Below are 52,592 nucleotides of genomic sequence, written 5' to 3'. Positions count from 1 at the left end.
TCATGAGCAGGGCCGAGGTGGTCAGCGCCACCAGCGAGAGGCGGCCGCGCAGGGTGCGCGGGGCGAGGCGCCGCAGGACACGCGAGGCACGGTTCACGACAGACGGTGTCCGATCCCGCGCGCCGTGTCGATCGTCAAGCCGCTGCCGGCGTCACGCAGTTTGCGGCGCAGCCGGCTCAGGTACTGGTCCAGGGTGTTGTCGCTGACCTGAGCGCCCTCGGGCCAGCCGGCCCGCACCAGGTCGCGGCGGCGTACGAGGGTTCCGTCTGCGGCGACGAGGCCGGCCAGCAGCCGGAACTCGGTGGGGGACAGGGTGACGCGGGTGCCGTGAACGGTCACGCTGTGGTCCACCGCGTCCACAACCAGGTCACCGGCCGAGGCCACCGTCGTGGTGGCGGTCCGTCGGAGTGCGGCTCTCAGTCTGGCGGCGAGTTCGGCGAGGTGGAAGGGCTTGGGCAGGTAGTCGTCGCCCCCGGCGGAGAAGCCGGACAGGCGGTCGGTGAGCTGATGCCGGGCGGTCAGGAAGAGAACGGGAGCGAGGAAGCCGTTGGCACGCATGGCCTGGCACACGTCCCGTCCGTCCGCGTCGGGCAGGCCGACGTCCAGTACGGCCGCCGCGATGTCGGCCTTGGCCAGCCGCAGAGCGGTGGCGCCGTCGGTTGCCAGGACCGGTTCGAAGTCCTCGTCGTACAGCCCCCGGCGCAGCACGTCCCGCAGGGCATGATCGTCCTCGACCACCAGGATCTTGGGGCGCATGGTTCTCCGGCACCTCTCAAAGGCTCATGAGGTCAGCAGCAGAGCGCCCAGGCGCCTGGCGGCGGGCCACCGGGCAGGACGTCGTGTGGACAGTGTGCGCCGACCCACACCGGGATGCCCGTATCGCCGGCGCGGCTACGACCGCGACCGCTCCGGGACGGCGCGAGACGAACGGCGGGCCCAGGGCCGCCGCGGCCAGGAGAACGAAAACTGGCGGCCCGTACGTCGACCAGGCCGAGAGCGTGTCGTCCAGCCGGACGGGCGAGTGCTGGGCGAGGCGCACCACGTCCGAGTATCCGAGTAGGCGGAGCCGTCGATGGAGGACCCGTCAAAAGGCGACGATCACTTGTTCCCTCCCCGCGCGTCGGCGCCCCGCCGGGCGCGCAGCATCTCGACAAGAAGGGGAACCAGGGAGAGGACGACGATCAGTGCGACCAGCGGCAACAGGTATCGGTCGACGTTCGGGACCGATGAACCCAGCGCGTACCCCGCGAGGATGAGGCCGACGCTCCAGACCAGGCCGCCGATCACCTGCCACAGTGTGAAGGTCCGCACCGGAACCTCCAGCGCGCCCGCCATCGGGTTGAGCACCGTCCGCACGACCGGTATGAACCGGGCCAGGACGACCGCCTTTGCGTGCCCGTACCGCTCCAGCAGCTCCTCTGCGCGCTTCACCCCCTCGTGCAGTCGCCGGGAACGGTTGCGGGCGATCAGCGCACCGCCCGCCTTCCGGCCGAGCAGGTATCCGCACTGCGCCCCCGCCAGCGCGCCGACGGCCGCCGCGACCAGCAGCGGCGCCAGGGACAGTTTCACTGCCTGGTTCCCTGTATCCGTGCACAGCAGGCCCGCCGTGAACAACAGGGAGTCACCGGGCAGGAAGAACCCGATCAGCAGTCCCGTCTCGGCGAACAGCACCACGCCGACACCCAGCACGCCGAAAGCCGCCAGCAGCGAATGGGCGTCGAGCACGTTGACGGCCAGCTGCACGGCCAGGTGCGGTGGACTGGTCATGGGGCCTTCCCTGTGAACTGGAGAGTGAATGAACGCCGGAAACGATCGACTACATCGAAGTAGACCGTCTACGGAACTGTAGACGAATGTCGGCCGGGAGGCGTTGAGCGTGCGGTGCAGCGCGCCGAGGGCCGGGTGCCGGGCACCGGGGTGCCTCGCGCCGTCCAGTCCTCTCTCGCCCCGGTACCTGGCAGCGGTCGGCCTGCTGCTGCTCCGCGGGGCGACTGCCGCCAGCAGGGCCTCCGTCGACCGTTCAACGGGACCGCGCTGGTTCCTCATCGCCCTGGTCGCCTCGCTCGGCGCGAACGTCGCCACCGCCGGACTGCTCGACCTGAACGACGTTCCCGCCCGGCTGCGCATCCTCGTCGCCGCCTGGCCCGCCCCGGCCTTCATGGGCGGCACCCCCGCGGACCGCTCCCCGGCTCCGCCGGCACCCGCCACCCCGGACCCGAACCCCCGGCCGTGCCGGTCCCGGCCGCGCTGGTCGATCACGCCCGCAAGGTCGCCGTGGCCGCCCGTGACGACCCCCGGTTCGCCCCGGTCGCTTGCTGCGTTCGCGGGTGAAGTGCTACCCAGTGGCACCGAGTGCTACGGTGACTGGTATGAGCGTTCAGCCCGAAATCACCCAGCGGGATCTGCGCAGCCGGTCCCGGGAGATCATGGACGCCATACAGGGCGGCCAGTCGTTCACCGTCACCCGTGACGGACACCCGATCGGCCAGCTCGTCCCTCTGCGGCGACGCCGTCGGTTCGTCTCTCGCCAGGAGTTCGCCGCGATGTCCAGGACTGCCCCCGACATCGACCTCGACACGTTCCGTGCCGACCAGGACGCCACGGCCGACACCTACCTGGACGATCCCTATGCCCGCTGACCGCTCGACGTACGAGCAGGGGCTCCTCGACACCAACATCATGATTCTGCGCCGGTGGGTGGCGCCCGAGGAACTGCCGGACGAAATGGCGATCACCGCCATCACCCTGGCCGAGTTGTCCGCCGGTCCGCACGAGGTCCGTCGCGACGACGAACAGAGCGGCTACGACGAACACGCCGAACGCGCCCGCAGGCTCGACGTTCTCCAACGCGCCGAGAACGAGTTCGACCCCATCCCCTTCGACGCCGAGGCAGCCCGCATCTACGGTCGCATCTGTGCCGCGGTGATCAGTGCGGGCCGTAAGCCGCGCCGCCGGGTGGCCGACCTGATGATCGCCGCCATCGCCGTGGCCGAGGACCTTCCCCTCTTCACCACCAACCCCGACGACTTCAAAGGGCTGGACGACCTCCTCACCGTCGTACCGGTCACCTGTCCGAAAGTGCCCCACGAGGGCTGACGCCAAGGCACCGGGGCGGTGGGAGCGCATCGGACTTCGTGGGGCGAGCGTGGAACGGACGCGGTCACGCAGTAGGGCCGGTTCCGGGGATCAAGCTCCTGAACCGGCCCTCGGCGCTGTGCCCCCGGCAGGATTCGAACCTGCGACACCCGCTGCAGGAGTTTTCCCCGGGCGCGGCTGTGACCTGCGGAAACGTCAGCCATCAGGTGTCTGGCCCGGGAAAACACCCCTCCGTGGTTCTCGCGTGTTCACGGGGTTTCCCGGCCTCATATGTGCTGAATCCGTTCTGGATGAAAGCCATCCCAGGAGCAGTTGGCGGTCCGCGCCCTGCATGCGACGTCTTCGCCGTCCTGCTGCGGGAGGCCCGTGACGATTCGTGGAGCTGGAGCGGCACCTCACTCTGAGTCATGGATGCGGATCGCTGGCGCGCTTGCCCCGGTGCGCCGTGGCGCAGAGCCGAATGATCAGGGCCGGTTGGCCGCTTCCCCTCGACAGGCGCTCGTCGACCCCGGTGTCGCGGTGGCCGATGTTCAGCGCGACGAGGGCCGCGACCTCAAGGTCGCGGCCCTCGTCGCCGTTGCGCGCATGACAAATGCTTCCCCGAGCGATCAGGGTCCGCCGCAGACGTTTCCCGCTGATCCGCCTCGGTCAGAATCCGTGTGACCGCCGCGAAGTCGTCGGCACGGTTCCCGGGCTCACACGTAGTCGCCCTTGGCCGCCGAGTAGTGCACCACGGCGGCCGGTGTGCCGTCGGCGAGGATGCCGGTGATCCGGAAGTACGACGTCTCGCCGAGCGGCAGGGGCACGGCGGAGTGGTAGATACGGTTCGGGGCCGCGGCGATGGAGGTGACCGGTTCGTACGTCCTGGTGGCCACGTTCCAGCGCTCCAGGCGGTGCTCGGTGATGCCGGCGCAGGCCGTCATGTCGGAGCAGGCCCACTCCAAGCGGCCGAGCCGAAGTCGCGTTTCACGGTCCAGCGGACGCCGAAGTTGTCCTTGGCGACGCCGGGGACCCCGGGCGACTTGGTGCCCCAGTTCTCGTTGATCGCGGTGTCACAGTCCGTGCGCTTCGGCGCGCCCGAGAAGCTGGTGTTCGCGAAGAACTGCCGGGTGTAGGTGTTCGTCGCGCAGGCAGCCGCCGACGCCGGGGAGGTGGCGACCGCGACAAGAGTGCCCGTCATCGCGACCACCACCGCGGTCGCGGCGGCCAAACGGGATCTTCCGACACTTCTCACTACATCCCCTTTTTAGCGTGACCGCCCCTCGGACAGTCGTACGAGAAGTGGGATACATGAGACAGCCTGTGGTTGCACGGCCAAGCGGTTTCCGGTCGCCGACGGTGACGAGTGTCCTCAGGCGGAGGATGTCGCTTCATACCAGTTCGGGTCGTCCGAGACGTCGGTCGGGAGGCCATGAGCCGCAGGGACTGCCTGCTCGGCGACGCCGGCAGAGGAAACTGCCGGCAAGACTTGCTGTCACTGCCCCGCGGCCGATGATCGCGGGGCAGTGACAGCAGGCCACATACGGTGCCCCCGGCAGGAATCGAACCTGCGACACCCGCTCTAGGAGTTCGGTCCGCAGCTGCTTCGGCTGCGGTCGTCGGCCGGTGTGGCAGCCGGACGGAGACGCTGGTGTGCGTCCGCATCCGGCGTCGTTGATGTCAGCCCTTCGCCTTCACGGTCTCCGACGTCGCTGCACGGAACCAATCGGTCGCCTCGAAGTGCGCGCGAAAGTTGCCGTTCTTTACATCAGGGATGTCGGCCGAGAAGGCGTAACCGCTACCGCGCCAGTAGGCCTCTGCCGTGAGCAGGTCTGTCCACTCTTTGCCGTTAGGCGAGTACTGGATGTGCACCAGGATGGTGGCGGGTGTCCAGCCGTCGGGGAAGTCCATTGCACCCTCGACGTGCACACCGTGGCTCTGTGTACGGGTGGCCGAGAGCGAAGTGAAGACCGAGGCACGCAGAACGGTGATCTGGGCACTGTCCGCGGAGGCGGAGGCGATGAATGGGTCGTCACTGTGCGACCCCACGTGGAAGCTGCCGGTTTCCCACGGCGCGTGGGTGAAGGTGACCTTGCCGTCCTCGCCCGTCGTGAAGTAGCCGACGGTCTCGAACTGACCACCGGAGGAGGGCTCGAAGAGCACTCCACCGCTCTGGCCCCCGAAGGGCAGCCAGCCCTGCGGGGTCTCGCGCTCCAACGTCGCCGTGAAAGTGACCGGTTGCCCGAGGTCGATCGTCTGGGCCTCCGCCGGGGCCTGCACGGTCCAGCGCGTGGCTACCTGCCGGACGCCGATCTGTATCGACGGGGACTCGCCGTACAGGACGTAGGGTTTGTCGTGCCGGTAAATGGCTTGGACTGGCACCGCGTCGTTCACGGTGACCGTGCCGGAGAAGCGTCCCTCCGCATCGGTGCGGACGGTGTCCTCCGTCCAGTAGTCCACATCGAGGTCCACCCGGTGGTCTGCCAGGGGCTTCAGCTCGCGCGTCGCCGGCCAGCGTCCCTTCAGGATGCCGTCGACCCGCACCTGGCGGTGGTCGATGTCGACCTCCGTGCGGTCGGTGCGCACGTCCTCGAATACCGGCGTGACGTAGTAGACGAGACGGCCCGCGGAGTTGTCGGTGGTGCGGTCGCCGTCACTGTCCGTGGCCTCGATGCGGACGGTGTAGACGCCCAGGTCGGCAAGGTCCAGAGGCTGCTTCGTGTGCCACACGCCGTCGTCTGGCGTGCCGGAGACGAGGACGAACGCGTCGTTCTCCACGACGGCGACCTCCTGGTCTGTGGTATCGGAGACGATATGGGCCCTGATCTCCGTGATGGCGCTGTCGGAGGTGACACTGACGGCCAGGGTGCCGAGGTCGTCCTCGACGCTGTTCGCCCACCGGACGTCAGGAGCCCGCCCCTCCACGGCGTTCGCTGCCGGGGTGCCGGCCAACAGGAGTGCAACGGTGCCAATGACGGCCCAAGCCGCCCGTCTTCTGAACATCAATCCCCCCAGGACGTGTCGAAAACCATGCCGTGATCCCTCCACGTGTCTGTGGTGGATGCCGCGGCTGAAAGGCTTTTCTATCGCACGGCTGTGACATCGGGCTCGTGAGTTTTCGCCGTGGGGGGCTGGTCAGTCCACGTGCACGATCCTCAACACACGTGCGCCTCGGTGCTGTCGGCCCTGCGTAAACGCTCGCCGACAACGGTGAGGCCCGACACCCACGATGCCTGGGCGAATGCCGCGACCCGTGTCCGCCAGACGCGGACGCCGATGTCACCCACTGATGGCAGAAGCCCCTCGGGATCCTCTTGAGGTGGTCGTGCTCTGGCAGCTCTTTCGCCGGCTGGAGCGCGCCGCTGCGATAGCGCCCGTTGAGGTTTGGGCGACGGGTCGAACGACGTCCTGAAGGTCCCTGGGCGTCTGCATGCCCACGCGGTCGGTGGAGTCTCAACGGGCGCGGCAAGCGCCGGCAGCTGCGGTCAGTAGCCGGTCTACTGATCATCGGTCCCGCTGACCAGCGGGCCTGAAGAAGCCCACGGCTCTGACGGCTCAGATGCCGTGGGCTTCTGTCGCCGGAGCTGATTTGGCGCGAGTGATCGTATGGGCCTCAGCAGCTCGCGCGCTGCGCTGATCTATCAGCACATGACAAGCGACCGGGACCGGGCCATCGCCGATCGGCTCGGTGAGATGATCCGGCACGGTGGGGGGAGCGGCTTCTGACCCCTCCGAAGCGGACCCTGCGGGCCCGTAGGGGCACGCCTGTGGCACGACTCCGGCAGCGCTGAAGGGCCAGCCTGGAAGGAAACCCCTCCTGAGCTGGCCCTTTTCTCTGTGCCCCGGCAGGATTCGAACCTGCGACACCCGCTTTAGGAGTTTTTCCTGGGCGGTGCTGTGACCTGCGAAAACCTCAGCCATCAGGTTTCTGGCCTGGGAAAACGCCCCTCTGTAGTTCTCGCGTGTTCACGAGGTTTCCCGGCCTCATGTGTGCTGAATCCGTTCGGACGGGGTCTGCCCGAAGGGACGGCAGCCGGCTCTACCTGTCGACAAGTGCGAGACGTTCTTCCAGTCGTGCAGCGAATGGGAGGGGCGGGGTGCTGACCTGGGGTTTCGTGGCGAAAATGGTATTGACCTGCGACAATCCCCCTCCGTAGTTCTCACGGGTCAACACCGTTTTCCAGGCTCATGTGCCCTGGACGTGCCCTCTGGACCTCTCACCAGAGAGCACCCTGCTCAGCCGACGGACCAGGAGGGGGCGGTGTCGCTACCGCGCTCACCCGGGTCTTGCTGTTGATGGCACGAGGTTCCGTCGTCACGGCGCCCGACTCACGTAACTGTCGGACGGCCGTGATCACTTGGGCGGGCCGGTAGACGGTCTCCAAGAGGGTGTAGCGCTGGAGTTCCGGGACAGTTCGCCCGTTGGGTGCTTCGGATATGAAGTCGTGCAGGATCCGTCGTAGTGGAGCCGTATCCGGTTCGAATACGAGATCCAGCAGCTGCTGTTCGGTGTCCCTGGGGTCGCGGTAGCGGACGCCGTAGGAAGGGTCTACCTTCCACATGGCGTCCTTCATCTTCTCCAGTCCCCGCTCGTGCTGGGTGCCGAAGATCAGGTAGAGCTTCCTGCCGCCCTCGTCGACCATCTCGAAGTACAGCGTGTGCGTGAAGCCGGCCTGGCGCAGCGTGGCCCGGTATTGCTCGCGCAGGAACGTGAACTTTTGCGAGGAAGGCTGCCGGAATACGTCTTGCCACTCCTGGCTGCCGAAGGCTTCGTCACCGAGTTGCCGGTGGCCGTCGTGTCTCTCGGCGAACCGAGTGAGGAAGGCGGGTTCGAAGGTCGCCATGACTTCCGTGCTTCGGTAGCGACCGAGTTCATGCAGGAGCGAGTACGGGATGTCGGGCCCACCGAAGCTGTCCAGGAGGACGAAGAGGGGCTTGCCCAGCCTGCCGGTGCTCTGCAGCTTCCTCAGGAGGGCCGGGTGGAAGTCTCCCTGTCCGATGTCGACCGACAGACGTGCAGTGATGTCGTCCGCGTGCCTCGATTGAGCGAGGGCCATCTGGCGCTGCAATTCTTCTACCCGTCGGCGGTCTTCCTCCATGAGGATCAGACGCATGCGCTTCGGGAAACGGTGCAGAGCGCGGGCGAAGACCTCGTAGGCGACGACGGGAGATCCGGGCTCGCCCTGCTTGTAGACGCCAGCGCCCGCGAACCCTTCCGCGTAGGTGATCACGTCGTTCCGCGACAGCAGAATGGGCGCCCACGCTTCCAAGTACCGCTTGAGTAAGTCGTGTTTGGCGGCCGTGTGCGGATCGCGTTCCCACACGGCATCTTTCGGTATGGCCATGACCGCTCCCCCTGCTCCGATACGGCCCTGCTGGGGAGAGGGTCACACACCGTTGCTATATGCCACCAGAGCGCGTACGGCGTTCCTTGAAGATTGGCCGTTACTGCACTGCTGCCACGCGCAGCCGGGGCGGCATCTGGTCCCACGTGATGCCGGCGAGCTCACGGCCTCCGGACTTGGGGGTGCGGCCACCCCACTGCTTGAAGAAGAACGGCACGTCGGCCTTGTTGCAGGTATCGCGGATCTCGACCAACCATTCCTCTTGCACGGGGCGGTGTTGGGGGCCGGATTCTCCACCTGCGATCACCCAACCGATGCCGTCCAGACGCAAACCTGTCAGAGGGCCGAGCAGTGGTTCGCAGGACAAGAACCGCACTGCGGCTGGCACCTGCCGCAGTTCGTCGATGCGATCCAGGTGATCCGCGTTCTCGACGGAGACGCCCATCCAGAGGTTGGGAGGCCAGTCGAGTTGGCCTGCTAGTCGCCGGAGCCTGCGGGCCCTCTTCGTCAGTAGTTGATAGGTGTGCTGTGGGGTGTCAGCGATTACCTGGAAGACTTGCTGTATGAAGTCCAAGGGCACCTTGGCGTGGAACAAGTCGCTCATTGAGTTGACGAAGACCATGCGGGGGGCCTTCCACTGACGCGGGATGGTCAGCGTGTCCGGATGGAGGGTGAGGCCGAACCCTGGGCCCGATGTCCTGGGGTCCCCGTCGATCTGGTACTTCGCCACCCCCATCGCCTTGAGGCGTCTGGATAACGTCAGGGCGTAGCAGTTGTCGCACCCGGGGGAGATGCGATCGCAGCCTGTGGTGGGATTCCAGGTCGCCTCAGTCCACTCGATTGTGCTGCGATCGCCCATGAGTCCCCTCCCGTAGCAGTTGGGCAAGGGCCATCAACGCTTGCCCCCTTGGCGCCTCGACTGCGCTGCCTAACGAGCGACGTACCGAACTGGCACGCGACCGTGCCCATCTTTCAGGTCGAACGTACGTTCTGTGAAGGGGGTGTCTCATGAGGGCTGCAGCGGTCAGGCAGTCGTAGCAGGGCGCGGCTCGCCGTGGAAGACCTGACGGGTGTGCCAGTCGCGGTGAGCGGCAGCAACAGGGCGCGCGCCGGGCTGTGGGCCGACGAGTGGACGGCCCGCGAGGGCTATGACGTGCTCGCGGGCGGCTGCGCTGTGGCCGACGAAGCGCTGTGAGACCAGGATGCGGTGGCCGTCTCCCACACCGAGGACACCCTTGTCGAAGAGCTTGTGGTGCAGCGAGCACAGGCACAGCCCGTTCTCGATGTCGTCGGGGCCGCCGAACGCCCACCAGCGCACGTGGGCGGCCTCCAGCCCGACTGGCACCGCGCCGATCCTGCCGTCGTAACCGCAGAAGGCGCACCGGTACTCGTAGGCGGTCAGTACCAGCTCCCGCATCCGCGGGTCCCGCTGCCTGCGTGCCGTCGAGAGCTGCTCGGTCTCCGCCGGCTCCAGTTCCAGGCCGACGGCTTCGCACAGTTCGCTGTGGAGGGAGGGTGGGAAGTGCAGGTCGAGCAGCAATCGTGCGATTCTGCCGAGCAGTTGCGGTTTGCGTCGCAGCGCCGCTCTCAAGTCCGGCGCGAGTCGTCCGGTGGCGCCCGTCTCCCGGAGGTCCCGGACCCCACTTCCGGGGCTGCCAGGCCCGCGATCGGTGCGCACTTCCCATAAGCCGTCGCTGACCAGGTGATGAAAGGGGTAGGCGGGCGTCGTCTTGTTGGGCGGGCCGTACGCGGTCAGCAGGCGCTGCAGGTCCTGCTCCACCGCGGTGTATTGCAGATCGCCGTCGGCGTCCTCCTGGAACCGGCCGAGGGCATACAGGAGCAGCAGCGGCTTGTGCGGAGCGCGGGTTCCACTCCTGGTCCACTGCCTCAGCTTCGCGATCCGCTCCAGCCAGTCCATGGCGGCTGATCGTAGACGGGCCTCTCAGGCACATGGCGTGGGCGGGGTTGGAAAGCCCCACCTCTGCCCGCAGCCGCACCCGTGCCATATGCGCGAACCAGCGACACCCGCTTCAGGAGTTCGATCCCCGCCCGCGCCGGCCGTTGCCGTCGACTGATGCGACAGTCGGACGAAGCCGCTGGGGTGTGCCTCCGTCCGGCGCCGTTGACGTCAGCCGTAGATCTCAGAACTCGCGCGAGATCCACCGGTCACCGAGGGACCCAAGGGGTACGACCGCACTGCTTGCTCCACGTTCACAACAGGCCATTTCGGCGGAGTTCCTCCTGACGTCGGCGGTCCGCATCAGCGCCACTCTTGCCACGAGCTGCTCGTGCCCGCTTTCGCGCCTTGCAAGGGGTTTGTGCCTGGGCGTCAAGTACCCGCTCGTACTTGTTCTCACCATCCACGCTCGACGGATCAACTGGGTCTCCGCTGTGCAGGTTGTAAGCAACGAACCACTGGCTCACAGTCGCCCCCTTGCCCCCCTTGCCCTTGACGCTACCGGTCTCGGCATAGCGTCGGCCCCCTGAAGTTGGTGAAGGGCACTTTACTCAGCGTGGTCGGCGTGTGCCATGGCCTGCGGCGAAGGATGCCTGAGTCGATAGACGTGGCCAGGACGCGGCCCGCGTTGACCTCGACGGATACGTCTGGGGTGTGAAGGGGCACTGCTTGTACCCAAGTGCGAAGGTCCTCCCCTAGTCGGAAGCGACCCGCCGTTGGACACAAGCCGTTGGGATCGACTCCATGAGGTTCGCATCGAGACCAACGCGTACCGTCTCACCCTGCTCTTCTCGGACTTGCAGGTCAGCGAGGTGCCGGACGGGTACGCCCCGGCCTGTGCCAGCCTGCCTGCTGCAGCAGCGAAAGCGTGATGTGGACGTCCGTGTTGGCCGGGATGTTGCTCAGCCTCACCGGACAGCCGATGGCTGCAGCGGCGGCCAGCAGCGGGAGGGCGGCGTTCTTGGATCCGTCGACGGTCACAGTGCCGGTGAGCGGTGGGCCGGGTCGTACGGCGATCACCTCGGCTGCCACGCTTGGGGCGCGGGTTGTCGTCATCATCAACTCCTTTGCAGAGGAAGGGAGAAGGCGACCTCTTGGTCCGGGCTGGTGGGCAGATCGATCTCGGCCCAGCAGCGCTTTCCGATCGCCGTCGGCTCAGCGCCGTACCGGTCGGTGAGAACGGCGACGAGGAACAAGCCCCGGCCGCTCTCGCTGTACGGGTCCGGGAGACCTGGCTGGGGCAGCAGCGGGCAGGCGTCGCAGACCTCGATCCGCAGTGCGTCCTCGTCGAGGCGCACGGACAGGGAGACCGGGTCGGCGCCGGCGTACCGGACCGCATTCGTGACGAACTCACTGATCACAAGCTCGGCGGTGTGCACCACCCCAATGGTGAGCCCCGCATCCCAGCCTTCTATCTCGTCCACGGCCTGGTGCCGGGCGGCGGTGACCGCAGTCGGTGTGGCGGGTACGGAGAGAGTGAACTGGTGCGCGTTCACCAGTTGCCTCCTGGATCGGTGCGGCTGCTCCACGCAACCGCTCCGAAGGCAGGCGGGGCCACGCTGTGTGCTGGGGCTGCATCACTTATGCAGGAGCTGCATCGCGGTCAATCACAGCTCGGCTACGCTCGGTTGAGCAGGCAGGATCGGCGACGGCAGGAGGGGCCGTGGCACAGATGGCCCAGGCGCAGAGTGAAGCGAGACGGATCGGCGAAGTGATCCGTCAGGCAAGCGTGTTACAGCGGCGCTCGCAGAAGGACGTCGCCGTCGCACTGGGGTATCACCAGTCGAAGTTGAGCCGCCTGGAGAGCGGCAGGGGCACGCAGGACGTACGCGTGCTGCGTGAGATCGCGCATGTACTGGACATTTCACCGCAACGCCTCGGCCTCGCCACCGCCCCCGATGCCAGCCCCGCCGACCCCGGAACCGAGGACATGCACCGCCGCACCTTCCTTGCCGCGAGCGTCGCCGCGCTCGCGGCTCCGCCGTCGTCCACCGCGGCACATCACGACCTGATCCAGGTCCTGTTGCCGGGTACGAGTCCCGCCGCCACCGGGCATTCCTCGGGCATCGACGAGCTGCGGGAGCGGGCACGGGCCGTACGCCGGATGTTCTGCATGTGCGACTACGCGGAGCTGGAGCAGGCCCTGCCGGGTCTGATCGCCGACCTGCGCCAGGCTGCCGGCGGCTCATCCGGCTCGGCGGAGGCGTCCGGGTTGCTTGCGACCGCCTACCAGACGTCGGTGAGCCTGTTGCTGAAGCGAGCCGACCAGGGCAACGCCTGGCTCGCGGCCGGTCGGGCCATGGCCGAGGCGGAGCGGTCTGGGGATCCTGTCGTCCTCGCCGCCAGTGTCCGCGTTCACGCCCACGTTCTGGTGAGGGAGAAGCACTCCGCCGAGGCCGTGAACATGGTCCGCCACACAGCCGACCAGCTCACCGGCTCCTACGACCAGCGCTCGCCCCGGTACCTGGCAGCGGTCGGCCTGCTGTTGCTCCGCGGCGCGACTGCCGCCAGCAGGAACGGCGACCGCGACACCACCCAGGAATTCCTCACCGAGGCCCAGGAGGTGGCTCGCTACGTCGCCTTCGACCGGCCGGACGCCTGGGCGAACTTCAGCCCCACCAACGTCGCCCTGCACGAGGTCAGCGCGGCCGTCTCCTTCGGCGACGCCGGCATCGCTCTGCAAATCGCACGGCCCCTCATGCGGCGGCACATTCCCGTGCCCGAGCGACGGGCCGCGCTCTGGGTGGAGGCCGCCCGCGCCTACAGTCAGCAGGGCAGACTCGCCGACGGCTACCAGGCCCTGCGCATCGCCGAGAGCTGCGCGGCACAGGACGTCCGCCGCCCGGCCGTACGCGAACTGGTCGCCGACATGGCAGCCCGTGACCGCCGCCGGGCACTGCCCGAGCTGCACCACTTCAGCCGCCAACTGGGAGTGCCCGCGTGAGTGATCAGCACGACAAGCCGTTCCTCCAGATCGTGGTCTGCGCGGCCGGGGTCGCCGCCGACGTCGGCCGGCTGATCACCGCCGCACAGGAGCGGCACTGGGACGTCGGCGTCATCGCCACCCCACAAGGACTTGGCTTCCTTGACGCGGAGGCGGTCGAGGCCCAGACCGGCCGCCCCATCCGCTCGGCCTGGCGATCACCGGGTGAACCACGCCCGACTCGGCCCGCGGATGCGATCGCGGTCGCCCCGGCCACCTTCAACACGGTCAACAAGTGGGCCGCCGGGATCTCAGACAATCTCGCCCTGGGCATCCTGTGCGAAGCGCCCGCCATGGACGTCCCGGTTGCCGTGCTGCCGTACCTGAACTCCGCCCAGGCCACCCACCCCGCGTACCGCCAGAGCCTGGACCGGCTGCGAGAGATGGGCGTCCTGATCGGCTCTTACGAGCCTCACCGGCCGAAGGCCGGCGGCGGGGCCGACCGCTACCGCTGGGAGGAAGTGCTGGAGCTGCTTGCCCCCAAGCTGTCCGTGGGGTCGTGATCAGCGCTGCGGTGTGCGTGGCGACTGCGGGGCCGGGACGGCGGGCCTTCTCCTGCTCGGCGCGAGTGGGCCAGCTCCACCCGCGTCGCCCAGTCCGCCGACCTACGCGCGATCCGGCTGCCCGATGCCGGCACGGCACCGTGACCCTCCTCACGGCGGCCGGAGTCGCGCCCCGCGTCGTGATGGAGATCCTCGGCCACTCCCAGATCAGCATCACCATGGACGTCTACACCCACGTCGTCCAGGACACCCAGCGCGAGGCCATGAGCCACATGGACCGCCTGCTGCGGAGGGGTCCCGGTCGTCAGTGACCGCCTCCGTTGATGTCAAAGGCCCCGGACCATGATCGGTCCGGGGCCTTTTCGCTGGTGCCCCCGGCAGGATTCGAACCTGCGACACCCGCTTTAGGAGAGAACGTAAAGCGATCATGAGGCTCAGTAAGCCGCCGTGAGGCTCAGTGAGTCCATGATAACGAGGGCGTGACCTGCGCAAACAGGTTTCAGTGAGCGTCAGTGAGGATCAATGAGGGGGTGTTGTGGACTCCATGTGGACTCCCGTGGACTCTCACCCCGCCACCGCCCGCAGAGTTCGAACACCCTCGGCCTCCGGAGCCATCCTCGCCCGCACCTTGGCAGCAACATCCTCCGGCGAGTGCTGGTAGATCCACGTGACCTTGGACCCCCGCTCATGGCCCATCACCGTCTGCGTGTCCTTCTCGTCGATCCCCAGATCCTTCAGCCACGTCGCGAACACGTGCCTCAGGTCGTGCACCCGCGGCCACCACTCCGTCCGACCCGTCTCCGGGTTCTTCACCTTCCTGGCCAGGCCTGCCGCCTTGATGGCCGGCACCCACACCCGCCGGAAGTTGTGCCGGGTGAGCACCCCTCCCTGCGGCCCACGGAACACCAGTTCCTCGGGCACGAGGTCGTACGGGTCGTCACCGATGGGCGTCACAGTCTTCGGGGGACGCCACCGGTCGACCATGGTCTGGATGGCCTCGGCCGCCTGCGGCGTGACCGGCACCGTCCGGAACCCAGCGACGCTCTTGGGCGCAGGCTTCCGGAACAGCCGCCCATCGTCCTCACTGAGCACCTCCTTTACCTTGAGGTGCTGAGCCTCCAGGTCCACGTTCTCCCACCGCAGCCCCGTCGCCTCGCCCCACCGCATGCCGGTGTGCTCCAAGTAGACGACGAGCGGCCGGTAGTACGCGGGCAGCTGCTCGACGATGAGCGCGACCTGCTCCCGGGTCGGCGGCCGGACGTCGTCCGGATGCTTCGCAGGAGCGTCGCCGATGTCGAGGTCGGCGGCCGGGTTGAAGGGGATACGCCGGCCGTCCTTCACCGCGGCCCGCAGCATCTGGTTGAGCAGCTCGCACACCTTCTTCCGGGTGTGGTAGCCCTTGACCTTCGTGAGCCACGCCTGGAGTTCGATGTACTCGAGGTCGCACAGTCGCCAGGCGCCCCACTTCGGTTTGATGTGGGCGGTCCAGTTGGACAGCTTCCTGTTGATGGTCGTCACCGCGCGGTCGGGCTGCGCTTCCCACCACAGGTCCCACCACTGGTTCATGGTGATCTCGCCGCGTTTCGGGTCGCCGTACTCGCGGCGCCGGACGCGGGAGCGGACGTCGTCGAGGAAGGCCTCGGCGGCCCGCTTCCCTCCGTCCGCGATCGGGAAGTTCTTCGCCTTCTGCTTGCCGGCCGGGTCCCGGTAGCGGGCCTGCCACGGGCCGATGCAGTCGCGGCGCCGCTTCCGGTCGGCGTACTCGCCGCCGGGCGGGTACTTCTCCATGCACTCTGGGCAGCCGCACACCTTGGATCGGATCTGCCGCGGGTTGTTCGAGGCTCTACGCCCCATGATTCACCACCTGTTCGCTCATCCTCTGCTGAGGCATGTGCGGGACCGGGGTCAGGTCGACCGAAGCCCCGCACCAGCAGACTGCACCCATCTCGGGCTGAGGGACGACGAGTTCGGTGAGGATGGCGCGGATGAGCGTCACGGTGTGTGCGAGGGAGAGGCCACTCGGTATCTCGATGGCGCGAGCGTCAGCATCGAAGGTAGGGAGGGCGTCGGGAGGGACGAACCAGACGCGGACACACATACACACCCCCGGATTGCAGGTGAACGGGACCTGTTACCGACGGGGGAGGACATCGGCGTCCGTCCGAACGTACCCGCGTTTGGGGAAATTATCGACCGTTGTTGAACATGTTGTAGAGCCGATCTCACGCTGAGTGAACAAGTCCGTTTAGCGGAGACTCACGAGACGGCCAGAGGGTTGCACTACTGGCCCGTACGGTTCATCTCGTTCAACGCGCGCATTTCGACTTCCTTGGCGCGCTGCTGCTCCTCGGTCAGGCCGCGCCACAGTTCGATGATGCGGGCCTCGGCGTCGGGGGAGAGTGGGCCGGGCGACTCGCGGCCGGCTGCGGCGAAGATCTCGGCTTCGGTGAACTTCGGGAAGGCTGCGGCGAGGGCGCGCAGCTTGTCGCGGTTGGGGCCGCGGCCGGTGCCCCGCTTGCGGTGCACCCATGAGTTCACGGTGGCAGGGGAGACGCCGATGCGGCGCGAGATCTCGCTGTCGTTGACGCCGTAAGTGCTCTTGAGGCGAGCGAGAAGCTGCGCCAGATCCTCGGTTCGCTCCTGGTCTGCCACGGCCTAAGAGTGCATGTTGATCTTCTACTTTCGCAAGTGAAAGTAGAAGCATGGCGCGTTATGTACGCGGCGCGTGACCTCCCCGGCACGCGCCGTCGCCTCTGTCATATGCGCCCACCATAGAACACTCGTTCGACTCAGGCTACGACGACACGGCCCGCCCGAAACTCACTCACACTCACTTGACCTCACTGACACTGACACAGTAGAAATGTGTCAACGCCGGGGCGACCCGGCGCCGCAGTCCCCGAAAGACGCGAGGCACACATGACCGACCTCATCCGCAAGAGCGAAGGCCAGCCACTCCGAGACGCGATGGAGCGCCGCGGCGTGACCCAGGCCGAGCTCGCCGCCCGCACCAGGGCGGTCGACGTCCGCGGACGGGGGGTGAGCCTCGCAACCGTCAGCAAGGTCACCGGCAGCGGCCGGACCGCAGCCGAGCAGTGCCGGCTGCGGACGGCGTGGCTCATCGCCACGGCGTTGGACGAGCCCCTCCAGGACCACTTCGACATGCCCACAGTTTCTACAGACACAGTGAAAGGGTGTAAAGGCCATGGCGACTCAGACCCTCGCTGAGCGCACCGAGACCCTCGCCGCCGTCGGTCTCTCCCCGCTCCTGACCACGGCTCAGCTGATGGCGCTGTACGGCGTCTCCAACTGGACCGTCAACGAGTGGGTGAAGCGCGGCTGCCCGGTGGAGCCGACGGCGTTCCGCGGCCGGCGTTTCAACCCGGACCGCGTCCGCACGTGGATGGCCGAGCAGAGCGCACAGCTCTCCGCCTGACCCCTTGATGCGCCGAAGGGCCGCTCCGACTTCCCGGCCCGAGCAGCCCCCGACACGGCGCCCCTACACGATCCGAAAGAGAGGCCCCGATGGGCACTGAGATTACCGAACCGACCTCGAGGTCGTTCCGGCAGCCGCGCTTGATCGGCGAGCAGCGTGCCGCCGTGGAGGCGCTGGTCACGCTGACCGAGATGCTGGGCACGCTGCCCGGCGGGTACATCAAGATCCACCAGCCGGTGTTGTCCACCCCGGCGACGCTGGCCATCCAGTTCGACAACCCGCAGGCGTTCGAGCAGTGGCGGGCGGCGCTGGGGATCGAGACGTCGGCCGTGGCCCTGCACGCGACGTCGGACGAGCACGTGTGGCTGTCCGTTGAGTCCGTGTTCTGCGGGGTGCCGTTCGAGATGACGGGCTTCGGTGTGCCGCTGACGGCGGAGCAGGCGAAGACCGCGCAGTGCGTTCACCAGGTTCCGGCGGTGGCCGCGTGAACACCCGAGCCGTGAACGCTGCGGCGGGCGTGATCGCCGCCGCCATGGAGCAGGGCAAGAGCATCCCGGCGAGCCTGGCGATCGCGCTGGACTCCGCCCGCCTGCTCCAGTCGCCGGAGACCGCTGCCGAGTTCGAGAAGCTGCTGCGCTGGCACCGCGAAGACGGCGAGACGATCACCAAGCTGATGGCCCGCATTGAGCGGCGCCGGGCCCGGCTGGTGAAGGCCGAGGCGGACCTGCTGGAGATGCGCGGCCTGCTCTCCCCGACCGGTGAGCCGCGCCGGATCCCGGCCGAGGTGGAGATCCACGAGCGGGTGGCCCCGGCCGTCGAGTGGCTGCTGGGCCGGGTCGCCGAGCTGGAGGCCCGGCTTGCCGAGTCGGACCGGCCGGTGGACGAGGACCCCATCGCCTACGCGCTGACCCCGGCCGCCGAGGACCTGCGCGCCGAGGAGGACGTGACGCCGCAGGTGCAGCGCCTGCGCGCCCTCCTCGCTGGGCAGCGGCAGCAGACGGGCGGTGCCCAGTGAGCGACCGCGACTTCCTCACCCAGGAGCAGCGCGACGCCATCAGCGAGCTGATCGGTGACGCGAAGCCCGCGAGTTCCGCACTGCTGGTGTCGTTCGCTCAGTCGGTCCGTGACCGGCGCGACCACGACCACCCGAAGTGGGAGGACTTCTACTGCCTCAACCTCTCGGCGTACATGGGCGAGCGTGCGGCCTACGTGCTGCGCCGCGTCGTGGACGCCGAGGCTCGCATCGCCGAGCTGGAGGCCGCGCAGGGCACGGTGTACCGGGCGTCGCACGAGTCGATCGTGATGGGCCTGTACGCCACGGCCGCCGAGGCGCGGAAGCACTGCGAGACCGAGCTGCGCCGCGAGTACGACGAGAGCACGAAGGTGTCGCTCTGGTGGCGTGAGGGCGAGGACACCGGCGACCAGCCGGAGGACGGCGAGCAGGAGCTGTTCGTGCACGCCACCCCGAGCGGCATGGAGCGCGGGCGCACCTGGCGCACGGGCTACGTGGTGAAGCCGCTGGAGGTCGCCTCCGAGTACGACCCGGACGGTGACGAGTGATGGCCGCCGCGACTGCCACGGAGTGGCTGACCGCCGCGAGCATCGGGGTCGGCTCGTTCATCCCCGGCGCGCTGCTGATCCTCTCGCTGGACCACGACCTGACGCCGCGCCTGCCGCACGTCGACCTGGAGCCCGCCCGCGCCGCCGCCGAGCGCACGGCACGGCGGGCCCGGCTGACGCTGGCGGCGTGGCTGCTGGTCCTGGCCTGGCACCTCGAGGAGCCGAAGGGGGTCGCGCGATGAGCGAGCAGCGCGAAACCCTGGTCATGATCGTCCGGGAGTGGACCGAGGGTCGCGGCTTCACGCCCGTGACGCCCGCGGCCGTGGTCGACGCCTACCGCGCCGAGGTGCTCGCCGAGGACGGCCAGGCGTACGACGGCGAGCTGGCCATGTACCGGGAGCTCGTCCGCACCCTCCGCATCGTGGTCCGCTCGGATGACGCGGACATGGGTGAGGTGCGCCGCCTGCTGCACCACCACGCCAGCGACGACGCCGCCGCCCACGCTGAGGGGAAGAGCAGCCACCCGGCCGACGCCACCCCCACCGGGCCGACCGGTCGCGTCGGCAGGCTCCTCGACGCCATCCGCACCGGCCGCGGCCGGTGGACCACCACCCGCGCCGCCCAGTTCTACCGCGACGCCCGCCTCGGCCCGCCCGGCGCCACCTGGACCCGGATCCGCACCGTCGCCCGCGGTGACCTCCGTGACCTCGCCGCGTGGGGCCATCTGCTCCGGCACGAGGAGCCGGGCCGCCAGTACTTCACGCTCAAGACCAGGAAGGGCGGCAACGTCTGATGACGACCGCAACCGCGCAGGCCGGGGCTCAGGCCCCGGCCGCCGGCCCCGCCCCCGGCTGGCCGCACGACTGGGACCGCGTCCTCGACACCGCCATCCGCACCTGGGGCGGCCAGTGGACCACCGCCCGCGTGCAGCAGCTGTACGCCGTCCGCTACGGCCGCCGCCTGTACCGCGAGGACGCCCGCGCGTTCCTGTCCCGCCGCGCCCACCAGGGCCTGATGCGGCTCCACAACCAGCCCAACGCCCGCTACTACACGCTCCGCACCACCAAGGGGAACCCGTCATGACTGAGCTGACCAGCAGGCTCACCGATCAGCAGCTGAAGGTGCTGTACTCCGCGCTGCACAGCGACCGGGTGGGCTTCAACCCGAAGGGGTTCGCCCACGTCCAGCAGTGGGACGTGCGCCGCTTCCTGATCCGCGTCTTCGGCTTCGGCGGCTACGACACCGAGCTGGTCTCGATCGACCTGATCCGCGAGATCGAGCACCCGGCCAACAACGGCGGCAAGTCCCGGTGGACCGTCGCGTACCGCGTCCACCAGCGGCTGACCGTGAAGGACATCGCGGGCCGGCCGATCGCCACCTTCGACGGTGTGGCGACGGGCGACGCGCAGAACCAACCGTCCCTTGGTGACGCGCACGACGGCGCCGTGAAGGAAGCCGACTCGCAGTCGCTCAAGCGCGCGGCCGTCAACTTGGGCGACGCCTTCGGCCTGTCCCTCTACAACGGGGGCAAGACGAACCCGGTCGTCCTCTGGTCGGCTGCCCACCCGCACCTCACCATCAAGGGCCCGGTCGCAGGGCAGGACGAGGCCAAGCCCGAGGACCCGCCCGTCGAACCCGAGCCGGACGTCACGTCGAGCGAGCCCGAGCCCGAGCCGACCCGGCCCGCCGCCGTGCCCGACCCGGATCCGACGCCGCCGCCCGCCCGCGCCGTCCCGCAGCAGGAACAGCCCGCCCCCGCCCCGTCGGCGGCCCCGGCCGCGCAGCAGCAGCGCCCCGGCGCCATGCCGGCCACCGGGCCCAACGAGCGGCAGACCGCCCTCGACTCCATGTGGGAGGCCGCCCGCGCCGTCAACTTCGCCGACGGCCTCCCCGCGCAGTTCGAGACCGCCTTCGGCCACCCCATCGAGCAGGGCACCGCCGCCGAGTTCCGGCAGGCCCGCGACCTCATGACCGGGAGCGCCGCAGCATGAGCAACCTCCGTGAACTCGGCCTCGAAGAGGCCACCCTGAAGGCCCTCGCCGACACCGTCACCGACCGGCTCAAGGCCATCCGGGCGCAGACGCAGACCGGGCTTGACCATGCCGAGGAGCAGAGCGGCACCCGCCAGGTCGTCGCAAAGCTGCCCGACGGCACGACGATCGCCACCCTGTCGCTCACCGACCCGAAGCCCGAGGCGAAGATCACCGACCCGGACGCCTTCCAGGCGTGGGTGATGGAGGCCTTCCCCGACGAGATCCAGCGGCGGTTCGTCGCCGAGGTGCGCGCGGCGTTCGCCGACAAGCTCCTCGCCGAGATGACGGCGGCCGGTGTGGCCCGGGTCGTGAACAAGGAGACCGGGGAACTGCACGACGTGCCGGGCGTTGAGGTGAAGGCCACCCGGTCCCGGAACCACTCGCTGCGGTTCAAGCCGGGCGGCCGTGAGGCGATCGCTGCGGCCTGGCAGTCAGGGACGCTGGCCCTCCCGGGGGTCACCAGCCCGGCGGCGTTGGAAGCTGGCGGGGAGGACGTGGCCAAGCTCCAGGCCCGGATTGCTGAGCTGGAGCAGCGGGACGCCTGGCTGTCCGCGCTGGAGGCCGCGGGCGTCGACAACTGGCAGGGCATCGACCACGCGCGCGAGCTGCGTGACGGCGGTGCGTCGTGAGTGAGTGGACCATCGCGCTCGGCGCGCTCATCCTCCTGCTCGCCCTGGCCAGCATCGCGCTCGCGTCCCGCTGGTACTTCGCCCCGACCGGCGCCCACCGCGCGGCCCCGGCCGCTGAGGAGACCGTGCCGCTCGCTGCCCTGCTGCGCCCGCAGGAGGTCCCGGCGAACGACATCGGATGGTGCCCCGCCGAGCGGCAGGACCGGCTGCACGCCTACTACTCGGACGGCCGGCGCTGCTGGACGTGCCGCACCTTCACCCCCGTCGGCGGTGCCCAGTGACCACGCCGTCCCTGTTCGAGCCCGAGGTTCCGGCCGCCACCACGGCGGCCGGGCCCCGGCCCTACGTCATCGAGTTGCCCGCCGGCCTCGACCTGATCAACGCCAACCAGCGCATGCACGAGAAAGCCCGCGCCCGCCTCACGAAGAAGATTCGAGAGGCCGCGATGGAAGCCGTGTCCGAGTGCCCGTCACTCATGGACGCGCTCGCCGCCGCCAAGCCCGGCCCGCTGTTCCAGCGCGCGCACATCCTCGGCGTGCTCTGCCCGTCGACGTACGGCCGCCGCCGTGACCCGGCCAACTGGTACGGCTCCTTTAAGGCGGCCGTGGACGGACTGGTGGACGCGGGCCTGTTCGACGACGACGACCACACGCGCGTCGTCGGCCCGGACATGCGCCTCGGCAAGGTCGTGAAGGGCGGGCAACTCGTCCTCGTCGTCCGCGGCCTGGCCCCCGGCGAGGACCCCCTCGGCTACGGGGCGGTGACCCGATGAAGGTCCGCGCCGACGTCGCTGAGCTACTCAAGACGGGCAAACCCGAGAGGCAGATCGCTCAGGAGCTGGGCATCGACCGCGCCACGGTCCGGCGAACCCGAGAAGCCCTCGGCCTGCCTGCACCCCGCCGCGGGAAGCGCAGCAAGTACCCCTCGCTCGTGGACGTCCTCCGAGGGAACAGCGAGCCCCTGGACGACGAACACGTGCGCTGGACCGGCTACCGCGACGCCCGCAGCAACACTCCGCTCGTCCTGCACGGCGGCCAGCGCATTCCCGCGCCGCGAGCAGCCTTCCAGCTCCACTACGGGCGCGAGCCTGTAGGCAAGCCGCTGCCTACCTGCGGCATGCACGGCTGCATTGCTGGCGAGCACCTCGCCGACCGGCCCATGCGCGAGGCCAACGCGCGCGTCGACGTCCTGTTCGACGCAATCTTCGGCGGGTCGGTGTGACGGCCCGCCGCGGCCGTCGCCGCGCCCCGCCCACGGAGCCCGAGTACCGGCCGGGCCAGCTCCTCGACTGGACCGACTCCAGCCACTGGGACCACACCGGTCCGCGCCCGTGCCGGTACTGCGGATTCCCCACGCAGATGCGGGACTCCCACCGCTCCCCGGCGCACAAGACGTGCGCTGAGGAGGCCCTCGCCCGTCAGGCCGCTGAGGCGGCCGACGCCTACCACCAGAACGGACAGACCACATGAGCGACCGCCCGTACACCGACGACGACTTGCGCGCCGAGGCCGCCCGCCAGCACCACACCGCCAGCTGCGACCACGACTTCATGGGCATCGGCGAGCAGATGGACGGCAAGCCCATCCCCTCCACCGTCGTCGACCTGGAGCCGGAGACCGGCGAGCCCATCGGGATGGGCCGGGCCTGGAACCAGCTCAGCGAGGAGGACTTCGAGGCCGCGCAGCGCGCCGTCGACGACCTGCTGACGAATGCGGCCGACGTGTCCGAGTGGGCCGTGAACCTCGGCGCTGACGGGCTGGAGCCCTCGCCGAACGTCCTCAACCTCGACGGCGACGGTCACCCCCTCGTCCGCCTGCACATGGCCTTCCACTCCGACATGAGCGAGCGCGACCGGCAGCGCTTCGGCCTCGCCCTCGCCCACGTCATGGCCAACGCCCTCTGACCCCCACGCCCACGCACCACCGAACCCGGAAGGAACACCATGCCCAAGCTCAGCCCCGCCGACGTCCCCGAGGTCAAGCTCGACTCGGCCGCCGCCGCCATCGAAGCCTCCATGACCCGCGACATGCGCCGCAGCCTCTTCGAGAAGCCCGGCAAGGTCGTCTTCGCCATCGTCGAACTCACCTCCAAGAGCTACACCGGGCACGCCGAGGACGAGGACAAGGACCCGCAGGTCAAGGTCCGCGTCACCGGCTGCGAGGTCGCCCGGTCCGACGACGACGCCGCCGCCCTCGCCGACGCCAAGCGCGCCATGTGGAGGGGCCGGCAGATCGACGGGACGTTGGACGAGGTCGGTGAGGGCCCGCAGCGCCCGGACGCCGCCCTCCTCGACGTCACCCGCTCCAAGCCGTCCGAGGACGAGCTGAAGGAGCACAAGCGGCGCCAGGAGGAGCGCCGCCGCGCCGAGTTCGTCCGCTGACCCCGCGCCGCCCGGGGCGCACCACCACCCGCGCCCCGGGCGGATCTTGCCGGATCGGTTCCGCACCACACCTGAGAAGAGATCGACTTGAGCAGCGACGACGGCGTGCAGTGGGTGAGCACCGCGTGGATCAACGCCCTGCGGGACGAGGCCTTGCGCGTCCGCATGCCCGAGGTGGCCCGCGTCGTCGGCGTCGGCGTCTGGATCGCCACGTTCGCCGACAAGGACGGGACGAACGCGTTCCCCTCCCGGGAGACCCTGGCCACCCTCGCAGGCTGCTCGCAGGAGACCGTCACCCGCGCGGTGAAGGTCCTCATGGGCGTCGGCGTCCTCCAGCGGAAGCGCCGGCCGAACACCTCGGCGGTCTACCAGCTCCTCATGCCGCTGGGTGGCGCGCTCAACTGGTCCGCGCACATCCATCACATGACCGAGACCCGGCAGCGGAAGGCGTACGCCAAGAAGAAGGCCGAGGCGTTCGCAGAGGAGCGGACAGCGTCCACGGACGCGGTCCGGACAGCGACGACGGACAGGGTTCCGGACAGCGTCCGTGGCGGGGGTTCCGAACCCTTCGAAGCCACCCCGGACAGCGTCCATGGACGCCCCCGGACAGCGTCAGTGGACGCGCTCCGGACAGCGTCCACTGACGCGCCTACCAAGCCCACCCCTACCTCCGGTAGGGACCCCCACACCGACCACAACATGGCTGGGCTTTCACCTCAGCCACAGCAGCGCGCGGGCGAGGCCGCCGAAGAAGACGATTCCTCGAGGGGTGAAGGCCCGCAGGGCACGCCCACGCCGCAGGCCGCCGAGCGCGGTGAGCAGCCCGCGCCCGCGTTCGGCCGCTGCCGCGAGTGCGAGATCCCCCTCATCCGTCCCGGCCGCGCCCTCTGCCACGGCTGCGAGCAGTACCTCGCCAAGCACGCCACCACCCACGGAAGGCACACCGCATGACGTCCGAACAGGCCGCCTGGGTCCGGAAACACGTCCTGGCGCCCCGCGAGATCCCGCCCGCCTCCGCCGAATGCCCGTGCCAGGGCGTATCCAACGCCTGCGAGCACGGCCAGCACGACGAGTGCGGCCATGAGCAGTGGATCGCCTGGGGCGGTTACGAGGAAGAGACCGTCATCGGCCGTGGCTTCGGCCCCTTCCCCTGCGAGGGCGCCTTCGGCCTCCACCGCGGCGACGCCACCGTGTACCTCGCCGACCGGCGGTGCTGGACCCGCTGCAACTGCCACTGCCACCAGCCCGTACCGCGGCCCAGCGCAGCACCCCAGGAGACCGAACAGCTCGACCTGTTCGCCACCGCCTGACCGGCGCAGCCAACCGCCCCACGACCAACCCCCCGGGAGCGCGACCATGACCACCCTGCCCCAGCTGACCGCCCGCACCCCCGGCCTGCCCTGCCGCATCGACCCCGACCTGTTCTTCGCCGAGTCCGCCCGCGACCGTGACGCCGCGGTCCGCGCCTGCCAGGCCTGCCCCATCCGCACCGAGTGCGCCGCGTACGCCATCGAGGAGCGTGTCCCTGACGGGGTGTGGGGCGGCACCACGGCCGCGGACCGGCGCTCGTTTGCGGATGGCCGGCCGTGGCGGTTCGACGAGCAGGGCCGGTTGCGGCAGGCGTGTGGGTCGGTGCCGGCGTACCACGCGCACTTCAGCTACCGGGAGCAGCCGTGCGCCTCGTGTACGGCGGCGTTCGAGGCGCACCTCCTGGCCGCGCGCAGGGAGCGGCTGGACGCCGAGCATGCGAAGGGCGGGTCGCCGACGGGGTACGGGCTGCACCGGCGGATCGGGGAGCCCGCCTGTGAACTGTGTTTGTCGGCGATGCGCCGTCAGTCGGCTGCGGCGCGTCGTGCGAGGGCGGGGCGACGGCTCCAGCGGCCTCGCAGCGCTTCCGGGGCGTCCGGGGCGGCTGAGGCCGTACACGGGGCTCCTGTGGCCGCACAGGCGTTCCCCCTCGCGAGCTGAGGCCCACTGATGCTCGCCGTCCTCGCCTACGTCGTCCTCACCGCCGTCACCACCACCCTCGCCCTCGGCCACCGCCCGCCCCGGAGGAAGCCTTGACCATCTGCGCCCTCGCCGCCCTCACCCTCGTCCTGGCGCTCCCCACCGGCTGGTGCCTCGGCTACCGCACCCGCCGGCAGACCGCCACCGTCGCCGAGCACGCCGCACGCCCACCCGGCCCCCACGCCGGCGCCCTCGCCGACGAGCTCGCCCTCGCCTGGCACCAGCTGACCACCGCCTGCTGCCTCACCTCGTGGGAGACCCACGGCGCGCAGCACGACCCCGACCACTGCACCCGGAAGGACCAGACCACGTGAACGACTGCGAAGACTGCGGCCGCACCCTCTGCCCCGACTGCGGCACGCACTACTGCTGCGAGCCCTGCCCCTGCGAGCGCTCCCACACCTGCGACTGCGCGTGCGCTGAGTACGACGAGCGCCTCACCTACGCCGACTGAGAGGCCGACACCATGAGCCAGTTGAGCCCGGACGCGCGGGCCGTCGCCCGCGCCATCGACGCCCTGTCAGCGCAGGTCAAGCGCCTCGCCGACACCCGACAGAGCGACTTCGCCCTGACACCCGACGCCACCGACGACGCCCCGACGACGCCCGTCGCTCCAGACTTCACCAGCCCGATCGCGGGCCGGATCGAGGTACGCGTGCCGTGCCCGGAGTGCGCGCCGACCGTGATGATCCCGCGCACGGAGATCGCCGACCACATCACCCGCGAGCACATGCGCCAGGCCCCGGCCGCCGCCGACGCCCCGTCGACTGCCGTCGTCGATGTGTCGCCAGGCGTCGCCGTCGTCCACGGACGCCCCGTCGCCCTCGCCACACCCTGCGCTGCGTGCGGGCACGCGTACAACTGGCACGACAGGCCTGGCTGGTGCGAGCGCAAGGACGACGAGAACCGCCACTGTGGCTGCGCCGAGTTCATCCCCGGCGAGCGGCCCGAGCCGGTGGACCCGTGGCGCATCCTCGGCGTGGAGGCCCCGGCCGCCCCCTGCGCGCAGCACCCGAACGCCCCGGTCATCGGCGGCATCTGCGGCGGCTGCACCCAGTACCCCGCCGACATGCGCCCGGCCCCGGCCGCCGACGAGGACGCGCAGCGCACCGCCCGCCGCGCACGACTGCACAACCTCCTCGCCCGCGCCGACCGCAGCAACCTCACCCCCGGGGAAGTCGCCGCGCTCCGGGACCTGATGGACGCCGAGGTGCGAGAGGCCGACACCGCGCGCGCCGAGGCGCAGCGGCAGGAGCGCATAAGCCTCTCGGCGATTCGAGCGGCAAAGGAGCTGCTGAAGCGCCGCACGACGACGCTGCGTGAGCGCGCCGAGCGGGCCGAGGCCGCCATCGAGCGGGTGCGTGACACAGCGACATGGTTCCGCCACCACCACCCCGGGCTGATCCACCTGCGCGAGCGTCTGGACGCCGCCCTGGACAGCACCGAGCAGCCCAAACCGCCCACCACGGAACCGAACTGACGCACCAGACGTATCAACGGGTAAGCACCACACCACCAGCACGACCAGACCAAGGAGCACCATGGCCCAGATCGACACCGCCAAGGAAGAGGCACGCCTCGCCCTGTACAAGGCCATCACCCAGACCGCCGAGGCGGTCACCAAGGAGGCCACCTCCACGTCAGCGGCAGAGGCCCTGAACCACCTGGCGGAGGCGTTCGCCTACACGACCTCCACGGCGCAGCCCCACAGCTGACGACGCAGGCCAGACGCCCCGTCACCCCGCCCGACGACGGCAGGTGACGGGGCGTCGTCGTCAGCTCATGCCCTTCCACACCCGCCACGCCCGCGACCGGTCCGTCCCAATCAGCCGGCCGATCGCCGGGAAGTCCAGCCCCAGCTCCTCGTGCAGATAGGCCACCGCCTGCTGCCGGATCTCCGTCGCCAGACCCCGCTCACCCGGCCACTCCCGCAACACCAGCCCCGCCGCCTGCGCCCGCACGGCCGCGTCCGGGATCGCCTCCAGCCCACGCAGCGCAGCCCGCACCCCCGCGAGCACCTCATCCGCCGCCGCCCGCGCCTCGTCCCGCTCCTCGTCCGCCACGCCGGTCACCTCCCCGCTGGAGCGTAGGTCTGCACACCCGCCGCCGTGTCGGGTACAGTCAACCGACATGGTGTCGGCCAGCCGACACCGCGTCACGACAGGCCGACGACGCCCGACGACGCCACAAACGAATCGAGCCCCGCAGGTGCTGGACACACCGAACGGGGCTCTGACCACCGGAGAGTGACCTCCATGGCTGAGCAGCAGCCTACGCACACCCCACCCCCCGCGGCTACCAACGGACTCGGCCTCGCCGTCGGCGCAGCCACCCTCATCACCGCCATCACCGGCATCGCCTTCTGGCTGTCGTACCACCACCTCCACGACGTCGCCGCAGGCAACGGACTCGGCATCGACCCCGCCCGCGCATGGGCCTGGCCCGCCGTCCTCGACCTCTTCTACCTCGCCGGCGAACTCCTCATCCTCCGCGCCTCCTACCTCCGCACCGTCGACTGGTGGGCCATCACCCTCACCGCGATCGGCGCCCTCGGCTCGATCGGCCTCAACGTCGCCGGCGTCGGCGTCGACCGGCCCGCGCTCCAGTACGTGGTCGCCGCGGTCCCGCCCGTGGCCGCACTGTTCGCGTTCGGCGCGCTCATGCGCCAGCTGCACGTCTGGTTCGGGTCCCGGCCCGAGACGACGCAGGCCGCGCCCGTCGTCACCGTGGAGCAGCTGCACGTACCGCCCAAGCCGGAGCAGGCCCCGCCCGTCCCGCCGGTCCAGGAGCAGCAGGCCATCGAGCCCCCCGCCGCCGAGCAGCAGCCGCAGCCTGCGCCGCAGCCCGAGCGGCCCGCCATCCGCTACAGCGACCCCCGGTGCGCCATCCTCCGCCCCCTCTACGACGACGGCTACCGGCCCACCACCGGCGAGATGCGCGCCGCCCTCGAGGCCGCCCACCTCACCCCGCCCGGCGCATCCACCCTGCGCGGCGTACTCCGCGCCGAGATCGAGAAGCACGAGCCCGAGCTTGCCGCTCTGCCCGCCCGGCCCACGCAGCTCCACCGGGCCGGGTGAGCCGGGTGCTCGCAGTGCTCCTCGCCGTGTTCTTCGCCGCCGCGGCCGTCGCCGGGTTCGCCGGCCTGGCCCTCCTCGACGCGCGCACCGTGCCCCCCATCACCGGCACCTGCGCCCTCATCCTCACCATCGCCGCGCTCGCCGTGGCCGTCCTCCACTGAAGGACCCCGCTGTGCCCTACATGGCCATCAACCTCGGCGGCGTCGCCCTCGGCGTCGGCATCATCATCCTGTTCGTCATGCGCTGGGTCATGCGCGAGAAGCGCAGGCTCGGAGCCCTGGTCCCGTTCGTGCTGTCCGTGCTGTACGGGATGCTCGCCGCGCTCGCCGCGCTCGGCTCCGTCTCCGCCCTCGGCGGTATCACCTGGGTCGCCCTGTGGGCGGGCAACGTGGCTGGATACGCAGCCCTGGTGTGGGGGATCGGCGGCAACGCCCCGGACGTCACCCGCGCGCAGCAGCTAGTGCTCACCGACGGCGGGTACGTCGTCGTCTTCCTGATCACGCTCGTCCTGCTCGGCCTCCTCAAGTGGGGCCCCCGCCGGGCCAACGCGAAGATCGTCCTCGGCTGCGTCGCGGGCGTCCTGATTGCCCTGTCCGGCAACGTCGCCGGGGTGGCCGCGATCCCGCTCGGGTCGGGCGCCAACCTCCTCGGCAGCGGGTTCACCGGGGTGTTCGGATGACCGAGCCCGAGGAGACCAGCAGCCCGGGGGAGCCGGGGGAGTCGGGGCCGGCGGGGGAGTCGGACGGGATGAGCGAGCGCACCGCCCGCCTGGTCCTCACCACCGTCCTGCTGCTCGCCATCTGGGGGATCGTCGCCGCCGTCCCCGAGGCCGCCTACGTCGTCGTGGGCGTCCTCCTCTGCCTCGGCTGGCAGCGCACCACCGCCTGGCTCGCTCGCCGCCGCCAGACCGACGACGGCCAGGAGCCCGACGACGAGGACCACGGTGAGGCCGTCGTGGAGGTGCTGCACCAGCTTGCCGACCCGCACGTGTTCCTCGCCGACTTCGCCACCGCGACCGGGCTGTCGAAGGACGAGGCGCGCGGCGCGCTGGAGGCGCTCCACCTGCCCGTCCGCCGGGCCGTCCGTAACGGCACCCGCACAGGTGTGGGCGTACACCGGGACGACCTACCGCCCCTCCCCCCGCACTCCTCCCCTGCCCCTGTTGACGGCGTTGACCAGGGACAACCAACCAACCAACAGAGCGTGCGGATCAAGCGCACCGACGGCGGGGTCGTGCTCTACGACCTCGCCGACGTCCACCGGCACCACCGCCTGGACGACCACTAGACCCCGGGGCGGCCGTCATCCGCCAAGACGTCCGGCCGCCCCGGTCCCATCCCAACCACAGGACGGAGACGCCATCATGGCACTCGGATTCAAGCACCCCATCCCCGCCGACGACCCCCGGCTGAAGGGGCACGAGACGACGTATCAGGCGTCGCGCGGCGGCTACTTCCCGCCGACGCAGGCGCAGCGCGAGAACGAACGGGCGGAGATCACCGTGGAGCGCGCGGACACGCCGCAGGAGAATCGGCGCGGCTGACCACCCGCCACTGTCACACCCCCGTAGCAGACTGGTCACAGGGCCCCGCCGAAATCCCCCACGGCGGGGCCCTTCACCACATCCGTGGCACCATGCTTTCTTCACACACCATCCATGGGGGGACCATGCGCACCCGCACCGCCACCGCCACGCTCACCGCCATAGCCGCACTCACGGCGCTCACCGCCTGCTCCAGCAGCGGCGACGACGCCAGCAAGCCGAGCAGCCCCACCACCGCGAGCAGCACGCCAGCCGCCGAGCCCGCCACCACAGCCCCGGCGGCCGGCACCGCCACCGAACTGGAACGCGTCGTGAGCATGTACACGGACCTCTACTTCGGAGGGGACGGGAAGGGCGCATACGCCTTCCTGTCGAAGCGCTGCCAGGCCAAGGCGGGCCCGGACATGTACGCGGCCACCGTGGAGCAGGCGGCGAAGGAGTACGGGCCGGATCATCCGGCGACGGACGTGAAGCCCGACGTGTCTGGGGACCTGGCCCGCGTGTCGTACAAGGTGAAGGGGCTGCCGAAGTTCGACCAGGACGCGCAGCCGTGGGCGCGTGAGGGCGGCGCGTGGAAGTACGACGCCTGCTGACGGGGCGCCCGTTCCGCGAGAGGATGAAGCATGAGCTACCGCCGCTACCCCGACCGTGAGCGGGCCCTGAGCCAGCTTGACCGCCGCCACTCCGCACCGCCGCCGTCCGAGCTGCAGCAGCGGCTGGCCGTGCAAGCCCGCGCCGCGCTCGACAACGCCGGACGCGAACTGACGCCGCTCGCCGAGGCGCTGCATCGGGTGGCTGCCAGCGCGCCCGCCCTGCTCGCGCAGACCGCTCCGGCCGCCTCGAAGTTCATCGAGGCGCTGAAGCAGCCCGCTCGCACCGCCTGACCGCACCGCCACAAAGCCCCGTCGACCAGCGTCGGCGGGGCTCCGCCATACCCGCGTCTTGCAGCCCCCAAGATCGGACGACGCCCAAAATCCGTACCTTCCCAGGCAGGGAGGTGACGGTGGCGCGGCGGCAACCCCAACACGATCTCGGCCTCGTGCGGCAGCACCAGGCCGTGATCCTGCGCACCCAAGAACGCCTCACCTTCCAACAGATCGCCGAGCGCCTCGGCTGCGACGTCAAGAACGCGCACACCGCGTGGAAGCGCGGCGTGGAGCAGCTGGCGAAGGAGGCCTCCGAGGCGCACCAGCAGTACCTCGGCGAGCAGCTGGCCATCCTCGACGTGGCGGTCACCGGGCTCATGCCGAAGGTCGTCAAGGGCGACGTCCGCTCCAACGAAGCCCTCGTCCGGCTCCTGGACCACCAGGCCAAGCTGCTCGGCCTGTACGCCCCGGTGCGCACCGACGTGAAGGTCACCGACGAGCGCGTCGCCCGCATCAAGGCGCTCGCCGAGAAGATCGCAGAGCTGGACCAGTCATGACGGTCGACCTTGCGAACCTTGACACCGACCTGGCCGGGCTCTCCCCGGCCGAACTCGAAGTGCTCGAAGAGCAGCTGGCCGAGATCTACTGGCAGCGCCGGTGGGACCGGTGGACGCCCTACCCGTGGCAGGTCCCGCCCGACCACATCCCCACCCTCGGCTGGTGGTTGCAGCTCGGCGGGCGCGGCACCGGCAAGACGGACGGCTGCGCCCGCTACATGGTCGCCCACGTCAACGGGCCCGCGTGCGACCCCCGAGTGGCCGGCGGCCACCGCATGGCCATCATCGCCCCCACCCAGGGAGACGCTGCCGAGGCCTGCGTCAACGGGCCCTCCGGGCTCAAGGCACACGACCCCCGGGTGACGCTGCGCCAGACCACCGGCGGCACCTTCGCCCGCTGGCCCAGCGGCGCCGAGGCCAAGCTCTTCGGGGCACACGGCCCGGACGACGTGGAACGCCTCCGCGCCGGCGGTAACCGCTGCCTGGTGTGGATGGAGGAGGCCGCGGCCATGCGGCGGCTGAAGGACGCCATCACCCACTCCGAGATGGGCCTGCGCATCGGCCCGAACCCGCACTACATCGCCAGCACGACGCCCAAGCCGCGCACCGAGATCATCGAGCTGGACGCCCGCGACGACGTGATCGTGACCCGCGGCCGGACCCGCGACGCGATCCACCTCCCGCAGGAGCAGCGCGACCACCTCACCCGCAAGTGGGCGGGCACCGCGATGGAGGCGCAGGAACTGGACGGCATCCTGCTGAAGGACATCGAAGGAACCCTGTGGAAGCGGGCCGTCCTGGACCGCACACGCGTCGGCGCAGCGCCGCCCCTCGCACGGATCGTCATCGCCATCGACCCGGCCGCCACCAGCAGTGACGGCGCCGACGAGATGGGCCTCATCGTGGCCGGCCTCGGCCAGGCGTACATCCCCGACCGCAACGGGTTCGTCCGCCAACACGGCTACGTCCTCGATGACCTGTCCGGCCGCATGTCCCCCGAGGAGTGCATGCGGAAGGCGGCCGAGGCGTACCACGCGTGGAAGGCGGACGTCGTCATCGCCGAGACGAACAACGGCGGGGAGTGGATCGGGACGACACTGCGGCAGATCGACCGCACGGTGAACTACGACACCGTCACCGCCACCCGCGGCAAGGTGACCCGGGCCGAGCCCGTGGCCGCCGTGTTCTCGCAGAACGCTGCGCACATCGTCAACAGCCTGCCCGACCTGGAGACCCAGCTGACGACGTGGGTACCGGGGCAGGACAGCCCGGACCGGCTGGACGCCGTGGTGTGGGCCCTCACTGCTCTCATGCTCGCGCCCGCGGGCAACTCGGCCGCGGTCGCATAGGAGGACCATGAGCACCTACAGGAACAAGGCCCTACGCCGGGCAGCCGAGACCCGCGCCGGCGGTGGCTTGGGCGCGCTGCGGGACCGGCAGCCGATCACCGTTGCGTCGATCGGCGGTCAGCAGTCGTTGACGCTTGCCCTGGACGCCGAGGCCCGCGGCTACGCCAACTCGGCCGTGGCGTACCGGTGCGTCGCCGCGATCGCCGACAACGGCTCCTCCGTCCCCCTCGAAGTGGCACGCCCGGACGGATCCTTCATCGAAGGCCACCCCATCGCGCAGCTGTTCAACAAGCGGCCCAACGCCTTCATGTCCGCCCGCGCGTTGAAGTCGCTAGTCCTTCAGCAGGCCGAACTGGCAGGGCAGGCGTTCGTGTGGCTGGACCGCGGTGAGACCGGCCTCGGCCCGATCAGCGAGATACACCTCGTCTTCGACCAGGTCGACGTCATCGTGGACAAGCCGCTCGCGCAGCGGCCGACGACCGCGGACCTGGTCGGGTTCATCATCCGCCGGGCAGACGGCGTGCAGGTGCCGGTGCTGCCCGAAGAGATGCTGTGGCTCCGCTATCCGCACCCGTTCGATCCGCTGGGTTGCCTGGCCCCGTGGAAGGCCGCACGGCACGCCGTCGACATGGACGCGTTCGCCCGGGAGTGGCAGCGCTCCTCGTACGCGAACGGGGCCCGTCCGACCGGCGTCGTCTACCTCGGCGACATGAACGAGACCGAGTTCAACGCGGTGAAGGCCGCGTGGCGCAGCAGCATGCAGGGCCCGGAGAACGCGGGCAAGAACCTGCTGGTGCGGTCCACGCCAGGCGGTGGCGGGCAGGCCGGCGGGAAGGGTATCGGCTATGAGCGGCTGACGTTCACCCCCGAGGAGATGTCCTACCTCGAGTCGCGGATGGCCAACTCGGCCGAGGTCATGATGGCGTTCGGCGTGCCGCACGACTACCTCGCGGCCGGGACGACGTACGAGAACCGGGCGGCGGCGAAGGCCACGCTGTGGTCGGACACGATCAAGCCGAAGCTGGAGATGATCGGCAGCGAGATCGACCTGCGGCTGCTGCCGTCGGATGCCGAGGACGCGGTGTTCGACCTGTCCGGCGTGGAGGCGCTCCAGGAATCGCAGGACTCGAAAGCGTCCCGGGCTCGTGCCTCTGCGTACGCGGACATCGTGACCATCGACGAGGCCCGCGCGGTCCTCGGTCTGGACCCGCTCCCCGGCGGGCTCGGCGCCCACACGCTCACGCCGTACCGGGCGCAGTTCGCCCCCGTGCAGGGGCAGACCACGCCGGACGAGGCGCGGTCGTGGGACGCCGACTGGTCCCGTCTGCCGTCGTCGTCGCCGGACGTCGGGCACGTCGTCGAACGCGCCGTGGAGGCCGCCCTGGCCCGGCTGCTGGGTGGGCCGTCGCCGCAGGTCGACGCCCGTCCGACGCCCCGTCGCCTGGAGCTGACGCGCGCGGACGACACCCCGTCGTCACCGTCGCTCGCCGAGATCAACGAGGCGTACGACGACCTGGAGGGCGCCGGCCGCCGAGCGGTGCAGGCCCTCGCCCGGGAGCAGCAGGCGCGGGTGCTGCGGGACTTCGACCGGCTGATGAAGAAGCCGGAGCGGTCGGCGGCGTGGCTGGAGGAGACCCGGGCGCACGCCTGCGCTCTCGCCCGCGAGCAGTCCCTCACCCTGGCCCCGCCGGACCCGGAGCAGGTGCCGGCCGCCCGGTACACGGACATGGACGTCGCCTCGGGCCCGGACGGCTGGGAGGAGCGCATCAAGGTCGGGGACCTGTTCGACGGGCGGTACTGGCGGCGGCGTACCGGGCAGGTGCTGCGCCCGTTCGTGGAGCGGGCGTGGAAGCGCGGCGGCGCGAGCATCACCGCCGACTTCGACCTGGACGAGCCGACCGTCGCCGACGCCCTCCGGGACCGCATAGACGAGCTGGCCGGGCAGGTGACCGCAACGACGGAGCAGGTGCTCCGCTCGCAGATCCTCGCGCACGGCGTCGCCGAGGGCGAGAGCGTGCCCGAGCTCCGCGCCCGGCTCCAGAAGGTGTTCACCAACCTGTCCGGCTTCCGGGCAACGATGATCGCGCGAACGGAGACCGTGGGCGGCTACAACCAGTCCTCGTTCCTCGCCGCGCTCGACTCCGGCGCCACACACAAGACGTGGCTCGCGACCGCCGACCAGCGGACCCGGGAGACCCACCGCCAGGAGAACGGCAACACGGCCGCGATGAACAAGCGGTTCACGCTCACGAAGTCCCGGTGGCCGGCGGATCCGACCGCCCCGGCCGCGCAGTCCATCCAGTGCCGGTGCGCACTGACCTTCGAGTTCGAGGAGTCCTGACCATGCCTGAGCAGTCCATGCCGCCGATCCTGCGGTACTTCGAGTTCACCCACCTCCCGCCCCGCCTCCAGGCGGTGTCAATGCCGTTCTCGGAGCTGGCCCACCGGCTGAACACGATGCTTCCCCCGGGACCGGAGACGACCGTCGCGCTCCGCAAGCTGTTGGAGTCCAAGGACGCCGCGGTCCGCGCCGCCCTCGACCTGCCGGAGGAGTCCTGACCATGGCTCAACAGAGCCTGCCCCGCTGCCGCTGCGGGAAGTGGCAGACGTACGTGGGCGCATACGACCGAGACGGCTACACCGTGCGCTGCCATGGCTGCCTGCGTGCGATCTGGAGGTGCTACTGCTGATGGCGACGTTGCTGCGTGGTGAGGTCCGTGCGATCCTCCAGCCCGCCGGGCATGCCCAGTACCAGGGCGCGTACTGCCCGCCGGGCGTGCCGTTCGCCGAGGTGCGCCGGGGCCCGTTCGACGGGAAGACGGACATCGTCGTACGGCCCGACCGGAACGGCGACGTGCCCAAGCTGATGACGTTCGGCCGCGGGCAGGTCGTCTACGAGTACGACGGCCGCGACGGCAAGGGCCGGGCGGTGTACCGATACGCGCCCAAGCTCAGCAGCAGCCACCGGGACGTCATGCGCGGCGTGGCCGAGGTGTACGCCGAGAACGCCCTCAACAAGGCCAAGGGAGGCCAGTGATGGAGATCGAGTTCCGCAGTCTCGAAGACGTCCAGTGGCGCGTCGGCGAAGACGACGATGGCAGCTTCGCCGGGTACGCCTGCCGCTACGGCAAGAAGGACTCGTACGGGACCACGTTCCACCCCGGCGTGTTCCGCAAGGGCCTCGACAAGCAGGACTATGCCCTGCTGTTCATGCACTCCCCCTTCCAGCCCGTGGGCACATTCCGCGCGGAGGAGCGCAACGACCACCTGTGGATCGAGGGCCGCTACGACGACACCGCGGCGGGCCGGGACGCGCGGGTGATGGCGCGCAGCGGCTCGGCGCGGGAGCTGTCCGTCGGGTTCGTGCGCACGGACCTGCCGGACTGGAAGAAGCTGTACGAGATGGAGGAGGAGGCCCGGAAGGAGGCGCTGGAGAACATCCGCAGCGCTCGCCTGGTGGAGGTCTCCCAGATCACCGCGCGCATGGCCGCGGTGCCCGGCAGCAAGCTGAAGACCGTGCGCAGCGCGCTGGGGGATCTGTACGCCGAGGTGGACGCGCCGACGATCGCGGACCGGATCCGTGAGGAGCAGGAGCGTAGGGCGGCGGAAGCCGAGCAGGAGCAGCGGATGGAGGAGAGGGCGCGCCGTGCGGCGTGGCTCCGGCTGACCACCGTGGGAGGTGCCTGACGATGGCGCGTCGGTTCGTGAGCAAGGCGCAGTGGAGGGCGATGTTCGCGCGGCGGATGCCGTTCGCCCGGAAGTGGGCTCACCGGAACCAGCGGAGCGCCCCGTACAAGACGCTGCCCCGGCACAGCGCGACCAGTGGACGACGGGGCCGACGACGCAGGTAGACGCGCGCCGGGGGGCGTCTTGCAGCCCCCACCCGCGCGCACCCCCGTGATCGTTCTACCCTCGCCCCATCCGGGCCGCTCGCACCGGACGTGAAAGCCGCGAGCATGCCGGGCGCGATCCACCGGCCGTGACAGACGGACGCAGACACCCATGACCACATGGGCGGCTGCGAGCCGTCCACGGACCGGAAGGGACACGCGATGGGCAACTTCGCCAAGGTGCGCCCCATCGGTCGCCGCCGCGACGGACGACCGATCTACCCCATCAAGGGCGGCGCCCCCACCCTGACCGAGCAGCGCGACGCGATCGTCGCGCAGCTCCAAGACCCCAACTTCGACGGCGACGTCGACGAGCTCCTCCAGCGCGCCGACCAGGTTGCCGCGCAGATCGAGCAGGCCAACCAGCGCGACGCCCGGCTGCGCGCGCTGAAGGCAGCGTCTCTGCCTGCCGGCGACCCGGACCCCGACACCCGCGTGCAGCCCGGCATGCAGCCCGACGACCGCGGCAACCCCGACCCGGTGTCTGTAGCCGAGGCATTCGTCCGATCCAAGGCGCTCGATGCGTACCGTGCGGGCGGCATGCGCGGCAAGTTCGGCCTCGACTTCTCCCAGCCGATCGAGACCCGCGACGCCCCGGCCGGCACCGTCACCACCGGCACCGTGCCGCAGCAGAACACGCGGGTGCCGGGGATCATCCCGCAGAACCCGGACCTGCCGCTGCTGGTGGCGAACCTGCTGGACCGGCAGACGTCGGACGGGACCACGCTGGAGTACCTCCGGGACACCTCCGGCCCCCAGGCGACGTGGAACAAGGCCGCGGTCGTCGGCGAGGGCAAGACGAAGCCCATGTCCGGGCCGTTCTCCTTCGACACGATCACCACGACGCTGAAGACCGTCGCCCACTGGGTGCCCATCACGAGGCAGGCCGCGGACGACAACGGCCAGCTGATGGGCTACATCAACGGGCGGCTGACGTACGGCCTCGAGTACAAGCTCGACAGGGAGATCCTGAACGGCAACGGGACGACCGAAGTTCAGGGCATCCTCACCACGCCCGGCATCGGCTCCTACCAGCCGCCGGCGCCCGCTGCCGGTGAGGACCCGGACGTCAAGCTCATCACCGTGCGGAAGGCGCGCACGCAGGCCGAACTGGCGCTGTACCCGCCGGACGCCGTGGTCATGAACCCCATCGACTGGCAGGACATCCAGCTCGACGAGGACGCCAACGGCCAGTTCCGGGTGATCTCGAACGTGACCGACCAGGGTGCGCCGATGCGCCTGTGGGGTCTGACCGTGGTCACCAGCGTGGCCATGGCACAGGGCACCGCGCTTCTGGGCGGGTTCAGGATGGGCGCGACGCTGTGGGAGCGGCAGGGGATCACGATCCTCATGACCGACTCGCACGGCAACTTCTTCATCGAGAACACGCTGGTCATCCTCGCCGAGCGGCGGGCGAACGTTGCCGTGCACACCCCGGCCGCGTTCGTGAAGATCACCTTCAAGGCCGCGACGTCCTGACCCCTCCGGGCGCGGCCTGTTTTCCCGGCCGCGCCCCCACACACCACGTGAGGAGCCATCTCATGGCCGCACGCAAGACCAGCGAGACACCCGAGACACCGGAGCAGCCGAACCCGGCCGTCATCTCCACCCGCGAGTACGACGCAGGCGAAGGCTGGGGGGTCGGGCAGCGCGCCCCGCAGGACGCGTACCGCGCCCTCGACGCCGCCGGCACCGGCGCGCCGACCGGCCCGGTCGTCCACCAGCACCCGGGCGGGCACGCCCGGCAGATCGTCACCAAGGGCTCCGTCATCACGGAGGGCGTGAAGCGCGAGCTGGACGCCGCCGAGGGCGAGCAGGGCTGACCTGTGGCGTACTGCTCGATCGAAGCCGCGAAGGACGCGGGGTGCACCGGCAGCGATGCCGAGGTCGCCGCGTGGATCACGGCTGCCCAAGAGGCGATCGAGCGGTACACGCAGCAGGTCTTCGAACCAACTGACCTGGTGGTGGTGGCGGACGTCGGCGCGGATGGACTGGTCATCCTTCCGCGCCGCGTCCGCCAAGTCGCCGCGGTCATGCCCGTGTTGGAAGCAGACGACGGGCCGTCGATCCCGCCGTCTGCCTGGCGGGTCACGTCGTCTGACGTGCTCGGACAGGTCGACGCCGTGCACCTCGCGTGGGGCGGCTGGGACGACCTGGTCGTGGGGGCCGAGTCGTACAACGGGGGCTGGCTCGGCCTGTGGGAACGCTGGGGCGCGGAGCAGGTGAAGGTGGTCGGCGAGTTCGGCTACGACGAGCCGCCGCTGCTGGTGGTGCAGGGGTGCGCCCTGCTTGCCGCTGACCTCCAGGCGAAGGCGCAGCCGTCCGACGCGGACGCCGCCGAGGCCCCTTCGCTCCAGGTGGACGACGAGGGCAACAACGTCGCCATCGAGAACGACGCCCCGTCGGCGACGCCCGTCGGCGCGTCGTCGTCGACCGGATCGACGCAGGTCGACGCCCTCCTCGCGGGCTACCTCAACCGCGGCCCCAGCCTGATCGGGGGTGTGTGATGGCCCGAGCGCGTGCCCGTGTGGCGGTACGGATGCGGTCCGAGGTGTCGGCGCAGATCAACACCCGCGCCTACGAGCGGGGCCTGCGCCGCTACTTCGGCCGCATGTCCGACGACGTGAAGCGCGCCGTGGACCGCACCCGCATGGACGTGCAGAACGAAGCGAGGAGGCGCGCGCCGGTGGACACCGGCCGGCTGCGCTCCAGCATCGTGTCCCGCGCTGAGGGCGGCGGCCGGAACGTCGGCTACGTGGTCGGCTCGAACGTCAACTACGCGGCGGCCGTGGAGTACGGCACCGCCCCGCACGTCATCAAGCCGAAGCACAAGAAGGCCCTGTACTGGCCGGGCGCTGCGCATCCGGTCGCGCAGGTCAACCACCCCGGCACGAAGGCGAAGCCGTTCCTGCGCCCGGCGATCGAGATGACGCCGATCTTCTGGCGGGCGCACGCCTCGCAGATCGGGAGGCGCTGATGGCTGCCACCACTGCGGGCGCGGTCAAGGCCCGGCTGGAGGGCCTCCAGTTCGGGGTGCCCGTCTTCCGTGACGGCCCCCGCGAGGGCCAGGCGCCGCCGTTCATCGTCGTCCAGGAGGCGATGCCGATGGGCATGGACAGCCTCGCGAACGGCGACTTCGGCGACCCGGCAGCAGAGATCAACGTCGTGGAGACCATCACGGTCGACCTGGTGCAGCAGGCCCGCACGAAGACGGGGGCGCGCACCACGCGCGTGACCGAGCGGTACGGGCTCGCCGAGGCCATCGCGCACGCCCTCCACGGATGCCAGCTCCCCGCGCACCCCGCGCCCGTCCACTCCGTGCGGGTGCAGGACATCGACCGCATCCCCATCGAAGACAACCGCGTCCGGCACTCCATCACCGTCCAGGTGCGCCGGGCTCTCCTCCGAGAGGAAGTGGTCCCCCGTGTCTGACGACCTGCCCGACGAGCCGGAGACGCCCCGCCTGCCCGACCCGATCTACCTGCTGCTGGAACGCACCGACGTCATCTCCTACATGGGCCGCGGCTACCCGCCCCGCCCGGGCACCCCGTGCCTGGTCCTGCCGCCCGAGGCCGAACTGACGGACGGCGCCGTCTGCGTGTACCCCGAGCTCGGGCGGCCCGGCTACACGTGGTGGGTCCTCGACTCCACGGTCTACGTGCAGGACGCCGGAACCCCGGACGAGGCGCTGGCCGGCCTGATCCCGGGCTCGGTCCTTCAGCACGTGCCCGACCCCAATCCCGACCCGCAACCGCCGCTGAGCTGAGCCGGACCCCGGCACCAGGAAGGACAACCCGATCATGCCTCTCTCCCGAGTGACCAAGCTGTACGCAGTCGAGGACTGCAAGATCTACCCGCTGCTGTCGGACCCGGAGGGCGGTACGCCCGAGTACGGGACCGGCATCGACGTGCCCGGCATCAAGAGCATGGAGATCTCCGGCGACGTGGAGGTGAAGGAGCTCCGCGGCGACAACGGGCTCCTCGACTCGGACGCGGCGATCTCCAACATCAGCGTCAGCTACCCGCACGCCAAGCTGTCGCTGGACGTGCTGGCCGCGCTCGTCGAATCCACCGTCACCACGTCGGGTGCCACCCCGGCGCAGAAGGTCTCGTGGTCGCTGAAGCGGGGCGCGAAGCCGCTGCCGTACAAGCTCGTCGGCAAGACCCCCACCAGCGGCGGTGACCTCGTCGGCGGCGACGTCCACTTCAGCCTCTTCAAGTGCGTCATGTCCTCGTTCCCCGGCCTCGGCCTGGCCGAGGAGGACTACCGCACGATCGAGAACGAGGCCCGCTGCGTGCCGCTCATCAGCACGGGCGAGTGGATCGACGTCGACATCAACGAGACCGCCGTCCCGATCCTGACCGAGGCCCCCTGATCGCCGGTCGGGCGCGTCCTCGCTCAGCGCGCCCGACCGGACCACCCCCGTCCGCAGGCCGAAACCCGGCACTCACCAAGGGACCCATCACCATGACCACAGGCCTTGACCTGCTCGCCGAGGGCGGCAGCATCACCCTCACCGACGGCACCGAAGCGCCCCTCCGCTACAGCTTCCGCGCCCTCGCGCTCCTCGAAGCGAAGTTCGGCAGCGTGGGCGCCGTCCAGACCGCCATCGACTCCACCGGCCAGGGCGCAGCGTTCGGCCCCCTCGCGCAGATCATCGGCGCCGGCCTGGTCGGCCCGGGCGGATTCGAGCCGATGATCCGCGAACACGTCGACGCGAACGGCAAGCGCAGCATCTCCAGCATCGTGTACCGGCGCCGCACCGACGGCGAGAACCTCGAAGACCTCCTCGACCCCGGCAGGCTCGGCGAGTACACCACGGCGTTCACCGCGGCCCTCGGCAAGGCCCTGGAGTCCCGGGGAAACGACCAGGCCCCGGCGGCCGTGGAGACCGTCACGCCGGGACTGGACGCGACGACGCCTTCCCCTGGGCCGAATTCCACTACCTCGCCGTCGGTCCCCTCCACATTTCACCCCGCGAGTTCTGGGAGCTGACCCCCCTACAGCTGCTGTCGCTCGCCGACCAGCACCAGGCCGCCCACCAGACCGGCGGCCAACGCAGCACCGAACCCGCCACCGGCGCATCCCTGCTGGGACTGGCCGGCATGCGCCGCAGATGACGAGGAGGTGACCGCCTGTGGCTGAGGACATCAACCTGCCGAACCTGGTCAGCCACTTGGCGGTCAACCTCGACGGGCTGTCCGGGTCGATCGCGGACGCGCGGCGGCAGGGCTCCAGCATGGGGTCGGCGCTCGGCGGTGGCATTCACCGGGAGCTCGACAGTCTGCTCCGGCACCTGCCGCAGGTGCAGATCGACGGCGACTCCGAACCCCTGGACCGGGACCTGGCCCGGGTCCACCGCCAGTTGGCGCAGCTGGACTCGCAGCGCATCGGCGTAGACGTCTCCGTCGGTGATGCGCTGCGCCAGCTGGAGGGCCTGGAGGCACATCTCCAGCGGCTCGGCGACGACCACCACGACGTCAACGTCCGCGCCGCAACACGGCAGGCGGCGCTCCAGCTGGAGCAACTGCGGCTGGCGGCACGGCAGGTCGATGACACGGACGTCGATGTCGACGTGCACGTGGACACACACGAGGACCGTCTCCACCGGTTCCGTGGCGTGCTGGGCAAGCTCGGCGGCATGGCCGGCAGCCTCGGCGGGGTGGCCGCGCAGTTCGGGAAGATCGCCGCGCTGATCGGTACGGCCGCACCGTTGGCGGCCGGGCTGGTGTCGACGGTGGCGAACATCGCGCCCGCGGCTGGGGTCGCGGTCACCGGCCTGTTCCAGATCGGCCTGGCGGTGGGCGCGGTCAAGATGGCCACCTCGGGCATGGGCGACGCCCTGTCGGCGGCGATGGACCCGGAGCAGGCCAAGGAGTTCAAAGCCGCTCTGGAGGATCTCAGCCCGGAGGCCCGCAAGTTCGCGCTGGCGATCCGGGACGCTCAGCCCGCGTTGCACAAGATGCAGCAGTCGGTGCAAGACCGGTTCTTCAAGGGCCTCGGGAAGGAGCTGGAGCGCACCGGTAAGAGCGTGCTGCCGGTGCTGCGGACGAACCTCCTGTCGTCGGCGGGCGCGCTCAACCAGATGGCCGTGGGCGCGATGGGCGCGGCCCGGCATCTGGCCAGCAGCGGCACCCTGGGCAAGGCCATGGGCTCGGCGTCCAAGGGCCTGAAGAACATGTCCGGGATCCCGGGCGTGATCGTCACGGCGCTGGGGCAGATAGGCGCGGCGGCCGGCCCCAGCTTCGAGAAGCTGACGGCCGCGGCGGGCCGAGGCGCGGCCGGTATCGGCGACAAGCTGGCCAAGGCGTTCAAGTCCGGGGGGATGCAGAAGGCGATCGAACGCGCCATCGACGTGATCAAGCAGCTCGGCGCGGTCGCCGGGAACGTGATCCACATCATCGGCGCGATCTTCAACGCCATCCCCGCGGGGGGTGGCGGGCTCGGCATGCTGGAGCAGGTCACCGCAGCCATCGCGAAGATCGCGAACAGTCCGGGCGTGCAGAACGCCTTGGGCGAGATTTTCAAGACGATGGGGACCATCGGGTCCACCGTGGCCCCGCTGCTCGCTACAGCGCTCACGGCGATAGCCCCCGCTATCACCGCCCTGGGCCCGCCGATCCGGGTCCTGGTGACCGCGCTCGGCGCCGGGTTGCAGCCGATCATCAAGGCCCTCGGGCCGGTGCTGCTGCTCGCCGCCGGTGCGATCGGCCAGATGGTCACCGCGGCGGCCCCGCTGCTGCCGGTGATCGGCCAGCTCGCGGCGGCACTGCTGCCCGCCCTGGCGCCGATCCTTGCCGCTGTCGGGAAGGTGTTCGCTCAGCTGGCACCCGTGGTGCAGGAGGTGGCCACGATCCTGCTGGCCGCCCTGGCCCCGATCCTGGAGCAGCTTCCATCGATCATCGCGCCGCTGGTGCAGATCCTCGCCGAGCGGCTGGTGTTCGGGATCCAGATCCTCGGCCAGGTCCTCACCGCGTGCGCGCCCGCCCTGATCACCGTGGGCCAGAGCCTGGGTGAGCTGCTGGTCGCGATCGCGCCGCTGCTCACCGCGATCGCGCAACTGTCGTCGCTGCTGCTGACGGCGCTGATGCCGATACTCCAGCCGATCATCCAGCTGATCGGCAAGCTCGCCGAGATCTTCGCAACCGGCCTGGCCGCGACCCTGACGAACATCGTCGTGCCCATCCTGACGATCGTGGCGCAGCTCCTGACCGGCGACTTCGCCGGGGCCTGGGAGACCACGAAGGCCACGATCATCAAGGTCTCAGACTTCATCGTCCGCACGGTCGTGGCTTTCGGCGCGAGCATCGGCCAGGGCATCGACACCGCCGTCAAGTGGTTCCGGGGCCTGCCGGACCGGGCCGCGGTCGCGATCTCCGGGCTGGCCGGCAAGCTACAGCAGAAAGTGCAGGACGCGGGTAACCGTATGTCCGTCGCGATCCGCGCCAAGATCGATGAGGCCGTGGCCTGGATACAGGGCTTGCCGGGGCGGGCGCAGACGGCGGTGGGCAATCTCGGCGGCACCCTGGTCGGCGCTGGGCAGCAGTTGATCCAGGGCTTCATCGACGGCATCGCGTCGAAGATCGGCGCGGTGCAGGCCAAGCTCGGCAGCCTCACGTCGTCGCTCCCGGACTGGAAGGGCCCGAAGAAGAAGGACGCGACCCTGCTCACCCCCGCCGGCCGCCTGCTCATCCAGGGCCTGATCCGGGGCATCACCGCCACCACCCCGAGCCTGCGCGCCACCCTGCAGAAGACCACGAAGGATCTCGCGTCGTGGGCGGCAGGCGGCCTGATGAAGGGCATCGACGGCACCACGAAGCAGATGCAGTCGGCGCTCGCCAAGCTGGCCAGTCTGGCGCAGAAGGCGTACGGCACGAACATGGCCTCGGTCATCGCGAAGGACCAGGCGAAGCTCAACAGTCTGGCGAAGCAGCGGGCTGCTCTCGTCAAGCGGTTGAACCATGCTGGCGGCAGCAGGCAGAGGTCCAGCATCCTCAAGCAGATCTCCGACATCGATCGGCAGCGCGCTGCGCTCAACAAGGAGCTCGCCACCGCGAAGGGCGTGCAGAAGGCGGGCGTCGCCCTCCAGAAGCTGATCGCGAAGGACACGGCCAAGCTCAATGCTCTGGCCAAGTCGCGCGACGCGGTGGTGAAGAAGTTGACCGCCGCGCAGAAGAAGCTCGACGACCTGGTGGCGGAGCGGAAGAAGTTCGCGGCCGACATCAAGGGGAACATCCTTTCCGACGCTGACATCACCAAGGGCTTCGGCGACGTCAACTCGGTGACCGCGATCACGGTCGGGTTGCAGACGGCGTTGAAGAAGACGCAGCAGTTCCAGGCCGACCTGGAGAAGTTGAAGAAGGCCGGCATCCGGTCGGACCTGTTGCAGCAGATCGCCGAGGCGGGTGTTGAGGGCGGTGCGGCGACGGCGGCCGCGCTGGCGAAGGCGACCCCGGCCGAGCTGAAGAACATCAACGATTTGCAGGCGCAGCTCGCGAAGTCGGCGTCGGCCACCGGGAACATGGTCGGCGACGCCCTTTATCTGGCGGGCATCAACGCGGCGAAGGGGCTGGTCGCTGGGTTGAAGTCGCAGGAGCAGGCGATCGAGAAGCAGATGAAGAAGATCGCCAGGGCGATGCTCGCCGCGGTGAAGAAGGTCCACAAGACGAAGTCGCCATCGAGGGCGTTCCACGCGATCGGCGTCATGGACGGCGAGGGCCTGCGCGGTGGCCTCCTGTCCATGGCCACCAAGGTCCGGCAGGCGGCGCAGCGTATGGCCGGTGCTGCGCTCGACGTGGCCACCGCCGCCCCGCAGTTCGCTGTTCCGTCCGGGCCGCAGCTGGCGACCGCGTACGCCGCCGGCCAGGGCGGCGGCGACACCTACCACACGTGGAACTTGAGCGGCGGCGACGCTACGCCGGGCGGCATTTTGAGCGCCCTGTCGTGGCACGGCCTGGTGGGGAGGAGCTGATGGTGCAGCAGGCGCTGGGCCGCATCCAGTGGGGCGACCTGACGTTCGGGCCGGGCAGCCCGTACACGGTGACGGCGCTGGAGGGGCTGGACGATCTGCCGGAGATACGGTCGGAGGATGTCCCGCGGCCGGGGCAGCACGGTGACTACTCGGGCCCGGACTACACGACGGCGCGGACCATCGCGCTGAAGTTGGGGCTACGCGCTGAGACTCCGGACGGGCTGCGGGAGCTGAGCCTGGCCCTGCGGAACGCGACGCAACCGCAGATGCAGCCGGCGCCGCTCCAGTTCCTGGACCAGGGCGCCCTCGTCTACGGCAAGGTCCGGCGTAGGTCGATCCCGTACGACGCCGAGTACCTGTGGCGGATCGGCGACGCGGCGCTGGAGTTCTACTGTGCTGACTCCTACCTGTACTCCCTCGAGGAGAAGTCGGCGTCGACGACCGCCTACAGTCCGGCGGCCGGCCGCGAGTACCCGCGCACGTACGGAGGCACCGCCTCACTCCTCCGGAACCTCGCACTCAACCCCAGCGTGGCCGGGAGCCTGTCCAACACGCAGAACTACGGGGCCGCCTCTCGCATCCTGGCCAGCGAGGGCTACTACGGCAACTCCAGCGTGCAGCACACCAGCACGGGCACCTCCACGGCAGGCACCACCTGGAGCATCACTCCGCAGACCGGCGCCGGAACCGTGATCACCGCATCCTGCTGGGTGAAACTCCCCACGAGCGGCTTCTCCGAGGCGTCGCTGACCTGGCGGAGCGGCACCACCGTCCTGGCCACCGCCTCCGTAAGCGCCCCCACCAGCGGGCAATGGGAACGGATCTCCGCCACCTACACGCTCCAGGCTGGGGAGACCTGTGACCGTGTCGGGGTCGGCGCCCTGCCCACCGCGACCGGCCTGGTGTGGCTGGCTGACGGTTTGATGGCGGAGACCGGGCCTGTCCTGCACGACTACGTGGACGGCGATCAGCCGGGGTGCGTCTGGGAGAGCACCGCGAATGCCTCCCCGTCACACCGTCTGGCGACGGCCGGCCGCGCCTACGGCAGCGCGGGCACGTCCGGCCGGGTCACCGCCTACAACGCAGGCGGCTCCCCCGCCTACCCGGTACTGCGCCTGGACGGCCCGGTCGCGAACCCGGCGATCGAGCAGGTGACGACCGGCGGCAGCCTCGTCATCGACGCCACCCTCCAGGCCGGCGAGTACCTGCTGATCGACACCCGATCCAGGGCCGTGCTGCTCATGGGCTCCAGCCCCCGCCGCTCCTGGGTCCGCGGCGGCTCGTCCTGGCCGCTGCTCCGGCCCGGCCACAACGAACTCGCCTACCGGGGCAACGCCCTGCCTGGCATCCCTGACCAGTCGTCCCTGCTGACCGTCACTTGGCGCGACACCAGCCTGTAAGAGAGGAGGCCACACGTGGCCATCATCAACCCGCCTGCGTGGGTGCAGGCCGGTAGCTACCCGGCCCGTACCGACCGGCTGGCACTTTCCGCGCTTCTCGCCTACCCGGGGTTCGCCGTGGACGAGGCGACGCCGATGCGGATCCGGCAGGGTGTCAAGCCGTCGTACACGAACCAGCAGCTCAGGGTGCGCGCGGCGGCGACCCCGAACATGACCGTGATCGTCAGCGGCGGGTTCGCGTTCATTGACCAACACGACACGGGCGGGCAGGGAACGTACATCGTCGCCAACGACGCCGACGTGATCGTGCCCGTGGCGCCCGCAGGTGGCGCCGGCCAGTACCGCAAGGACACCGTCGTCGTGAGCGTCTACGACGCCGAGTATGTGGGCACGGTGTCCGAGGCCCGGCTGGAGGTCATCCAAGGCCCGTACGCGTCGTCGGCCGGGGCGACGGTCCGCGGGTCGCTGCCGCCCAACGCGCAGATCCTCGCAGACATCTCCGTCTCGCCGTCGCAGACGAGCGTGTCCTCGGCGAACATCACCGACCTCCGCCAGTTCTCTGTGGCCGCGGGCGGCATCCTCCCTGTGTCGTCGTCGAACGCCCCGAACCGTCTGCACCCGGGGCAGATGCAGTACCTCACCGACCGGGACCGCTTCCAGTACGGGAAGAGCAACGGCTCCCTTGGCGACATCTACCCGGGCCTCTACTACCAGCAGGGCACGGTCTCGGTCACCTGGACGTCGGGCACCGCCGGGACGTGGGTCCAGGTGGACGTCACCTTCCCGCAGCCGTTCGCATCAACGCCGGTTGTCCACGTCACGCCGCAGGCCAGTGCACCGTCTGTGGGTGGTACCACGACGTTGATGTACGCGGTCAGCGGCGTGTCGACTACCGGGTTTTCCGTCCGCGCGTTCCGCAGCACCGCGTTCACGGGGCAGCCGTTTGGCTGGACGGCGTTCCAGTGACGGCCGATCTGATGGCGCTGTCGGCGCAGCTGTTCGCCGCCGCTGACACGCAGCCGGAGCACACGTACACGTACCTGTTCTGCGACCTGCGCACGGACATGCTCCTCGCGGAACTGCCGCTGGCCGACGTCTCGTACAGCTTCGAGTTGAACGGGGTCGGCACGCTCCGGGCCACGGTGCCGTACACCGACGAGACGCTGCCGCTGGATCCGGACGCGGCGACCACGCCCGCCCGGACCGCCGTGTACGTGGACCGTGACGGGGTGCTGGTGTGGGGCGGCATCATCTGGACACGGCAGGACACCCAGGGCGGCAAGGCGATCCAGGCCAGCGAGTTCCTGTCGTACTACCAGCGCCGGTACGTGAAGAAGACGCTCAGCACGGACACGAGCCTGCTGATCAACCCGGCCTACGTGGACGCCGGCGGGCAGCGCCTGTACTCCGATCAGAAGTACGTCGCGTGGTCGCTGCTCAGGTACGCGCACGACCAGCCGGGCGGGGCGATCGGCGTGGACATCAACGCTTTGGCGAGTGACCCGCACGGAGTGCCCCGCGTGGCCACCTACTTCGGGTACGAGCGGCCGGAGATCTACCAGTCGATCAGCGAGCTCGCGTCGGCCGATGACGGGTTCGACTTCGGGATCGAGGTCGGGTGGACACCGGTGGCGAACAACCAGCCCCCGCGCCGCTACCGGCGCGCCAGGACGTGGTTCCCGCGGCGGGGCCGGACCGCGCGCGAGTCCGAGCTGGTGTTCTCCAAGGGCGGCCCGGTCGGGTCGATCCTGGACTACGACTGGCCGGAGGACGGCACCTCGATGGTGACGGAGATGTCCGGGCTCGGCGCCGGGAACGGCGAGGCGAAGATCATCAAGACGTCGCGGGCCTCCGACCTCATCGACTCCGGGTGGCCGCTCCTCGAGGGCGTCGCCACCTACGACGGCGTCCTGGACGAGGCGCAGGTGCAGGCGATGACGAACGCCGACCTCAACGCACAGAGCCAGTCCCAGGTGCAGCCCACCTTCGAGGTGAGCGCCGACACCGACCCCGCGTTCGGCAGCTACAGCGTGGGCGACGAGGCCCTGTTCGTCATCGACCCCGAACCGAAGAGCCCGTCCGGCCGGCAAGGCGTGCTGCGGATCGTGGGCATCGAGAACACCGCGGTGAACGGTCCCGAACGTATCCGCTTGACCTGTGCGGCGGTGTGACGTGCCGAAGGTAGCCACGACCCCGGACTTCCTTCAGCGGCTGGCCGTCGTGGAGGAGCAGCTCGCGGCCTTGCGCCGGGCCGGGCGGGAGCAGGACGAGGTCCCGTTCTACGCGACGTCGCTGCGCGGCCTGGTCTACGAGGACAGCGGCTCGTTCACCACCTTGTGGGAGACGATCATCACCCCGCGCACGGCAACGCTGTCGCTGGGCCTGGTGTTGATCGGCGACACGGTCGGCACCACGAACACAGGCGGCGCCTGGCAGGTGCTCCTCGACGACACGGTGGCCGCGTCCGGCAGCGTGCCGGCCACCGCCGGCTACGTGTTCCCTGCGCTGGATCTTGACCTCACTCCGTACCGTGCCGCTCCGCAGTTGAAGGTGCGGTTCCAGTCCCGGCGGACGTCCGGGGCTACGACCGGCGGCCGGTACGGCGGCGGCGGATCAATCGGCGGCGCACCCCGCTACGCCCGACTTCTCTGAAAGGAACCACCCATGCCCGAAGACCAGTACGCGGACGCGGCCGGGGACCCCGGCGCAGCCGCCGACCTGCCCGCCACCACCGGACGCGACGTCGTCACCGACGAACCCGACCAGGTCCTGGAGGACGCCGAATGAGCGGCACCGCGGGCGACGTCATACGCATCGCCAAGGGAGAGGTCGGCTACCACGAGGGCTACTCGGGTGGCCACTGGACCAACAAGCAGAAGTACTCGCCCGCCGTGCCCGGCCTGGAGTGGTCGCAGAACCAGGCGTGGTGCGCGACGTTCGCCTCCTGGTGCTTCCAGGAGGCCGGTATGCCGAAGGGCTCGTATCCGGTCACCGCGTCCTGCGCGCTCGGCGTCTCCTGGTGGAAGCAGCAGAAGCGGTTCTCCGAGTACCCGGCGATCGGCGCGCAGGTGTTCTTCGGTCCTGGCGGCGGCTCCCACACCGGCCTCGTCTACGCCTACGACGCCACCTACATCTACACGGTGGAGGGCAACACCAACAGCTCCGGCTCGGCCGAGGGTGATGGCGTCTACCTGAAGAAGCGGCTGCGCCGCGACCCCTACGTGTACGGCTACGGCTACCCCGCATACCCGGGCGGCATCGTCACCGCCGACCCCGCTTGGAAGAACCCCGCCCCCGCCGCCAAGGGCGGCACGACCAGTCCCCAGGAGGACGACATGCCCACGCCTGCCGACGTCTGGAAGGCCGACGTCATCCCGGCCGCCGCGCCCCCGTACAACAACGGGGACTACGCCACGAACAAGCAGTGGACCGCGGGCTACGCGCTCGGCTCGGCGGTGCTCACCGGCCGGAAAGTCGAGGCGAAGGTCGACGCGCTCACGAAGAAGGTCGACGCGCTCGCCGTCGGCGGTGTCGACCTGGACGCGCTCGCCAAGAAGGTCGCGACCACGCCCGGCCTCGCCGAGGCCATCGCCTCGCGGGTCGCCGATCTCATCGCCGCCCGCCTGGCCGACTGACCCCCTGCCGCCAGGCCGACACCCCGTGAAAGGAACAGCCATGTCGCAGATCAACCTCCCCGACACCCAGACCGTGGTGAAGACCGCCAGAACCTACGCGGTCGACCTCATCGAGCGGATCATCTGGACGTTCCTCGGCGCGGCCGGCGCGGTCGCCCTCGCTGCCGGTCCGGCCGACATGCTCAGCGTCTCGTTCTGGCAGGGCGCCGGTACCGCCGGGCTCGCCGCGGCCGTCACCCTGGTGAAGGGCATAGCGGCTCGCCTCATCGGCCCGAAGAACAGCGCCAGTACGGCGCCGAGCGTCTGATGCGCGCGGCGGCCCGGCGGCTCGGCACCCGACTGGGCCGCCGTGGTGCACTCCTCACCCTCAAGGGCGTCATGGCCACGGGCTACGGCTCCGGGCAGGTCGTCCAGCCGACCGGCGACCGGCACGGCCTGGCCCTCCTCCTCAAACTCATGCCGCTACACGCGTGGGGCTGGGCATGGATCGCTGCCGGCGCGGTCGCCCTGGTCTGCGCGTGGCTGCCACCTCGCCGGGACTGGCCCGGCTACCTCGCGGTGTGGCTGATCGCCAGCTCGTGGGCGATGGCGTACCTGGTGGCGTGGTGGCCGCTCGGCGAGAGCCCCAGGGGCTGGGTCATCGCCCTGATCTTCGGCTCGTTCGGGTTCGTGTGCCTCGTGGCGATCGGCTGGGCTGAGCCTCCTCCTGCACGATCGGAGTCACCGCGTGAGAACTGAGATGCTGACCGCGCTGAGCGCGCTGGCCGTCGCCGTGGTCACGGCAGTCGGGGGCGTCGCCACGACCATCGTCGGCCGCCGCCAGCCGCGCGGGCAGCAGCGCCGCGACGACTTCACCGTGGTGACCGACCGTATGGAGCGGGAGATCACTCGGCAGGGGCAGCGCATCGACGAGATGGAGGCTGAGGCTGAGCGGGATCGGGCCAGGATCACCGCGCAAGATTCCGCGATCAGGTATTTGGCGGGGTGGGCGCGGTCGTTGGTGGGGTACATGCGGCAGTCGCAGTTGGAGCCGCCGCCGCCTCCGCAGCCGGTTCCGGAGGAGGCGCGGCCGTACCTGCACGACGTCGGCCTGTGACCGCTACCTGGGCTCAGCCGTCGGAGGGTGGCCGGTCGGCGACGAACGTACCGATCCCGGTCTCGCCGCGAAGCCACCCTTCTCGACGCAGGTACGCGAGCGCCTTCTGGCTCGTCGACGCCGCGACGCCCAGCTCGGTTGCCAGCTCCAGCGTGGAGGGCACTCGGCTCCCGGGCGGGTAGGTGCCGTCCTTGATGCGGCCGATGACGATCTGCGCGGCCTGCCTCCATACGGCCCGGGTCCGGTCAAGATCAGCGCTCATGCTGGCGACCGTAGGTTCCCGCACCATGCCGCGCGAC

At 70.1% G+C, this 52,592-nt stretch carries 74 protein-coding genes, 2 tRNA genes and 3 pseudogenes (1 of these 79 only partly in view); 62 read left to right on the top strand and 17 right to left on the bottom strand.

Going from position 1 to position 52,592, the window contains the following annotated elements:
• The 3 genes from ACF09J_RS14105 to ACF09J_RS14095 all read right to left on the bottom strand — a co-directional run.
• Positions 1-97, bottom strand: partial view of a sensor histidine kinase gene (locus tag ACF09J_RS14105; RefSeq protein WP_392305667.1) — the beginning only. Its footprint begins 1,289 nt before the window's first position; 97 of the gene's 1,386 nt are visible here — the first part of the coding sequence; it begins with the start codon at positions 95-97; its stop codon lies beyond the left edge, outside the window.
• Complete coding sequence (locus ACF09J_RS14100) at positions 94-756, bottom strand: response regulator transcription factor (protein WP_392305666.1); 663 nt, start codon at positions 754-756, stop codon at positions 94-96. The genes ACF09J_RS14105 and ACF09J_RS14100 overlap by 4 nt, the downstream gene beginning before the upstream one ends.
• A 342-nt stretch (positions 757-1,098) precedes the next feature.
• Positions 1,099-1,767 carry a DedA family protein gene (locus ACF09J_RS14095; RefSeq protein ID WP_392305665.1) on the bottom strand — a complete coding sequence of 223 codons (669 nt, stop codon included), beginning with the start codon at positions 1,765-1,767 and terminating at the stop codon, positions 1,099-1,101.
• A 250-nt stretch (positions 1,768-2,017) separates the two neighbouring features.
• Between ACF09J_RS14095 and ACF09J_RS14090 the strand changes: the two are divergent.
• The 3 genes and pseudogenes from ACF09J_RS14090 to ACF09J_RS14080 all read left to right on the top strand — a co-directional run.
• Positions 2,018-2,274, top strand: a pseudogene (locus tag ACF09J_RS14090) (SpdA protein); the annotation flags it as partial.
• Positions 2,275-2,369: 95 nt separating this feature from the next.
• On the top strand, positions 2,370-2,639 hold the full coding sequence (locus ACF09J_RS14085; protein ID WP_360966070.1) for a prevent-host-death protein: 270 nt from the start codon (positions 2,370-2,372) through the stop codon (positions 2,637-2,639).
• Positions 2,629-3,096 (top strand): type II toxin-antitoxin system VapC family toxin, encoded by a 468-nt coding sequence (locus ACF09J_RS14080; protein ID WP_392305664.1) that lies wholly within the window; start codon positions 2,629-2,631, stop codon positions 3,094-3,096. The genes ACF09J_RS14085 and ACF09J_RS14080 overlap by 11 nt, the downstream gene beginning before the upstream one ends.
• A gap of 695 nt (positions 3,097-3,791) precedes the next feature.
• Here the strand turns inward: ACF09J_RS14080 and ACF09J_RS14075 are convergent.
• The 9 genes and pseudogenes from ACF09J_RS14075 to ACF09J_RS14035 all read right to left on the bottom strand — a co-directional run bounded on the left by ACF09J_RS14075 (position 3,792) and on the right by ACF09J_RS14035 (position 11,873).
• Positions 3,792-4,019: a hypothetical protein gene (locus tag ACF09J_RS14075; RefSeq protein ID WP_392305663.1), complete on the bottom strand. Its 228-nt coding sequence runs from the start codon at positions 4,017-4,019 to the stop codon at positions 3,792-3,794.
• The gene (locus ACF09J_RS14070) at positions 4,016-4,276 is read right to left on the bottom strand and encodes a hypothetical protein (RefSeq protein WP_392305662.1); all 261 of its coding nucleotides are present in this window, start codon (positions 4,274-4,276) and stop codon (positions 4,016-4,018) included. Before ACF09J_RS14070 ends, ACF09J_RS14075 begins: the two co-directional genes overlap by 4 nt.
• Before the next feature lie 479 nt (positions 4,277-4,755).
• Complete coding sequence (locus ACF09J_RS14065; protein WP_392305661.1) at positions 4,756-6,123, bottom strand: hypothetical protein; 1,368 nt, start codon at positions 6,121-6,123, stop codon at positions 4,756-4,758.
• 792 nt (positions 6,124-6,915) lie between these two features.
• A tRNA-OTHER gene (locus ACF09J_RS14060) sits at positions 6,916-7,003 on the bottom strand.
• Between the two features lie 289 nt (positions 7,004-7,292).
• Positions 7,293-8,420, bottom strand: coding sequence for a three-Cys-motif partner protein TcmP (locus ACF09J_RS14055; RefSeq protein WP_392305660.1), 1,128 nt, complete (start codon positions 8,418-8,420; stop codon positions 7,293-7,295).
• Positions 8,421-8,520: 100 nt separating this feature from the next.
• Positions 8,521-9,279: a DUF5131 family protein gene (locus ACF09J_RS14050; protein ID WP_392305659.1), complete on the bottom strand. Its 759-nt coding sequence runs from the start codon at positions 9,277-9,279 to the stop codon at positions 8,521-8,523.
• Between the two features lie 165 nt (positions 9,280-9,444).
• The gene (locus ACF09J_RS14045; RefSeq protein WP_392305658.1) at positions 9,445-10,338 is read right to left on the bottom strand and encodes a phosphorothioated DNA-binding restriction endonuclease; all 894 of its coding nucleotides are present in this window, start codon (positions 10,336-10,338) and stop codon (positions 9,445-9,447) included.
• Between the two features lie 876 nt (positions 10,339-11,214).
• Positions 11,215-11,433, bottom strand: a pseudogene (locus ACF09J_RS14040) (UDP-N-acetylglucosamine 1-carboxyvinyltransferase); the annotation flags it as partial.
• A gap of 2 nt (positions 11,434-11,435) precedes the next feature.
• Positions 11,436-11,873 carry an ATP-binding protein gene (locus ACF09J_RS14035; RefSeq protein WP_392305657.1) on the bottom strand — a complete coding sequence of 146 codons (438 nt, stop codon included), beginning with the start codon at positions 11,871-11,873 and terminating at the stop codon, positions 11,436-11,438.
• Positions 11,874-12,049: 176 nt separating this feature from the next.
• On the opposite strand from ACF09J_RS14035, the gene ACF09J_RS14030 reads away from it, so the two are divergent.
• From ACF09J_RS14030 to ACF09J_RS14020, 3 genes and pseudogenes are all read left to right on the top strand, one after another.
• The gene (locus ACF09J_RS14030) at positions 12,050-13,321 is read left to right on the top strand and encodes a helix-turn-helix domain-containing protein (protein WP_392305838.1); all 1,272 of its coding nucleotides are present in this window, start codon (positions 12,050-12,052) and stop codon (positions 13,319-13,321) included.
• Entirely contained in the window at positions 13,318-13,863 is a 546-nt protein-coding gene (locus ACF09J_RS14025; RefSeq protein WP_392305656.1) for a flavoprotein, read from the top strand. The genes ACF09J_RS14030 and ACF09J_RS14025 overlap by 4 nt, the downstream gene beginning before the upstream one ends.
• Before the next feature lie 72 nt (positions 13,864-13,935).
• Positions 13,936-14,174: pseudogene (locus ACF09J_RS14020) on the top strand (tyrosine-type recombinase/integrase); the annotation flags it as partial.
• Between the two features lie 55 nt (positions 14,175-14,229).
• On the opposite strand, the gene ACF09J_RS14015 reads toward ACF09J_RS14020, so the two are convergent.
• From ACF09J_RS14015 to ACF09J_RS14005, 3 genes are all read right to left on the bottom strand, one after another.
• A tRNA-OTHER gene (locus tag ACF09J_RS14015) sits at positions 14,230-14,342 on the bottom strand.
• An 85-nt stretch (positions 14,343-14,427) separates the two neighbouring features.
• Positions 14,428-15,717 carry a tyrosine-type recombinase/integrase gene (locus ACF09J_RS14010; RefSeq protein ID WP_392305655.1) on the bottom strand — a complete coding sequence of 430 codons (1,290 nt, stop codon included), beginning with the start codon at positions 15,715-15,717 and terminating at the stop codon, positions 14,428-14,430.
• Between the two features lie 426 nt (positions 15,718-16,143).
• The gene (locus ACF09J_RS14005) at positions 16,144-16,515 is read right to left on the bottom strand and encodes an XRE family transcriptional regulator (protein ID WP_392305654.1); all 372 of its coding nucleotides are present in this window, start codon (positions 16,513-16,515) and stop codon (positions 16,144-16,146) included.
• A gap of 267 nt (positions 16,516-16,782) precedes the next feature.
• Here ACF09J_RS14005 and ACF09J_RS14000 point away from each other — a divergent pair, with 267 nt between their 5' ends.
• The 23 genes from ACF09J_RS14000 (at position 16,783) to ACF09J_RS13890 (ending at position 27,623) form a co-directional block, all read left to right on the top strand.
• The gene (locus tag ACF09J_RS14000) at positions 16,783-17,091 is read left to right on the top strand and encodes a helix-turn-helix transcriptional regulator (protein ID WP_392305653.1); all 309 of its coding nucleotides are present in this window, start codon (positions 16,783-16,785) and stop codon (positions 17,089-17,091) included.
• The gene (locus tag ACF09J_RS13995; protein WP_392305652.1) at positions 17,069-17,299 is read left to right on the top strand and encodes a hypothetical protein; all 231 of its coding nucleotides are present in this window, start codon (positions 17,069-17,071) and stop codon (positions 17,297-17,299) included. Before ACF09J_RS14000 ends, ACF09J_RS13995 begins: the two co-directional genes overlap by 23 nt.
• 89 nt (positions 17,300-17,388) lie before the next feature.
• Positions 17,389-17,787, top strand: a complete 399-nt coding sequence (locus ACF09J_RS13990) for a hypothetical protein (RefSeq protein WP_392305651.1) — start codon at positions 17,389-17,391, stop codon at positions 17,785-17,787.
• Positions 17,784-18,314, top strand: coding sequence for a hypothetical protein (locus ACF09J_RS13985; protein ID WP_392305650.1), 531 nt, complete (start codon positions 17,784-17,786; stop codon positions 18,312-18,314). Before ACF09J_RS13990 ends, ACF09J_RS13985 begins: the two co-directional genes overlap by 4 nt.
• On the top strand, positions 18,311-18,859 hold the full coding sequence (locus tag ACF09J_RS13980; protein WP_392305649.1) for a hypothetical protein: 549 nt from the start codon (positions 18,311-18,313) through the stop codon (positions 18,857-18,859). The genes ACF09J_RS13985 and ACF09J_RS13980 overlap by 4 nt, the downstream gene beginning before the upstream one ends.
• Positions 18,859-19,101 (top strand): hypothetical protein, encoded by a 243-nt coding sequence (locus ACF09J_RS13975; RefSeq protein WP_392305648.1) that lies wholly within the window; start codon positions 18,859-18,861, stop codon positions 19,099-19,101. Before ACF09J_RS13980 ends, ACF09J_RS13975 begins: the two co-directional genes overlap by 1 nt.
• A complete protein-coding gene (locus ACF09J_RS13970) occupies positions 19,098-19,652 on the top strand; it encodes a hypothetical protein (RefSeq protein WP_392305647.1) in 555 nt (184 codons plus the stop codon). The genes ACF09J_RS13975 and ACF09J_RS13970 overlap by 4 nt, the downstream gene beginning before the upstream one ends.
• A complete protein-coding gene (locus ACF09J_RS13965; RefSeq protein ID WP_392305646.1) occupies positions 19,652-19,942 on the top strand; it encodes a hypothetical protein in 291 nt (96 codons plus the stop codon). Before ACF09J_RS13970 ends, ACF09J_RS13965 begins: the two co-directional genes overlap by 1 nt.
• Complete coding sequence (locus tag ACF09J_RS13960) at positions 19,939-20,850, top strand: Rad52/Rad22 family DNA repair protein (RefSeq protein WP_392305645.1); 912 nt, start codon at positions 19,939-19,941, stop codon at positions 20,848-20,850. The genes ACF09J_RS13965 and ACF09J_RS13960 overlap by 4 nt, the downstream gene beginning before the upstream one ends.
• The gene (locus ACF09J_RS13955; RefSeq protein WP_392305644.1) at positions 20,847-21,521 is read left to right on the top strand and encodes a hypothetical protein; all 675 of its coding nucleotides are present in this window, start codon (positions 20,847-20,849) and stop codon (positions 21,519-21,521) included. Before ACF09J_RS13960 ends, ACF09J_RS13955 begins: the two co-directional genes overlap by 4 nt.
• Positions 21,518-21,802 carry a hypothetical protein gene (locus ACF09J_RS13950; RefSeq protein WP_392305643.1) on the top strand — a complete coding sequence of 95 codons (285 nt, stop codon included), beginning with the start codon at positions 21,518-21,520 and terminating at the stop codon, positions 21,800-21,802. The genes ACF09J_RS13955 and ACF09J_RS13950 overlap by 4 nt, the downstream gene beginning before the upstream one ends.
• Entirely contained in the window at positions 21,799-22,293 is a 495-nt protein-coding gene (locus ACF09J_RS13945) for a hypothetical protein (protein WP_392305642.1), read from the top strand. The genes ACF09J_RS13950 and ACF09J_RS13945 overlap by 4 nt, the downstream gene beginning before the upstream one ends.
• Positions 22,290-22,742, top strand: a complete 453-nt coding sequence (locus ACF09J_RS13940; RefSeq protein WP_392305641.1) for a helix-turn-helix domain-containing protein — start codon at positions 22,290-22,292, stop codon at positions 22,740-22,742. Before ACF09J_RS13945 ends, ACF09J_RS13940 begins: the two co-directional genes overlap by 4 nt.
• Positions 22,739-22,990: a hypothetical protein gene (locus ACF09J_RS13935; protein WP_392305640.1), complete on the top strand. Its 252-nt coding sequence runs from the start codon at positions 22,739-22,741 to the stop codon at positions 22,988-22,990. Before ACF09J_RS13940 ends, ACF09J_RS13935 begins: the two co-directional genes overlap by 4 nt.
• Positions 22,987-23,424 (top strand): hypothetical protein, encoded by a 438-nt coding sequence (locus tag ACF09J_RS13930; RefSeq protein ID WP_392305639.1) that lies wholly within the window; start codon positions 22,987-22,989, stop codon positions 23,422-23,424. The genes ACF09J_RS13935 and ACF09J_RS13930 overlap by 4 nt, the downstream gene beginning before the upstream one ends.
• A 39-nt stretch (positions 23,425-23,463) precedes the next feature.
• Complete coding sequence (locus ACF09J_RS13925; RefSeq protein ID WP_392305638.1) at positions 23,464-23,901, top strand: hypothetical protein; 438 nt, start codon at positions 23,464-23,466, stop codon at positions 23,899-23,901.
• A gap of 87 nt (positions 23,902-23,988) precedes the next feature.
• The gene (locus ACF09J_RS13920) at positions 23,989-24,852 is read left to right on the top strand and encodes a helix-turn-helix domain-containing protein (RefSeq protein WP_392305637.1); all 864 of its coding nucleotides are present in this window, start codon (positions 23,989-23,991) and stop codon (positions 24,850-24,852) included.
• Positions 24,849-25,211 carry a hypothetical protein gene (locus tag ACF09J_RS13915; RefSeq protein ID WP_392305636.1) on the top strand — a complete coding sequence of 121 codons (363 nt, stop codon included), beginning with the start codon at positions 24,849-24,851 and terminating at the stop codon, positions 25,209-25,211. The genes ACF09J_RS13920 and ACF09J_RS13915 overlap by 4 nt, the downstream gene beginning before the upstream one ends.
• 46 nt (positions 25,212-25,257) lie before the next feature.
• Entirely contained in the window at positions 25,258-25,869 is a 612-nt protein-coding gene (locus ACF09J_RS13910; protein ID WP_392305635.1) for a WhiB family transcriptional regulator, read from the top strand.
• A 92-nt stretch (positions 25,870-25,961) separates the two neighbouring features.
• Positions 25,962-26,222 (top strand): hypothetical protein, encoded by a 261-nt coding sequence (locus ACF09J_RS13905; protein WP_392305634.1) that lies wholly within the window; start codon positions 25,962-25,964, stop codon positions 26,220-26,222.
• A complete protein-coding gene (locus tag ACF09J_RS13900; RefSeq protein WP_392305633.1) occupies positions 26,219-26,362 on the top strand; it encodes a hypothetical protein in 144 nt (47 codons plus the stop codon). Before ACF09J_RS13905 ends, ACF09J_RS13900 begins: the two co-directional genes overlap by 4 nt.
• Positions 26,363-26,374: 12 nt before the next feature.
• Positions 26,375-27,388, top strand: a complete 1,014-nt coding sequence (locus ACF09J_RS13895) for a hypothetical protein (protein WP_392305632.1) — start codon at positions 26,375-26,377, stop codon at positions 27,386-27,388.
• A gap of 61 nt (positions 27,389-27,449) precedes the next feature.
• Positions 27,450-27,623 (top strand): hypothetical protein, encoded by a 174-nt coding sequence (locus tag ACF09J_RS13890; protein WP_392305631.1) that lies wholly within the window; start codon positions 27,450-27,452, stop codon positions 27,621-27,623.
• 60 nt (positions 27,624-27,683) lie between these two features.
• Here the strand turns inward: ACF09J_RS13890 and ACF09J_RS13885 are convergent, their stop codons facing one another.
• Positions 27,684-27,971 carry a hypothetical protein gene (locus ACF09J_RS13885; RefSeq protein ID WP_392305630.1) on the bottom strand — a complete coding sequence of 96 codons (288 nt, stop codon included), beginning with the start codon at positions 27,969-27,971 and terminating at the stop codon, positions 27,684-27,686.
• A 192-nt stretch (positions 27,972-28,163) separates the two neighbouring features.
• Between ACF09J_RS13885 and ACF09J_RS13880 the strand changes: the two genes are divergently transcribed.
• From ACF09J_RS13880 to ACF09J_RS13720, 33 genes are all read left to right on the top strand, one after another.
• Positions 28,164-28,985, top strand: coding sequence for a DUF2637 domain-containing protein (locus ACF09J_RS13880; protein ID WP_392305629.1), 822 nt, complete (start codon positions 28,164-28,166; stop codon positions 28,983-28,985).
• A gap of 5 nt (positions 28,986-28,990) precedes the next feature.
• Entirely contained in the window at positions 28,991-29,146 is a 156-nt protein-coding gene (locus tag ACF09J_RS13875) for a hypothetical protein (protein WP_392305628.1), read from the top strand.
• Between the two features lie 11 nt (positions 29,147-29,157).
• Positions 29,158-29,664, top strand: a complete 507-nt coding sequence (locus ACF09J_RS13870) for a hypothetical protein (RefSeq protein WP_392305627.1) — start codon at positions 29,158-29,160, stop codon at positions 29,662-29,664.
• Entirely contained in the window at positions 29,661-30,272 is a 612-nt protein-coding gene (locus ACF09J_RS13865; RefSeq protein WP_392305626.1) for a hypothetical protein, read from the top strand. The genes ACF09J_RS13870 and ACF09J_RS13865 overlap by 4 nt, the downstream gene beginning before the upstream one ends.
• 76 nt (positions 30,273-30,348) lie before the next feature.
• Positions 30,349-30,528, top strand: coding sequence for a hypothetical protein (locus ACF09J_RS13860; protein ID WP_392305625.1), 180 nt, complete (start codon positions 30,349-30,351; stop codon positions 30,526-30,528).
• Between the two features lie 125 nt (positions 30,529-30,653).
• Positions 30,654-31,121, top strand: coding sequence for a hypothetical protein (locus tag ACF09J_RS13855; RefSeq protein ID WP_392305624.1), 468 nt, complete (start codon positions 30,654-30,656; stop codon positions 31,119-31,121).
• Positions 31,122-31,151: 30 nt separating this feature from the next.
• Positions 31,152-31,412: a hypothetical protein gene (locus tag ACF09J_RS13850; RefSeq protein ID WP_392305623.1), complete on the top strand. Its 261-nt coding sequence runs from the start codon at positions 31,152-31,154 to the stop codon at positions 31,410-31,412.
• A 155-nt stretch (positions 31,413-31,567) separates the two neighbouring features.
• A complete protein-coding gene (locus ACF09J_RS13845; protein ID WP_392305622.1) occupies positions 31,568-31,951 on the top strand; it encodes a sigma factor-like helix-turn-helix DNA-binding protein in 384 nt (127 codons plus the stop codon).
• A complete protein-coding gene (locus ACF09J_RS13840; protein ID WP_392305621.1) occupies positions 31,948-33,300 on the top strand; it encodes a terminase large subunit domain-containing protein in 1,353 nt (450 codons plus the stop codon). Before ACF09J_RS13845 ends, ACF09J_RS13840 begins: the two co-directional genes overlap by 4 nt.
• A gap of 7 nt (positions 33,301-33,307) precedes the next feature.
• Positions 33,308-35,641: a phage portal protein gene (locus ACF09J_RS13835; protein WP_392305620.1), complete on the top strand. Its 2,334-nt coding sequence runs from the start codon at positions 33,308-33,310 to the stop codon at positions 35,639-35,641.
• 2 nt (positions 35,642-35,643) lie between these two features.
• Positions 35,644-35,859: a hypothetical protein gene (locus ACF09J_RS13830; protein ID WP_392305619.1), complete on the top strand. Its 216-nt coding sequence runs from the start codon at positions 35,644-35,646 to the stop codon at positions 35,857-35,859.
• 2 nt (positions 35,860-35,861) lie between these two features.
• Positions 35,862-35,990, top strand: a complete 129-nt coding sequence (locus tag ACF09J_RS13825; RefSeq protein ID WP_392305618.1) for a hypothetical protein — start codon at positions 35,862-35,864, stop codon at positions 35,988-35,990.
• Positions 35,990-36,337, top strand: coding sequence for a hypothetical protein (locus ACF09J_RS13820; RefSeq protein ID WP_392305617.1), 348 nt, complete (start codon positions 35,990-35,992; stop codon positions 36,335-36,337). Before ACF09J_RS13825 ends, ACF09J_RS13820 begins: the two co-directional genes overlap by 1 nt.
• Complete coding sequence (locus ACF09J_RS13815) at positions 36,337-36,987, top strand: HK97 family phage prohead protease (protein ID WP_392305616.1); 651 nt, start codon at positions 36,337-36,339, stop codon at positions 36,985-36,987. The genes ACF09J_RS13820 and ACF09J_RS13815 overlap by 1 nt, the downstream gene beginning before the upstream one ends.
• A 365-nt stretch (positions 36,988-37,352) precedes the next feature.
• Positions 37,353-38,669: a phage major capsid protein gene (locus tag ACF09J_RS13810; RefSeq protein WP_392305615.1), complete on the top strand. Its 1,317-nt coding sequence runs from the start codon at positions 37,353-37,355 to the stop codon at positions 38,667-38,669.
• Between the two features lie 62 nt (positions 38,670-38,731).
• Complete coding sequence (locus ACF09J_RS13805) at positions 38,732-39,013, top strand: hypothetical protein (protein ID WP_392305614.1); 282 nt, start codon at positions 38,732-38,734, stop codon at positions 39,011-39,013.
• A 3-nt stretch (positions 39,014-39,016) separates the two neighbouring features.
• On the top strand, positions 39,017-39,697 hold the full coding sequence (locus tag ACF09J_RS13800) for a hypothetical protein (protein ID WP_392305613.1): 681 nt from the start codon (positions 39,017-39,019) through the stop codon (positions 39,695-39,697).
• The gene (locus tag ACF09J_RS13795) at positions 39,697-40,167 is read left to right on the top strand and encodes an HK97 gp10 family phage protein (protein WP_392305612.1); all 471 of its coding nucleotides are present in this window, start codon (positions 39,697-39,699) and stop codon (positions 40,165-40,167) included. Before ACF09J_RS13800 ends, ACF09J_RS13795 begins: the two co-directional genes overlap by 1 nt.
• Positions 40,167-40,622 carry a hypothetical protein gene (locus tag ACF09J_RS13790; protein ID WP_392305611.1) on the top strand — a complete coding sequence of 152 codons (456 nt, stop codon included), beginning with the start codon at positions 40,167-40,169 and terminating at the stop codon, positions 40,620-40,622. The genes ACF09J_RS13795 and ACF09J_RS13790 overlap by 1 nt, the downstream gene beginning before the upstream one ends.
• The gene (locus tag ACF09J_RS13785) at positions 40,615-40,956 is read left to right on the top strand and encodes a hypothetical protein (RefSeq protein WP_392305610.1); all 342 of its coding nucleotides are present in this window, start codon (positions 40,615-40,617) and stop codon (positions 40,954-40,956) included. Before ACF09J_RS13790 ends, ACF09J_RS13785 begins: the two co-directional genes overlap by 8 nt.
• Positions 40,957-40,990: 34 nt before the next feature.
• Positions 40,991-41,566 carry a phage tail protein gene (locus ACF09J_RS13780; protein ID WP_392305609.1) on the top strand — a complete coding sequence of 192 codons (576 nt, stop codon included), beginning with the start codon at positions 40,991-40,993 and terminating at the stop codon, positions 41,564-41,566.
• A gap of 92 nt (positions 41,567-41,658) precedes the next feature.
• Positions 41,659-42,186, top strand: a complete 528-nt coding sequence (locus ACF09J_RS13775; protein ID WP_392305608.1) for a hypothetical protein — start codon at positions 41,659-41,661, stop codon at positions 42,184-42,186.
• Entirely contained in the window at positions 42,159-42,311 is a 153-nt protein-coding gene (locus tag ACF09J_RS13770) for a hypothetical protein (RefSeq protein ID WP_362351012.1), read from the top strand. The genes ACF09J_RS13775 and ACF09J_RS13770 overlap by 28 nt, the downstream gene beginning before the upstream one ends.
• Positions 42,312-42,367: 56 nt before the next feature.
• A complete protein-coding gene (locus ACF09J_RS13765) occupies positions 42,368-46,162 on the top strand; it encodes a hypothetical protein (protein ID WP_392305607.1) in 3,795 nt (1,264 codons plus the stop codon).
• Positions 46,162-47,562, top strand: a complete 1,401-nt coding sequence (locus ACF09J_RS13760) for a phage distal tail protein (protein ID WP_392305606.1) — start codon at positions 46,162-46,164, stop codon at positions 47,560-47,562. Before ACF09J_RS13765 ends, ACF09J_RS13760 begins: the two co-directional genes overlap by 1 nt.
• Positions 47,563-47,577: 15 nt before the next feature.
• A complete protein-coding gene (locus ACF09J_RS13755; protein WP_392305605.1) occupies positions 47,578-48,528 on the top strand; it encodes a hypothetical protein in 951 nt (316 codons plus the stop codon).
• A complete protein-coding gene (locus ACF09J_RS13750) occupies positions 48,525-49,733 on the top strand; it encodes a hypothetical protein (protein ID WP_392305604.1) in 1,209 nt (402 codons plus the stop codon). Before ACF09J_RS13755 ends, ACF09J_RS13750 begins: the two co-directional genes overlap by 4 nt.
• Before the next feature lies 1 nt (position 49,734).
• A complete protein-coding gene (locus ACF09J_RS13745) occupies positions 49,735-50,214 on the top strand; it encodes a hypothetical protein (RefSeq protein ID WP_392305603.1) in 480 nt (159 codons plus the stop codon).
• A 12-nt stretch (positions 50,215-50,226) separates the two neighbouring features.
• Positions 50,227-50,349, top strand: a complete 123-nt coding sequence (locus tag ACF09J_RS13740; protein ID WP_392305602.1) for a hypothetical protein — start codon at positions 50,227-50,229, stop codon at positions 50,347-50,349.
• Complete coding sequence (locus tag ACF09J_RS13735) at positions 50,346-51,197, top strand: CHAP domain-containing protein (RefSeq protein ID WP_392305601.1); 852 nt, start codon at positions 50,346-50,348, stop codon at positions 51,195-51,197. The genes ACF09J_RS13740 and ACF09J_RS13735 overlap by 4 nt, the downstream gene beginning before the upstream one ends.
• Positions 51,198-51,237: 40 nt before the next feature.
• Positions 51,238-51,504: a hypothetical protein gene (locus tag ACF09J_RS13730; protein WP_392305600.1), complete on the top strand. Its 267-nt coding sequence runs from the start codon at positions 51,238-51,240 to the stop codon at positions 51,502-51,504.
• Entirely contained in the window at positions 51,504-51,935 is a 432-nt protein-coding gene (locus ACF09J_RS13725; protein ID WP_392305599.1) for a hypothetical protein, read from the top strand. The genes ACF09J_RS13730 and ACF09J_RS13725 overlap by 1 nt, the downstream gene beginning before the upstream one ends.
• Entirely contained in the window at positions 51,925-52,293 is a 369-nt protein-coding gene (locus ACF09J_RS13720; protein WP_392305598.1) for a hypothetical protein, read from the top strand. Before ACF09J_RS13725 ends, ACF09J_RS13720 begins: the two co-directional genes overlap by 11 nt.
• Positions 52,294-52,306: 13 nt before the next feature.
• On the opposite strand, the gene ACF09J_RS13715 is transcribed toward ACF09J_RS13720, so the two are convergent.
• On the bottom strand, positions 52,307-52,555 hold the full coding sequence (locus tag ACF09J_RS13715) for a GntR family transcriptional regulator (protein ID WP_392305597.1): 249 nt from the start codon (positions 52,553-52,555) through the stop codon (positions 52,307-52,309).
• Between the last annotated feature and the right edge of the window lie 37 nt (positions 52,556-52,592).

This window comes from Streptomyces sp. NPDC014889 (assembly GCF_043081205.1).
Taxonomy (GTDB): Bacteria; Actinomycetota; Actinomycetes; order Streptomycetales; family Streptomycetaceae; genus Streptomyces.
This window is presented reverse-complemented; position numbering and strand designations above follow the sequence as displayed.

Coding starts and splice junctions, on each gene's coding strand:
- ACF09J_RS14100 (WP_392305666.1), bottom strand. CDS start 756: ATGCGCCCCAAGATCCTGGTGGTCGAGGACGATCATGCCCTGCGGGAC.
- ACF09J_RS14095 (WP_392305665.1), bottom strand. CDS start 1,767: ATGACCAGTCCACCGCACCTGGCCGTGCAGCTGGCCGTCAACGTGCTC.
- ACF09J_RS14085 (WP_360966070.1), top strand. CDS start 2,370: ATGAGCGTTCAGCCCGAAATCACCCAGCGGGATCTGCGCAGCCGGTCC.
- ACF09J_RS14080 (WP_392305664.1), top strand. CDS start 2,629: ATGCCCGCTGACCGCTCGACGTACGAGCAGGGGCTCCTCGACACCAAC.
- ACF09J_RS14075 (WP_392305663.1), bottom strand. CDS start 4,019: ATGACGGCCTGCGCCGGCATCACCGAGCACCGCCTGGAGCGCTGGAAC.
- ACF09J_RS14070 (WP_392305662.1), bottom strand. CDS start 4,276: ATGACGGGCACTCTTGTCGCGGTCGCCACCTCCCCGGCGTCGGCGGCT.
- ACF09J_RS14055 (WP_392305660.1), bottom strand. CDS start 8,420: ATGGCCATACCGAAAGATGCCGTGTGGGAACGCGATCCGCACACGGCC.
- ACF09J_RS14050 (WP_392305659.1), bottom strand. CDS start 9,279: ATGGGCGATCGCAGCACAATCGAGTGGACTGAGGCGACCTGGAATCCC.
- ACF09J_RS14045 (WP_392305658.1), bottom strand. CDS start 10,338: ATGGACTGGCTGGAGCGGATCGCGAAGCTGAGGCAGTGGACCAGGAGT.
- ACF09J_RS14030 (WP_392305838.1), top strand. CDS start 12,050: ATGGCCCAGGCGCAGAGTGAAGCGAGACGGATCGGCGAAGTGATCCGT.
- ACF09J_RS14010 (WP_392305655.1), bottom strand. CDS start 15,717: ATGGGGCGTAGAGCCTCGAACAACCCGCGGCAGATCCGATCCAAGGTG.
- ACF09J_RS14000 (WP_392305653.1), top strand. CDS start 16,783: ATGACCGACCTCATCCGCAAGAGCGAAGGCCAGCCACTCCGAGACGCG.
- ACF09J_RS13995 (WP_392305652.1), top strand. CDS start 17,069: ATGGCGACTCAGACCCTCGCTGAGCGCACCGAGACCCTCGCCGCCGTC.
- ACF09J_RS13990 (WP_392305651.1), top strand. CDS start 17,389: ATGGGCACTGAGATTACCGAACCGACCTCGAGGTCGTTCCGGCAGCCG.
- ACF09J_RS13975 (WP_392305648.1), top strand. CDS start 18,859: ATGGCCGCCGCGACTGCCACGGAGTGGCTGACCGCCGCGAGCATCGGG.
- ACF09J_RS13970 (WP_392305647.1), top strand. CDS start 19,098: ATGAGCGAGCAGCGCGAAACCCTGGTCATGATCGTCCGGGAGTGGACC.
- ACF09J_RS13965 (WP_392305646.1), top strand. CDS start 19,652: ATGACGACCGCAACCGCGCAGGCCGGGGCTCAGGCCCCGGCCGCCGGC.
- ACF09J_RS13960 (WP_392305645.1), top strand. CDS start 19,939: ATGACTGAGCTGACCAGCAGGCTCACCGATCAGCAGCTGAAGGTGCTG.
- ACF09J_RS13955 (WP_392305644.1), top strand. CDS start 20,847: ATGAGCAACCTCCGTGAACTCGGCCTCGAAGAGGCCACCCTGAAGGCC.
- ACF09J_RS13940 (WP_392305641.1), top strand. CDS start 22,290: ATGAAGGTCCGCGCCGACGTCGCTGAGCTACTCAAGACGGGCAAACCC.
- ACF09J_RS13930 (WP_392305639.1), top strand. CDS start 22,987: ATGAGCGACCGCCCGTACACCGACGACGACTTGCGCGCCGAGGCCGCC.
- ACF09J_RS13925 (WP_392305638.1), top strand. CDS start 23,464: ATGCCCAAGCTCAGCCCCGCCGACGTCCCCGAGGTCAAGCTCGACTCG.
- ACF09J_RS13915 (WP_392305636.1), top strand. CDS start 24,849: ATGACGTCCGAACAGGCCGCCTGGGTCCGGAAACACGTCCTGGCGCCC.
- ACF09J_RS13910 (WP_392305635.1), top strand. CDS start 25,258: ATGACCACCCTGCCCCAGCTGACCGCCCGCACCCCCGGCCTGCCCTGC.
- ACF09J_RS13895 (WP_392305632.1), top strand. CDS start 26,375: ATGAGCCAGTTGAGCCCGGACGCGCGGGCCGTCGCCCGCGCCATCGAC.
- ACF09J_RS13890 (WP_392305631.1), top strand. CDS start 27,450: ATGGCCCAGATCGACACCGCCAAGGAAGAGGCACGCCTCGCCCTGTAC.
- ACF09J_RS13880 (WP_392305629.1), top strand. CDS start 28,164: ATGGCTGAGCAGCAGCCTACGCACACCCCACCCCCCGCGGCTACCAAC.
- ACF09J_RS13865 (WP_392305626.1), top strand. CDS start 29,661: ATGACCGAGCCCGAGGAGACCAGCAGCCCGGGGGAGCCGGGGGAGTCG.
- ACF09J_RS13860 (WP_392305625.1), top strand. CDS start 30,349: ATGGCACTCGGATTCAAGCACCCCATCCCCGCCGACGACCCCCGGCTG.
- ACF09J_RS13855 (WP_392305624.1), top strand. CDS start 30,654: ATGCGCACCCGCACCGCCACCGCCACGCTCACCGCCATAGCCGCACTC.
- ACF09J_RS13850 (WP_392305623.1), top strand. CDS start 31,152: ATGAGCTACCGCCGCTACCCCGACCGTGAGCGGGCCCTGAGCCAGCTT.
- ACF09J_RS13840 (WP_392305621.1), top strand. CDS start 31,948: ATGACGGTCGACCTTGCGAACCTTGACACCGACCTGGCCGGGCTCTCC.
- ACF09J_RS13835 (WP_392305620.1), top strand. CDS start 33,308: ATGAGCACCTACAGGAACAAGGCCCTACGCCGGGCAGCCGAGACCCGC.
- ACF09J_RS13830 (WP_392305619.1), top strand. CDS start 35,644: ATGCCTGAGCAGTCCATGCCGCCGATCCTGCGGTACTTCGAGTTCACC.
- ACF09J_RS13825 (WP_392305618.1), top strand. CDS start 35,862: ATGGCTCAACAGAGCCTGCCCCGCTGCCGCTGCGGGAAGTGGCAGACG.
- ACF09J_RS13820 (WP_392305617.1), top strand. CDS start 35,990: ATGGCGACGTTGCTGCGTGGTGAGGTCCGTGCGATCCTCCAGCCCGCC.
- ACF09J_RS13815 (WP_392305616.1), top strand. CDS start 36,337: ATGGAGATCGAGTTCCGCAGTCTCGAAGACGTCCAGTGGCGCGTCGGC.
- ACF09J_RS13810 (WP_392305615.1), top strand. CDS start 37,353: ATGGGCAACTTCGCCAAGGTGCGCCCCATCGGTCGCCGCCGCGACGGA.
- ACF09J_RS13805 (WP_392305614.1), top strand. CDS start 38,732: ATGGCCGCACGCAAGACCAGCGAGACACCCGAGACACCGGAGCAGCCG.
- ACF09J_RS13795 (WP_392305612.1), top strand. CDS start 39,697: ATGGCCCGAGCGCGTGCCCGTGTGGCGGTACGGATGCGGTCCGAGGTG.
- ACF09J_RS13790 (WP_392305611.1), top strand. CDS start 40,167: ATGGCTGCCACCACTGCGGGCGCGGTCAAGGCCCGGCTGGAGGGCCTC.
- ACF09J_RS13780 (WP_392305609.1), top strand. CDS start 40,991: ATGCCTCTCTCCCGAGTGACCAAGCTGTACGCAGTCGAGGACTGCAAG.
- ACF09J_RS13775 (WP_392305608.1), top strand. CDS start 41,659: ATGACCACAGGCCTTGACCTGCTCGCCGAGGGCGGCAGCATCACCCTC.
- ACF09J_RS13760 (WP_392305606.1), top strand. CDS start 46,162: ATGGTGCAGCAGGCGCTGGGCCGCATCCAGTGGGGCGACCTGACGTTC.
- ACF09J_RS13740 (WP_392305602.1), top strand. CDS start 50,227: ATGCCCGAAGACCAGTACGCGGACGCGGCCGGGGACCCCGGCGCAGCC.
- ACF09J_RS13735 (WP_392305601.1), top strand. CDS start 50,346: ATGAGCGGCACCGCGGGCGACGTCATACGCATCGCCAAGGGAGAGGTC.
- ACF09J_RS13730 (WP_392305600.1), top strand. CDS start 51,238: ATGTCGCAGATCAACCTCCCCGACACCCAGACCGTGGTGAAGACCGCC.
- ACF09J_RS13725 (WP_392305599.1), top strand. CDS start 51,504: ATGCGCGCGGCGGCCCGGCGGCTCGGCACCCGACTGGGCCGCCGTGGT.
- ACF09J_RS13715 (WP_392305597.1), bottom strand. CDS start 52,555: ATGAGCGCTGATCTTGACCGGACCCGGGCCGTATGGAGGCAGGCCGCG.